The following is a 57671-nucleotide window of genomic DNA, read 5'->3' on the forward strand; positions in this document are numbered from 1 at the left end:
GCACCGAGTCGACGTACTCCTTGAACACCCGCCCGGCCGGCGTCGGTCGCAGCACCCGCCCCACCCGCTGGAACAACTCCGCCCCGACCTCCGCCTCCAGCCGGTTCAGGGCCCGGGACAGCGCCGGCTGCGTGATGTGCGCCGCCGCCGCGGCCTCGGTGACGGTCACCCCTTCGGCCACGGCCTGGAAGGAGCGCAGCACGTGAAGATCCATGTACCCATTCTCCCGTGGCATCGGACGGGGTGGAGTCAGGTGCTGGAGGCATGGGCGAACGCGGGGTTCAGATGCCCTTGATCGGCGGGTACACCGGCTCCCACATGGCCGCGCGGACCCGGTTCTCGATGGTGTCGTCGACGGTGGTGCGGGCCACGCCGTCCGCCGCCGCGGCGTGGGCGACGGCGATCGCGACGGCGACGGAGGTCTCGCGGAGCCGGCCGGTGAGGGGCAGGATCGGCGCGCCGGGAGAGGTGGCGTCGGTCTGGGCGGCGACGGCGTGGGCGGCGGCGGCCAGCATGGCGTCGGTGACGCGGGTGGCGCGGGAGACGATCGCGCCGAGCCCGAGGCCGGGGAAGACCAGCGCGTTGTTGGCCTGTCCGATCCGGTACACGACCCCGTCCTGCTCGACCGGCCGGAACGGGCTGCCGGTGGCGATCAGGGCACGGCCCTCCGTCCAGGCCAGCAGGTCGGCGGGGACGGCCTCGGCCAGGTCCGTCGGGTTGGACATCGGCAGGATGATCGGGCGGTCGGTGTGCGCGGCCATCGTGCGGACGAGGTCCTCGGTGAAGGCACCGCCCTGCCCGGACGTGCCGATCAGGACGGTCGGGCGCACCCGCCCGACCACCTCGGCCAGCGCGATGCCGCCCACCTTCTCGTCCCGGTGCCAGTCGGCGACCTCGGCGGCCGGGCGGGCGTAGTGGACCTGGAAGTCGCGCAGCTCCGCCTGGTCCGCGGTGAGCAGGCCGTACCGGTCGACACCGAAGATCCGCGCGGTGGCCTCCTCGTCGGTCAGCCCGTCGGCGACCATGGCGTCCCGCAGCTGGTCGGCGATGCCCATCCCGGCCGTGCCCGCGCCGAAGATCACCACACGGTGGTCGCGCAGCGCGATCCCGCTGGCCTTCACCCCGGACAGCACGGCGGCCAGGTTGACGGCGCCGGTGCCCTGGACGTCGTCGTTGAAGGTGAACTCGTGCGGACGGTAGCGGTCCAGGATCCGGCGGGCGTTGGCGGGGCCGAAGTCCTCCCAGTGCAGCAGGGCGTCCGGGAAGAGCCGGCGGGCGGTGGTGACATAGGCGTCGATGAACGCGTCGTACGTCTCCCGGTCCACGCGCGGATGCCGGTTGCCGAGGTAGAACGGGCTGTCGAGGAGTTCCTGGCGGTTGGTGCCGACGTCCAGCATGACCGCCAGGGTGCGGTTCGGGTCGATGCCGGCGGCGGCCGTGTAGACGGCGAGCTTGCCCACCGAGATGTCGATGCCGCCCACGCCCCAGTCGCCGATGCCGAGGATCGCCTCGCCGTCGGTGGCGACGATCAGGTCGACCTCGTCCGGGCCGAGGCCCGCCGCGATGAGCGCGCCCTCGATCTCCTCCGGGGAGTCCACCGACAGGTAGACCCCGGCCGGGCGCCGGTACTCGTAGCTGTAGCGCTGGATCGCCTTGCCGACGGTGGGGGTGTAGACGATGGGCAGCATCTCGTCGAGGTGGTCGCCGAGCAGCCGGTAGAAGAGCACCTGGTTGCGGTCGTGCAGCGCGGTGAGGTTGACGTTCTTGGCCAGGTCGGTGGGGTGTGCCGCGTACTGCCGGTAGGCCCGGTCGGCCTGCTGCTCCAGGGTCAGCACGGCCGGCGGCACCAGGCCGACCAGACCCAGCGACCGCCGTTCCTCCGGGGTGAAGGCGGTGCCCCGGTTGAGGCGGGGCTGGGAGAGCACCGCACGGCCCCGGGCGGTCGTCTCCAGGCGCCCCTCGGCGGCGTTCCACTGGGTCTTCATGATCGGCTCCTTGTCGCGTCCGGCTCTGCTCCGTGGCTTCCGCAAGCCTCGGCCGTCCCGCACACATACGTCCAATGCCTGAAAATGAAGTAACCCATGAGTCCGGTGCATGCGTACGGCGCCACCTGCGCGTTTTGCGGGTTCTTGGCGGCGGGGCGGGGCAGCCGTGTGACGTGGCCGGGTGCGGCGGGCGGCGGTTCAGCCGCGGCGGGCCGTGGCGTAGGCGCGTTCCAGTTCCGCGACGGTGGTGAGGAAGTCGGCGCCCTCGGCCCGGCGCAGAGCCTCGGTGGCGAGGCCGTCGAGGGTGGCCCAGACCTCGGCGATCGGCCGGCGCAGCGCCTCGCCGCCGTCGGTGAGGGAGACGATGAAGGCCCGGCGGTCGTGCTCGGCGCGGGCCCGGGCGACCAGGCCGGCGTCCTCCATGCGGCGGATCGACCGCGAGACCGTCGAGTGGTCGAGCCCGACCGCCTGCTGCAGCTCGGCCTGGGTCTGGCCGTCCCGGTCGAACAGGCGCATGAGGATCAGTTCCTGGCCGGGGTGCAGGCCGAGCCGCAGGAGGAGTTCGGCACCGTAGCCGTGCAGCTCGCGGGAGAGGGCGAAGAGCCCGAAGCCGACCGGGACGCGCTCGACAAGGGTGGGACGAGGCATCACCGGGTCGGGCTTCGCGGCTGGCATGGGGCTCCTCGGCTGGCCGGCGGTGGGGGCGGCGAATCGGCGACCGGGTTGCTTCCGGGGCCGGGATTACCTTAGTCGCGGGGGGTGTTGGAAGCCGGTTCACCCGGCCGTCCCGGGGGCCGTGGCCGTCCCGGGGCCCGCAGCGCCGGGCGGGGAGGCGTCTCGTGCCCGACGGCACACCCAGGGCCGCCGTCGTGGTCGGCGGGGCTCCTAGGCCGCCGGGCGGATCAGCCCCGACTCGTAGGCGAAGGTCACCGCCTGTACCCGGGCGCGGGCGCCGATCTTCGCGAGGACGTTGCTGACGTGCGTCTTCACGGTCGTCGGGGCGATGGACAGCCACTGCGCGATCTCGGCGTTGGACCAGCCGGAGGCCACGGCGACGAGGACGTCCCGCTCGCGCTGGGTGAGGGCGCCGAGCCCCGAGGTGCGGGGGAGGGGGCGGACGGTGTGCTGCAGGCGAACGGCGTCGATGAGCGCGCGGGTCAGACCGGGTGTGATGACGGCGTCGCCGGCGGCCACCACCCGGATGGCCGCGGTGAGTTCGGCCGGGTCGGCGTCGTCGAGCAGGAAGCCGCCGGCGCCCGCGCGCAGGGCGGCCCAGGCGTCCGCCTCCTGGTCGGCCGAGGTCAGCACCAGTACCCGGGGGGTGGACGCCTCCTCGCCGGCGAATCCGGGGGTCCGGGTGCGCTGGGCAGGGTGGGCGAGGCGCCGGATGGTGTCGATGCCGTCCGCCCGGGACAGGTGGCTGTCCATGAGGACGACGTCGGGGCGGAGGACGGCGCTCGCACGGATCGCCTCGTCCCCGTCCGCCGCCTCCCCGACCACCGTCAGGCCGGGCTCGGCGGTGAGCAGCATGCGCAGGGCGAGGCGCTGGAGGGATTGGTCGTTGACGACGAGTACGGAGACCATGCCTGTCTTCTCCATGCGAGGTCCGTTCCGTGCGAGGTCCGTTTCGTGAACGAAACTGTTTCGTTCACATGCTACGCCTGGATTCCCCGCCCCGGGAGAGGGGGGTCGGTCAGGACGAGCCGCTCGGCGATCTCGGTGCTGTGCCGGCCGGGAGCCATGGTTCATATCTCGCATGGCCATGGCGCGACGGCCGATTCACAGGGGCGGCTCACTTCTGCGGTCCCCCGGGCGCTGGTTCACTCCCTCCCGCACCCCCTGACGTCGATCGCCCCATGAACAGCCATGGGGCACAAGGGAGTTCCGCATGCCCGAAAACACCGTGAGGACCGAGGAACAGGCCCGCGCCGAGCGCGGGGTGCCCCTGCGGGCGCGGGTGCGCGCGCTGCTCGTCGTGGCCGGCGCCGCCGCCGCGCCCGGGCTGCTCGCGCCCACCGCGGCACGGGCGGCGGGGCGGCGGAGCAGGACCGTCGCCGCGGGGGAGACCTGGGAGGTCACGGAGATCACCCGGCTCGACGAACTCGTCGTCGAGGAAGGCGCCGTCCTCACCGCCCCCGACGGCGCCATCCTCTCCCTGACCGTGAACGGCGTGGAGACGGGCTCCGCCCTGGACGGCACCTACGGCTGGACCACCGTGATCGCGGCCGGCACCTATCGCGGGGACGTCGTGATCACCCCGGCGGCCGAACACCTGGAGTCCTTCGCCGGTGCCACCTTCCACCTCCGCCAGGCCGTCTACGTCGGCGCGACCGGGGTCGTACAGGCGAACTCGGTGCTGTCCGCCGTACGCGGCGGCCGCCTCACCGACGCCAGTGCCAGGAACGTCGGCCTCACCTCCACCGGCGAGGCGTTCAACGGGTTCTTCGTGGCCGACGGCGCCTCGTACGTCCTGGAGAACCCCCGCATCCGTTTCGACGGCAACGGCCGCCTGGACTTCGCCAGTTACGGCTCCGCGGTCACCGGCGCGGGGGACGGCACCCGGCTGGTCGTGGACGGCGCCGACATCGACAACCGGGGCGCGGTCCGCACCGGGGTCATCGCCCGCGACGGCGCCGACGTGATCGTCAAGAACTCCCGCATCCACACCCGCGAGGGCGTCCTCCCCGCCGACTACGAGCCCGGGTTCGGCGCCAACATGATGACCGTGCCCTGGATGCTGGGCCTGAGCGGCAACGTCCGCGCCACCAACGTGCTCGGCGAGAACACCTCGGCCACCTACCTCGACACCGCCGTCTCCTCCGAGTCCTGGGGCGTGCTCTCCACCGACTCGGTCCGCAACTCCCGCCTCACCGCGATCAACAGCACCGTCACCCTCACCGGCGACTCCGGCTACGGCACCTACGCCGACGGCAACAGCCAGCAGGACCTCTTCCTCGGCACCCGCTTCGACGTGGCCACCTTCGCGGCCATCTCCACCGGCAGCCCGGTCACCTTCGGGGACAGCACCCGCGCGGCGGTGGCCGCGCTCAACACCGAACTCGATCTCCGGCTCACCGACCGGGAGCTGGCGGCGATCGAGCCGCGCCCGTCGGTCGTCGACTCGCGCGGCTTCGGCGTGATGTGGCACAGCGGCGACGGCGGCTCGGTGACCATCGGCGGCGGCACCCGGTTCACCACCGCCGAGACCATGTTCCTCGACAAGGCCCGGCAGATCGCCATCACCGTGGACGGCTCCCAGGGCGCGCGGCTGCACGCCGGCAACGGCGTCCTGGTCCAGATCATGGAGACCGACGACCCCGGTTCCATGACCGGCACCTACACCGAGCCCACCGGGACCCCGGCCAAGGACACCGCCTTCGACGTCACCGCCGAGCACACCGCCGACGCCACCGCCACCTTCACCGACATCGCGCTCAAGGGCGACTTCTACAACGCCATGCGCACCGGCAAGAACCTGGTCGCGTCCTTCGCACGCACCCGGGTCGAAGGCGTGATCTCCGCCTCGGTGTCCCGGCACGCCGTCTCGACCATCACCTCAGCCGAGTGGCGGCAGATCAACCACGTCACCAACACCCCGCAGGCCGCGGTCAACAACGGCGTGCTCGTGAAGCTGGGCGCCGGATCGGTCTGGACGGTCACCGGCACCTCGTACCTGACGAAGCTGGTCGTCGACGCGGACGCGGTGGTACGGGCCCCGGCGGGCCGGACCCTCACCCTCACCGTCGACGGCACGGCGACCGCCCTCACCCCCGGCACCACCTACACCGGCGCGCTCACCCTCACCCCTGCCTGAGCGCGGCCAGTGCGATCCGCTGGGCCACCGGGTTCATCTCCTCGCCCTTGGCGTCGGTCGAGCCGACCGAGTAGACGAGGGTCCGGCTCAGGTCGCGGGTCCCGAGCAGCACGGCGCTGTAGCCGTACCGGGAGCCCGACTTGAGCCAGTACACCCGCCCCTCGTACACGAACCGCCGCAACCCGGCGCTGTAGGTGGCGCCCGCGATGTGCGCCGGGACCGTGAACATCTCCTCCAGCTGCGGTCCCGGCGGCACGATCCGCCCCCGGAAGAGGGAGGTGAGGAGGCGTTCCAGGTCGGCGGTGGTGGAGATCATGTCCCCGGCGGCGAACCGGTCCGCCTGGTTCCACTCGGTGACGTCCACGAACTCCGTGGTCCCGTCGGCCCGCGTCACCTTCTGGTAGCCGTGGTTGTGCGGGCCGCAGATGCGCGGGTCGGTGCCGGGGAAGTACGTGTCCCGCATCCCGGCCGGGCGCAGCACCAGCCGCCCGGCCGCGGAGGCGTACGACTGCCCGGTCACCTTCTCGATCAGCAGCCCGAGCACGGTGTAGTTGATGTTGAGGTAGTCCTGCTGCTCGCCGGGGCGGAACTCCGGCCCCTTCGCCACCGCCGACCGGACCACCTGCTCGGGGGTGAGCGTGTCGAAGCGGTGCGCGTACTGCGCCTCGAAGGAGTCGCCCCAGCCGTCGCCGGCCTGGATGCCGCTGGTGTGGTTGAGCAGCTGCCGCACGGTGATGGGCCGGAAGTCCCGGGTGAACAGGCCCGGGAGGTAGCGCTGGACGGGTGCGCCGAGGTCGATCCGGCCCTGCGCCGCCAGCCTCAGTACGGCCGCGGCCGTCACCACCTTCGTCGTGGAACCGGCCCGGAAGCGGGCGTCCGGGTCCGCCGCCCGGCCGCTCGCCAGGTCGTGCACGCCCGCGCTGCCGCGCCAGGTGCCGTCGGTGCCGCCCACCCGGACGAGCGCGGCGGTGGCGTCCGCGTCGGGCAGTCCGGCGAGGGCGGCGCGCAGTGCCTCGGCGTCGGGGGCCGCGGCCCGGCCCGCGGCCGGTGCCGGTGCTGATGCCGGTGCTGATGCCGGTGCCTCGGCCGATGCGGCCAGGGCGGGTGCCGCCAGTGGACCGGCCGTGAGGGCCAGGAGGAGGGAGGCGGCGAGGGCGGTGCTCCGGGTGCGGACACGCATGCGTGAGCTCCAAGGGAGAGGGGGCCGGTGCAGGGACCCGGTCATCCTCCGGGGGCGCGGCGGTCGGCCGGATCGTCGGCGAGGAGGGCGTGCGCCCCTGAGTCGTCACCCATCAACTAGCTCTGAAAATAGGGAAGTTGCCCGGGTTCGCCCTTAGGGGACGCGGGGCGGCGGGGGTCCGGGACGGAAAAAAGTGTTATCCCGGAGTCCCTCACTCCGTCTCCACACTGTGATCCCCGACCTTGCACAGGCCACCGCACCGGCTGAGAGGGTGCCCTTATGAGGACGGACGTGCACCTGCCCCGGCAGTGGCGCAGCACGGTCACGGCCGCGCAGGCGGGCGACCGGCGGGCGCTGGACGAGCTGGTCGAGGGCTGGCTGCCGCTGGTCTACAACGTCGTCGGCCGTGCCCTCAACGGCCACGCCGACGTGGACGACGTCGTCCAGGAGACCATGCTGCGCGCCGTCGGCAACCTCGGCACCCTGCGCGACCCGGACAGCTTCCGGTCCTGGCTGGTGGCCATCGCCATGCGCCAGATACGGGACCGGGCGCGCCGCAGGCAGGACCGGAAGCTGGACGAGCGGGTCCCGGACGGCGGCGCCGACTTCGCCGAACTCACCGTGTTGCGGCTCCAGTTGGAGGGTCAGCGGCGGGAGGTCGCGGAGGCCGTGCGCTGGCTGGACCCCGAGGACCGGGAGCTGGTGTCCCTGTGGTGGCTGGAGGTCTCGGGCGAACTCACCCGGCGCGAGCTGGCGTCGGCCGTCGGCATCAGCCGGCAGCACGCGGCCGTGCGCGTCCAGCGGATGAAGGAACGGCTGGAGGTCTCGCGCGGCATCGTGCGCGCGCTCGCCGGAGCCTGCCCGGAACTGCGCGAGCTGACCGCCCGCTGGGACGGGCGGCCCGACTCCGTCTGGCGCAAGCGGCTGGCCCGGCACGTCCGCGGCTGCGGCTACTGCGGTGACCCGCGCGACTCCGTCGTCCCCGCGGAACGGCTGCTGGTCGGGATCGCGCTGGTACCGGTGCCGGTGGGCTTCACCCTGTCGCTGGCGCTCGGCGGCAAGACCGCGCTGGCGGCGACCTCCGCGACGTCCGCCGGCTGGTCGGCCAAGGTGCTGGGCGCGCTGACCAAGCCGGCGGTGGCGGTCACCGCGGGGGCGACGATCGTCGCGGGCGGTGCCTATGTCGTCGTACAGACTCCGCACGGGCCGGCACCGCGTACGGCCGTGTCGCCGACGGCGGTGGTCGGCAGCGCGGTGCCGCGGGCACCGGCGGCCACCCCCGCGTCGTCCCCGACGGCCTCGCCGTCCGCCTCCCCCACCCCGTCCCCGTCCGCTTCGGCGCGCTACGGCTCCGTCGTCGACGCGGTCGACCGGGCGCCGGACCCGGACACCAGGCCCGGCGCGCTGCCGCACCGGCCCGAGGCCGGGATCACCAGCACGGGCGGCGCGCACGCCGTCATGAACCACCGGGGCGACAGCGTCACGCTCAGCGGGCAGGGCTATGTGCTGGTCCGCTGGCAGATCTCACCGCAGTACCGGGCCGGGAACCTGGTCATGCCGTCCTGGACCGGGCTCAAGGGGAAGATCTTCCATGTGGCGTCGGGTGGCGGCCGGCGGATGGACGACCGGGTGAGCACGACCGACAGCTCCGCCACGGGCATGGGCAACTCGGCCGTGGGCTACGCGGTGCTGCCCTCCGGCACCCAGCAGATGTGGCAGAACGAGTACTTCTACGTCGACGGAAGCGTCACGCTGACCGTGAACGAGCGGGGCGCCGACTACGGGCTGAGCGTCTTCCCGTCGACCTGGGACGCGGCGGAGAAGGACGTGCTGTACGGGCCCCCGGACGGGGCGATCCGGTACGGGCTGGTCCGGGACGACGGGACGGACTCGGCGCCGGTTCCGCAGTACGTCACGCGGAAGACGCCGAGCGACCCGGCGACGGTGGCTCAGCGCTCGGTCGTGTAACCCCGCAGCGCGTTGAGCACGTCCACCCTGTTCGTGGTGATCGAGTCGACGCCGGTCTCCAGGAGGCGGCGCATCGAGCGGCGGGTGTCCGGGGTCCAGCACGAGACCAGGTGGCCGCCGCGGTGGACGTGTTCGATCAGATCGTGGTCGAGCAGCGTGAAGCGGTAGTTGAGGTAGCGGGGGCGGATCACGTCAAGGAGCGCCGGGCGGGCCGGCGCCAGCGTCTTGCGGGTCAGGGCGATCTCCGCCTTCGCGTCGGCCGCCCGTACCGCCAGCATCGACGGGGCGTCCCCGGTGTAGTAGACGCGGTCCGCCGCGCCGCACTCCCGGGCCACCGCCACGATCCTGGCCACGGCGCGCTCGCTCGGGTCCCCGGGCAGGTCGATCATCACCCGGCTGTCCTTCGTCGCCGTCAGCGCCTCGGCGAGGGTCGGCACGCCGCCCGCCGTGAGGCCGCGCACCTCGTCCGCCGACAGCGCGCTCAGCGGACGGTCGTGCTCCCAGAGCCGGTCCAGGGTCTCGTCGTGCAGCAGCACGGGGACGCCGTCACGGGTCAGGCGTACGTCGATCTCCACCGCGTCCGCGCCCCGGCGGAGCGCGGAACGCAGGGAGTCGAGCGTGTTCTCGCGGAAACGGTAGGGGTCGCCGCGATGGGCCACGGCGGTCACGGTCTGCATGAGCCCATGGTGTCAGGGGCCGGCCGCGGATCGTCAGGGGGCGAGCCACGCCTCGGTGTACGCGTCGATCTCGGACGTGATCCTCGCCTGGCCCGCCGGGTCCAGGAAGGACGCCGTCACCGCGTTCCTGGCGAGGTCGGCGACACCGCGCTCGTCGAGGCCGAGGAGCCGGGCGGCGACCGCGTACTCGTTGTTGAGGTCGGTGCCGAACATCGGCGGGTCGTCGGAGTTGACCGTGACCAGCACACCCGCGTCCACGAAGGCCTTGATCGGGTGCTCCTCCAGGGTGCGGACCGCGCGGGTGGCGATGTTGGAGGTGGGGCAGACCTCCAGCGCGACGCGGTGCTCGGCGAGGTGGGCCAGGAGCTTCGGGTCCTGCGCGGAGCTGGTGCCGTGGCCGATGCGCTCGGCGTGCAGCTCGGTCAGCGCGTCCCAGACCGTGCCGGGTCCTGTGGTCTCGCCCGCGTGCGGGACGGAGTGCAGGCCGGCCGCGACGGCCCGGTCGAAGTACGGCTTGAACTGCGGCCGGGGCACGCCGATCTCGGGGCCGCCGAGCCCGAAGGAGACCAGGCCCTCCGGGCGCAGCCGGTCGTCGGTCGCCAGCCGGACCGTCTCCTCGGCGGCCTCCAGGCCCGCCTCGCCGGGGATGTCGAAGCACCAGCGCAGGACCGTGCCGAACTCGGCCTCCGCCGCCTTCCGCGCGTCCTCGATCGCGTCCATGAAGGCCCGCTCGTCGATCCCGCGCCGGGTGGAGGAGAACGGGGTGATCGTCAGCTCGGCGTAGCGCACCTGCTGGCGGGCCAGGTCGCGGGCCACCTCGTAGGTGAGCAGCCGGACGTCCTCGGGCGTGCGGATCAGGTCGACGACCGAGAGGTAGACGTCGATGAAGTGCGCGAAGTCCGTGAACGTGAAGTAGTCGGCCAGGGCCTCGGGGTCGCTGGGGACCTTGGAGTCGGGGTGCCGGGCGGACAGTTCCGAGACGATGCGGGGGGAGGCGGAGCCGACGTGGTGGACGTGCAGTTCGGCCTTCGGCAGTCCGGCGATGAAGGCCGCCAGATCGCGGTGGGCGGCGGGTTCGGCGTGACGGTCGGTCAAGGGTTCCTCCCCGGAACGGCGCGGGTCCGCCCACGGCGGGGGTACGGCCGTGGGGCCCTGCGCGGTGATCGGCTGATCGGTGGTCCGGGCTCATCGTAGGCCGGGCCCGGCGTACGGCGTGATCCGGGCCTTAGCATGGCGGCGGCACGCGTTCAGGAGAGGGGACATCGAGAGATGGCTGACGAGGCGCCGGAGACTTCGAAGATACGGCTGGACAAGACGGCCGCGGCGGGAGAGGGGCCGGGGGCGGGGGCGGAGACGCCGGTTCCGCCGTCGGTCCATGACCAGCGGACGGTCGCGGCGATGCCGGGACCGGGCGGCGGATCGGCCGACGCCCCGCCGCAGGGATGGGCCAATCCCTACGGGGCGCCGTCCGGCGCGGCTCCCGCACCGCCGTCGAACCCGTTCGCGGCGCCGGGCCCGCACGCGGCGCCCAACCCCTACGCGCCGCCCCCGCCGCAGCAGCCGCAGAGTGCGGCGGTGCCTCCGCCGCCGATCGCGCCGAGCGGGCCGGGGCAGGTGCCGTACGGCTACCCGGCCGTGCCCGGGCCGGGGCCCGGGGTGCCCGGCCCCGGTTACGGCTATCCCGGGCAGTCCCTGCCCTCGTACCCGGCCGGGCCGGTGGGGTACGGCGGTTGGCCGGGGATGCAGCCGATGCCCAACAACGGGCTGGGGACGGCCAGTCTCGTCACCGGGATCATCAGCGCGGTCGGGTTCTGCCTGTGGCCGGTGGCCCTGGTGATGGGGGTGCTGGCCATCGTGTTCGGGGCGATCGGGCGGGGGCGGGTGAAGCGGGGGGAGGCCACCAACGGGGGGCAGGCGCTGGCCGGGATCATCTGCGGGTCGGCGGGGCTGGCGCTGGCCGTCGGGTTCATCGCGTTGATCGTGGTGGCGAGTACCCACTAGGTGGGGTGGTTCGGTGGTGGGGCGGGCGCGGGGCGGTGGGGGCTGGTCGCGCCCACGCGGCGGAGCCGCGTATGGATACAGCCCCGCGCCCCTTTACGTAGGACCAGTCCCTGTTGGGCAGAAGCCCCGTTCCTTTAGGTAGGACTGCCTTCGTCGGCCAAGAGCTGTGCCCTTGCCTCCATCAGCGCGAAGCCCAGCAGGTTGAGCCCCCTCCATCGGGACGGGTTCTCCGCGGCCTCGTCCTTGGCCGCCAGGCCTATGCCCCAGACGCGGTCCACCGGGCTCGCCTCCACCAGGACCCGGTCCCCCGTCCCCAGCAGAAAGTCCCGCAGTTCGTCGTCGGCGGCGAACTTGTGGACGCTGCCCTCGGTGACGAGGGCGAGGCGTTCGCGCTGCCATATCGCCTCGTCGAAGCCGCGGACCAGGCGGCCCGCCTTCTTCGCCTCGGCGGGGTGGGCCGCCGCGAGGACCCGGGCCTCGGCCTCCGGGTCTGCGAAAAGCCTTGCCTTGCCGGCCATCATCCAGTGCTCGGCGGTCGCGTAGGCGACACCGTCGACCACGAAGGGTGACGGCCACCACTGGCTGAGACAGCTCGCCGAGACCTGCCCGTCGGGCCTCGGCCGGTGTCCCCAGAAGTGCAGGTACCTGATCCTGGCCCCCGCCTGGACCGCCCTGATCAGGGCCTCCACAGAATCGATCTTCGCCATGCACGCCAGTCTGGCAGGCACCACTGACACTCCGTCCTGCCTTTACCTTCCCGACTCGACACCTGGTCGACAGATTCCGTCGCGTAACCAAAAGGCAACAACGGAATCACTTGTTGGACTCCCCTTGCTCTGTCAGGATCGGCAGTCAAATCGAGCTGGAGCTACGCCACCCGCCTCTCTGGGCGGGGTGACGGCGGAGGAGAAGCGACATGGACAACCCGGGCACCGCCACCCCGGAGACCTTCCCCGCGCAGGAGCGGCTCGCGGGCGGCGCGCAGTACATCGCGGGACGGTTCACCAAGGGCACGTCCGGCCGTACGCACGCCGTCGTCGACCCGGCCACCGGCGCGGAGGTGTACACCTACGAGCTGGCCGGGACCGACGATGTCGACGCGGCGGTCGCGGCGGCCCGCGCGGCCTTCCCGGCGTGGGCCGGGGCCACCCCCGGCGAGCGGTCCGACGCGCTGCACCGGTTCGCCGCCGTGCTCGCGGAGCGCGCGGAGGAGTTCGCCCGCGCCGAGTCCCTCCAGTGCGGCAAGCCGCTGAAGCTCACGCGCGAGTTCGACGTGCCGGGGACCATCGACAACACCGCGTTCTTCGCGGGGGCCGCCCGGCATCTGCAGGGGCAGGCGGCCGGTGAGTACTCCGGCGACCACACCTCGTACATCCGCCGCGAGCCGATCGGTGTCGTCGGTTCCATCGCGCCCTGGAACTACCCCCTCCAGATGGCCGCCTGGAAGATCCTCCCGGCGATCGCGGCCGGCAACACCATCGTGCTCAAGCCGGCCGAGCTGACCCCGCTGACCTCGCTGCTCTTCGCGGAGGCGGCGACGGCCGCCGGTATCCCGGACGGTGTCGTCAACATCGTCACCGGGACCGGCAGGGAGGCCGGTGAGCACCTCGTCGGGCACCCCGACGTGGCCATGACGTCCTTCACCGGCTCCACCGGGGTCGGCAAGCGGGTCGCCGAGGTCGCCACCGCGACCGTGAAGCGGCTCCACCTGGAGCTCGGCGGCAAGGCCCCCTTCGTGGTCTTCGACGACGCCGATCTGGAGGCGGCCGTCAACGGAGCCGTCGCCGGGTCGCTCATCAACACCGGGCAGGACTGCACGGCCGCCACGCGCGCGTACGTGCAGCGGCCGCTCTACGACGCCTTCGTGGAGCGGACGGCGGCCCTGATGGAGACCGTGCGGCTGGGGGACCCCTTCGCCCCGGGCACCGACCTCGGGCCGCTGATCTCGCACGCCCAGCGGGACCGGGTCGCCGAATTCGTGGAGCGGGCGCGCGGCTACGCGCGCGTGGTCACCGGCGGCGAGCCGCCGCAGGACGAGCTGAAGAGCGGCGCGTACTACCGGCCCACCCTGGTCGCGGACGCCCCGCAGGACAGCGAGATCGTCCAGTCCGAGATCTTCGGCCCTGTGCTGGTCGTTCTCCCGTTCGACAGTGATGATGAGGGCATCCGGCTGGCCAACGACACCCCCTACGGTCTGGCCGCCTCGGCGTGGACCGGGAGTGTCTACCGGGCGGGCCGCGCGACCCGGGAGATCAAGGCGGGATGCGTATGGGTCAACGACCACATCCCGATCATCAGCGAGATGCCGCACGGCGGCTACAAGGCGTCCGGCTTCGGCAAGGACATGTCGGCGTACTCGTTCGAGGAGTACACCCAGGTCAAGCACGTAATGTTCGACAATACGGCGGTGGCTCGGAAGGACTGGCACCGCACGATCTTCGGGGACCGATAGTCACACCTCCGGCCGCTCGGCGCGGCCGGCTTCCCGAAAGGGCATCTAGCGCATGAGGCAGTACGAGCCCGACCGCCCTACCCCGGTCGAAGTGGCCGCCATGCGGCGCAGTCTCCGCAACGGGCGGGCCGCCCTGGCCCGCCGGTCGTTCCTGGGCGGCGCGCTCGCGGTGGGCGGCGTCGGGGCGCTGAGCGCCTGCGGCATCCCCGCGGCCGGCAAGTCCCAGGGCGGGGTCTCCGCCGACGACCACTCGGCCACGGAGAAGGTCGTCAACTTCTCCAACTGGCCCGAGTACATCGACGTCGACGACAGCGGCAAGACGCATCCCACGCTGGACGCGTTCCGCAAGCGGACCGGCATCACCGTCAAGTACACCGAGGACATCAACGACAACGACGAGTTCTTCGGCAAGATCCAGCCGCAGCTCGCCGCCGGCCAGGACACCGGCCGGGACCTGATCGTCCTCACCGACTGGCTGGCCGCCCGCATGATCCGGCTCGGCTACGTCCAGAAGCTGGACGCGTCCAACCTGCCGCACGCCTTCGCCAACCTCTCGGACCAGTTCCGCAGCCCCGACTGGGACCCGGGCCGCGCCTACTCGTACGTCTGGCAGGGCATCTCCACGGTCGTCGCCTTCAACAAGAAGGCGCTGAACGGCGTCGAGGTGAAGTCGGTCTCCGACCTGCTCGACAACCCCGCGCTCAAGGGCCGGGTCGGCCTGCTGACCGAGATGCGGGACACCGTCGGCATGACCATGCTCGACATGGGCATCGACCCGGCGAAGTTCACCGACGACAACTACGACGCGGTGATCGCCCGCCTGCAGAAGGCCGTCGACAAGGGCCAGATCCGCCGCTTCACCGGCAACGACTACACCTCGGACCTCAGCAAGGGCGACCTCGCGGCCTGCGTCGCCTGGGGCGGCGACATCGTGCAGCTCCAGGCCGACAACCCGGACGTCGCCTACGTCATCCCGGACAGCGGCTACATGACGTCGACCGACAACCTGCTGATTCCCAACAAGGCGCGCCACAAGACGAACGCCGAGCGGCTCATCGACTACTACTACGAGCCCGAGCAGGCCGCGGAACTCGCCGCCTACATCAACTACGTCAGTCCGGTCGCGGATGTGCAGCCGTACCTCGCCAAGATCGACAAGACGGCGGCGAGCAATCCGCTGATCGTTCCCGACAAGGCCATGCAGGCCAAGTCCCGTGCCTTCCGCTCCCTGAGCTCGAAGGAAGAGACGGCCTACCAGCAGAAGTTCGCGAAGCTCACAGGGGCGTGACGACACCATGACGAAAGACAGCAGCGGCGACGTCCGTCTCACCGGCATCGGCAAGACGTACGACAACGGCTTCACCGCCGTACAGCCGATGGACCTGACCGTGCCGCAGGGCTCCTTCTTCGCCCTCCTCGGCGCCTCGGGCTGCGGCAAGACCACCACCCTGCGCATGATCGCGGGGCTGGAGGAGCCGACCACCGGCACCGTGCACCTCGGCGACCAGGACGTGACCCATCTGCCGCCGTACAAGCGGCCGGTGAACACGGTCTTCCAGTCCTACGCCCTCTTCCCGCACCTCGACATCTTCGAGAACGTCGCCTTCGGCCTGCGCCGGCGCGGCATCAAGAGCGTGAAGAAGCAGGTCGAGGACATGCTGGAGCTGGTCCAGCTCGGCGAGCAGGCGCGCAAGAAGCCGCACCAGCTCTCCGGCGGCCAGCAGCAGCGCGTCGCCGTGGCCCGCGCGCTCATCAACCACCCCAAGGTGCTCCTGCTCGACGAGCCGCTCGGCGCCCTCGACCTCAAGCTGCGCCGCCAGATGCAGCTGGAGCTCAAGCGGATCCAGACCGAGGTCGGCATCACCTTCGTACACGTCACGCACGACCAGGAGGAGGCCATGACCATGGCCGACACGGTCGCCGTGATGAACGCGGGACGCGTGGAGCAGCTCGGCTCGCCCGCCGACCTCTACGAGAACCCGAACACCACGTTCGTGGCGAACTTCCTCGGCACCTCGAACCTGATCGAGGCCGAGGTCGACACGGAGAGCGGGGACGACATCATCCTCAAGGCGGGCGGCGGGAAGCTGGTGCTGCCCCAGGCGCGATGTTCGGCGCCCACCACGACCGGCGGCAAGGTGCTCGTCGGCATCCGGCCCGAGAAGATCTCCCTCACCCACGCCGACGACGCGGGCTCCATCCCCGAGGGCCGCAACCGCATCACCGGCAAGGTCGCCGACGCCAGCTTCATCGGCGTCTCCACGCAGTACGTCATCGACAGCGCGGTCTGCCCCGAGTTCGCGGTGTACGTGCAGAACGTCGAGCGCGACGGCCGGCTCGTCCCCGGCGCCGACGTCGTCCTGCACTGGAGCCCGGCGCACACCTTCGGTCTCGACGCGGCTCAGGACATCGACGCCGGCACCGAGGAGGAGGCGGCCTGATGGCCACGCTGACGGAAGCGCCGCCGCCGCTGGCGCCGGCCCCCGAGAAGAAGCCGCCCCGCAAGCGCGGGCGCTGGACGCCGTACTGGCTGCTGCTGCCCGGCATCCTCTGGCTGGTGATCTTCTTCGCCCTCCCGATGATCTACCAGGCGTCCACGTCGATCCAGACGGGCTCCCTGGAAGAGGGCTACAAGGTCACCTGGCACTTCGCGACCTACTGGGACGCGCTCAGCGAGTACTGGCCGCAGTTCCTGCGGTCCGTCTTCTACGCGGCGGCGGCCACGGTCCTGTGCCTGCTGCTCGGCTACCCGCTGGCGTACCTCATCGCCTTCCGCGCGGGACGCTGGCGGAACCTGATCATGATCCTGGTGATCGCGCCGTTCTTCACCAGCTTCCTGATCCGCACCCTGGCCTGGAAGACGATCCTCGCCGACAACGGCCCGGTCGTGCACGTGCTGAACTCGCTGCACATCCTGGACCTCACCGACTTCCTCGGCTGGACGGCCGGCGACCGCGTCCTCGCCACCCCGCTCGCGGTGGTGTGCGGTCTGACGTACAACTTCCTGCCGTTCATGATCCTGCCGCTCTACACCTCGCTGGAGCGCATCGACGGCCGGCTGCACGAGGCCGCCGGCGACCTGTACGCCAAGCCGTGGACGACGTTCCGCAAGGTCACCTTCCCGCTGTCGATGCCGGGCGTGGTCTCCGGCACGCTGCTGACCTTCATCCCGGCGGCCGGTGACTACGTCAACGCCGAACTCCTCGGCTCGACCGACACCCGCATGATCGGAAACGTGATCCAGACGCAGTTCCTGCGGATTCTCGACTATCCGACGGCGGCCGCGCTCTCCTTCATCCTCATGGCCGCGATCCTCGCCATGGTCACGATCTACATTCGCCGGTCCGGGACGGAGGATCTGGTCTAAATGCCCGTCGTCAACTGGCTCAAGAAGCGTCTCGTCGTCATCGCGGGACTGCTGACCCTCGGATATCTGCTGCTGCCGAACGTCATCGTCACGGTGTTCTCCTTCAACAAACCGAAGGGGCGCTTCAACTACGAATGGCAGCAGTTCTCGCTGGACGCCTGGAAGCAGCCGTGCGGGGTCGCCGACATGTGCGGCTCGCTCTCCATCAGCCTCCGGATCGCCGCCCTGGCCACGATCGGCGCCACGCTCCTCGGCACGATGATCGCCTTCGCGCTGGTCCGCTACCGGTTCCGCGCCCGCGGCGCCGTGAACTCGCTGATCTTCCTGCCGATGGCGATGCCCGAGGTCGTGATGGCGGCCTCGCTGCTCACCCTGTTCCTCAACATGGGCGCCCAGCTGGGCTTCTACACCATCCTGATCGCCCACATCATGTTCTGCCTCAGCTTCGTCGTCACCGCCGTCAAGGCGCGCGTGATGTCGATGGACCCGCGCCTGGAGGAGGCGGCCCGGGACCTCTACGCCGGACCGGTGCAGACGTTCGTCAGGGTCACCCTCCCCATCGCGGCCCCCGGAATCGCGGCGGGCGCGCTGCTCTCCTTCGCGCTCTCCTTCGACGATTTCATCATCACCAATTTCAACGCGGGCTCCACCGTCACCTTCCCCATGTTCGTCTGGGGTTCGGCACAGCGCGGCACGCCCGTCCAGATCAATGTCATCGGCACGGCCATGTTCCTGGTCGCCGTACTGTTCGTGCTGGCGTCGATGCTCGTCAACAACCGCCGCAACAGGCAAAAGGCATAGCCCTTAATTGACTCTGTAGGGAGTTGGAAATCATGGCCCCAAGCGCCATGAGCCGTCAGGCAGATTGGACCAGGTCACTCTCCGAAGCACAGCCGGTCCCGTACTGGCTCGAAGACCCCGGCAAGCCCCACCCCGAGCCCGCGCTCACCGGCGCCGACACCTGCGACCTGCTGGTCGTCGGCGGCGGGTACAGCGGACTGTGGACCGCGCTCAACGCCAAGGAGCGCGACCCCGGGCGCGATGTGGTCCTGCTGGAAGGCCATGAGGTGGGCTGGGCCGCCTCGGGCCGCAACGGCGGCTTCTGCGCCGCCTCCCTCACCCACGGGCTGCCCAACGGGCTGGCCCGCTGGCCCGAGGAGATCCACAAGCTCCAGGAGCTGGGCCGGCGCAACCTCGACGGGTTCGAGGCCGCCGTCGCCCGGCACGGCATCGACTGCGAGTTCGAGCGGACCGGCGAGATCGACGTCGCCACCGAGACCTACCAGGCCTGGGAACTGCGCGACTGGCACAAGGAGCTGGAGCAGAAGGGCCTCGCGGACGACATCGAGTTCCTCGACGCCGACGCGGTCCGCGCCCAGGTCGCCTCGCCCACCTTCGAGGCGGGCCTCTGGGACCGCCGGGGCGTGGCCATGCTCCACCCGGCCAAGCTCGCCTGGGGCCTCAAGCGGGCCTGCCTCGCGCTCGGCGTCCGGGTGTACGAGCACACCCCCGCCCTCGACCTGAAGGCGTACGGCGCCGGCATGGCCGTCCGCACCCCCTACGGCTCGGTCCGGGCCCGGCGGGTCGCGCTCGGCACCAACATCTTCCCGAACCTGCTCAAGCGGGTCCGCGCCTACACCGTCCCGGTCTACGACTACGCCCTGATGACCGAACCGCTCACCGCCGAGCAGCTCGGCGCGATCGGCTGGAAGAACCGGCAGGGCCTCGGGGACTCCGCCAACCAGTTCCACTACTTCCGGCTCTCCGCCGACAACCGCGTCCTGTGGGGCGGCTACGACGCCATCCACCACTACGGCGGCCGGGTGCGCCGCGAGTACGACGACCGTCCGGAGACCTACGCCAAGCTCGCCGGGCACTTCTTCACCTGCTTCCCGCAGCTGGAGGGCGTCCGCTTCACCCACGCCTGGGGCGGCGCGATCGACACCTGCTCCCGTTTCTCGGCGTTCTTCGGCACGGCCCATCAGGGCCGGGTGGCGTACGCGGCCGGGTACACGGGGCTGGGCGTGGGAGCCACCCGGTTCGGCGCCGACGTGATGCTGGACCTGCTGGCGGGGGAGGAGACCGAGCGCACCCGCCTTGAGATGGTCCGCAAGAAGCCGCTGCCGTTCCCGCCCGAGCCGTTCGCCTGGACCGGCATCGCCCTCACCAAGTGGTCCCTGGCCCGGGCCGACGCGCACGGCGGGCACCGGAACCTGTGGCTGCGGGCGATGGACCGGCTGGGGCTGGGCTTCGACAGCTGATCCCTTCGGAGTGTGATCCGGGTCACTCGAATTGGGTGCCGGAACCCGCGTAATGCCCAGGGAAGACCTCCCTCTCTCCCCGTGACGCGAAGCCCGCGTCCACGTGTGAGATGGGGAGGTCCTCTGATGACTGGGGCGAAGACGGCGGTCGAATGGCTGGCATCCGTCGCACCGGATCCCGAGTCCTGCCGCTGGGAATGGGAACGCAACCCGCTAGGGGTCGCGCTCCTGCCCGCAGGCCGGGCCTGGGACGTACTGATCCTGCCGGGCGGGCTCGGCTATCCCACCCTCGACGTGCTCACCCGCGTCCTCGACCAGCCAGGGCCCGTCCTGGCCGACTTCGGGGACAACCGGGTGGGCTTTTTCGTGCCGCCCGGAACGGCCGCGCGGTGGCTCGGTACGGGGATCCGCACGGCGGGGGCCGGGACGTGGATCGTCGTGCCGTATCCGGGGCGGGCGACGCAGGGGGTGCGGTGGTTGGTGGCGCCGGACGGGTCGGGGACGCTGACGGATCCGGCGCTGCTGGAGCTGGCGATGCATGAGGCGGCGGCGGGGTTGGCTGACGACTAGACGCCGTTCGGGTGCGGGTCGTCGGTCGGCCGCGGCGTCGTCGTGGCTGGTCGCGCCCACGCGGCGGAGCCGCAAATGTCACAGCCCCGCGCCCCTGACGGGGCGCTGCCGTAGGTATTGACAAGTGAATTGGTCTGGACCAAGTTGAGTGCGTTTCCGTCCTCCAAATCCCCCATGTTCGGAGGTACTTGTGGTGCGCGCGAGACCTGTCCTCACCTTTCTCACGGCCGTGCTGTTGGCCGTGCCCGGTATCACCGCGCTCTCGTCGGCCGCCCGTGCGGCCGACGCGGACCTCGCTGTCAACGGTGGCTTCGAGTCCGGGCTGTCCGGCTGGAGTTGTACGGCGAGCAGCGGTACGACGGTCAACTCACCCGTGCACGGCGGAGGTTCCGCGCTGCAGGCGACCCCGGCCGGCAGCGACAACGCCCAGTGCGCGCAGACGGTGACCGTGCAGCCGGGCGCGCAGTACACCCTGTCCGGCTACGTCCGCGGCTCCTACGTCTACCTGGGCGCGAGCGGCACCGGCACCACCGACGTCTCCACCTGGACCCAGTCCGCCCCCGACTGGCAGAAGCTGACGACCACCTTCACCACCGGCGCCTCGACCACCAAGGTCACGATCTACACGCACGGCTGGTACGGCACCGGCGCCTACTACGCCGACGACGTGTCCCTGGTCGGGCCGGGGGCCTCCGCGGGCCAGCCGCCCGCCGCGCCGACCGGCCTGAAGACCGGCACGATCACGTCCTCCGGCGTGGCCCTGTCGTGGAGCGCGGTCACGGGCGCGACGAGCTACGCGGTCTACCGGGACGGCGCGAAGGTCCAGACGGCGACCGGGACCTCGGCCACCGTGACCGGCCTGTCCGCCTCGACCGCCTACAGCTTCCAGGTCACCGCCGTGAACAGCGCCGGCGAGTCCGCGAAGTCGGCCGCGGTGACGGCGACCACGACCGCCGGTTCCTCCGGCGGCTCCGGCGACCTGCCCACCCACGCCCTGGTCGGCTACCTCCACTCCTCCTTCGCCAACGGCTCCGGGTACACCCGGGTCGCCGACGTCCCCGACAGCTGGGACGTCATCGACCTGGCCTTCGGCGAGCCGACCTCGGCCACCTCGGGGGACATCCGGTTCAACCGCTGCCCGGTGACGGAGTGCCCGAACGTCGAGAGCGACGCCGACTTCAAGGCGGCGATCAAGGCCAAGCAGGCGGCCGGCAAGAAGGTGCTGATATCGATCGGCGGCGCCAACGGCCAGGTCCAGCTGACCACGACCGCCGCCCGGGACACCTTCGTCTCCTCCGTCTCGAACATCATCGACACCTACGGCCTGGACGGCCTGGACATCGACTTCGAGGGCCACTCGCTCTCCCTGGACGCGAGCGACACGGACTTCAAGAACCCGACCACCCCGGTGGTGGTGAACCTGATCTCGGCCCTGAAGACCCTGAAGGCGAAGTACGGGTCGAAGTTCGTGCTGTCCATGGCCCCGGAGACCTTCTTCGTGCAGATGGGCTACCAGTACTACGGCACCGGCAAGTGGGGCGGCCAGGACCCCCGCTGCGGGGCGTACCTCCCGGTCATCTACGCCCTGCGGGACGACCTGACCCTGCTGCACGTCCAGGACTACAACTCGGGCCCGATCATGGGCCTCGACAACCAGTACCACTCCATGGGCGGCGCCGACTTCCACATCGCCATGACCGACATGCTGCTCACCGGCTTCCCGGTGGCGGGCGACGCGGGCAACGTCTTCCCGCCGCTGCGCCCCGACCAGATCGCGATCGGCATGCCGGCGTCGGTCAACGCGGGCAACGGCTATGTGGCCCCGTCCGAGGTCACCAGGACCCTGGACTGCCTGACGAAGAAGACGAACTGCGGGTCGTACACCACGCACGGCACCTGGCCCGCGCTGCGCGGCCTGATGACCTGGTCGGTCAACTGGGACCGCTACTCGAACTGGGAGTTCCAGAAGAACTTCGACGCCTACTTCGGCTGAGGAAGAGGGCGAGGGTGGTCAGCAGGATGCTGCCCAGGCACCAGCTGGCCACCACGTCCAGCGGCCAGTGCCAGCCCCGGCGGACCAGACCGAAGGAGACGCCGAGGACCAGGGCCGCGCAGATCCCGACGGCGGTGCGGCGGGCCCTCGCGGAGCCGAGCCACGGCAGGAGGATCAGGGTGGCGGAGCCGTACGCGATCGCCGCGGTCGCCGTGTGGCCGGAGGGGAAGTAGCCGACCGCCGGGGGCACCGCCGGGGTCCCCGGCCGGGCGGTCCAGTCCTTCAGCGGCACGATGATCGCGGGGACCAGGGCCATCAGCACGGCGGCGGCCGTCGGCGGCAGCCACCAGCGGTCTGTACCAATGGCACGGCCGCGGCGGGCGACGTAGACGATGACGATCACCAGGACCGGGACGGCGACCTGCACGTTGCCGAGATCGGAGAGGCCCGAGGAGAACTTGTCCGGGTGGACGAGTGCGCTGCTCAGGCGGCTGTCCAGGCGGAGCAGGGGGCCCTGGGCCACGACCTGCCAGGTGATCAGCGCGAAGAGGAAGGCCGGAAGGGCCAGGAGTCCCACGAGCAGAAGGGGAAGGAAGGAGGTCGGCCGCCCCGGAACAGGGGGGGTAGTTCCGGGGCGGCCGTCCGGATCGGAACGCCGCGCGCCCCGGGGGGTTTGGGGCGAGCGACCGTCCGATCGGTGAGGAGATCCGGAGCCGGAGGCGCCGGTTGTGTGCGCGAGGGCACGACCAGGTCGAAGCTGGGGAGGCCCCGGCCTGAAATCGCCCACAGTCCCCTGTGGACGAGGTGTATCTCTCATCTGGATAGAACCTACGGCAGGGCGCGGTGCGAAGACAGGCGGAATCGCGTCCCGTCATGCACCTCGCACACCTTCTTCACACGGCCTGACGGGGGCCGCCCCGGCCCCTCGCATCACGCCAGGTGAGGGGGGTGGGGCGGCTGTGGCACAGGGGTTCGACAGCCTGGGGGCGGGCTGCGGGGACCCTGTGGCTCAGATGCGGGCGAAGGCCTGCTCGATGATGTCGAGGCCCTCGTTGAGGAGGTCCTCGCCGATCACGAGCGGCGGCAGGAACCGCAGCACGTTGCCGTAGGTGCCACAGGTCAGGACCAGCAGGCCTTCCTGGTGGCAGGCCTTGGCGAGGGCGGCGGTCGCCTCCGGGTTCGGCTCCTTGGTCGTACGGTCCTTGACCAGCTCGATCGCGATCATCGCGCCACGGCCGCGGACGTCGCCGATCACGTCGAACTTCTCGGCCATGGCGGTGAGCCGCGGCTTCATGATCGCCTCGATGGCCTTCGCCCTGCCGTTGAGGTCGAGCTCCTTCATCGTCTCGATGGCGCCGAGCGCACCGGCACAGGCGACCGGGTTGCCGCCGTACGTACCACCGAGGCCGCCGGCGTGCGCGGCGTCCATGATCTCGGCGCGGCCGGTGACGGCGGCGAGCGGCAGACCGCCCGCGATGCCCTTGGCGGTGGTGATCAGGTCCGGGACGATCCCCTCGTCCTCGCACGCGAACCACTGGCCCGTACGGCAGAACCCGGACTGGATCTCGTCCGCGACGAAGACGATGCCGTTGTCCTCGGCGAACTGGCTGATCGCCGGCAGGAAGCCCTTCGCCGGCTCGATGAAGCCGCCCTCGCCGAGCACCGGCTCGATGATGATCGCGGCGACGTTGTCGGCGCCGACCTGCTTGCTGATCTGGTCGATGGCCTGCTTGGCGGCCTCGGGACCGGCGTTCTCCGCACCGGTCGGCCAGCGGTAGCCGTACGCCACCGGCACCCGGTAGACCTCGGGCGCGAACGGACCGAAGCCGTGCTTGTACGGCATGTTCTTGGCGGTGAGCGCCATCGTCAGGTTGGTCCGGCCGTGGTAACCGTGGTCGAAGACGACCACGGCCTGCCGCTTGGTGTACGCACGCGCGATCTTGACGGCGTTCTCGACGGCCTCGGCGCCGGAGTTGAACAGGGCGGACTTCTTGGCGTGGTCGCCAGGGGTCAGCTCGGCGAGCGCCTCCGCGACCTCGACGTACCCCTCGTACGGCGTGACCATGAAACAGGTGTGGGTGAAGTCGGCCAGCTGGGCGCTCGCGCGCCGTACGACGGCCTCGGCGGAGGCGCCCACGCTGGTCACGGCGATACCGGAACCGAAGTCGATGAGACGGTTGCCGTCGACGTCCTCGATGATGCCGCCGCCCGCGCGGGCGGTGAACACCGGCAGCACGGAACCGACGCCCTGCGCGACCGCGGCCAGACGGCGGGTCTGCAGCTCCTGCGACTTGGGGCCGGGGATGGCGGTGACGACGCGGCGCTCCTGCGGAAGTGCGGTCATGGGGGCTCCCTGATGAGTGGTGCGAGCCGATGCGTACCGGACGGTCCCGTCCGGCGGCTCCGGTGGTGCGTTTTCGGACGCTTTCCTTCTTTCTTCGCAGGCTAGGGCCGGGTATGAGAGGTGGGCATGCTCCATGTGGGCGTTGTCGGAGGGTGACGTTGTCCGTGGTGGACATAGTGCGGGTGGCGGGGCCGGGAGGTTCCTCGGCCGCGTAAGCGGTGAACTCCCCTTGTGAGGGCGTTAGATTGGCCGCTGACGGTGGACGGAACGGCTGGTCAGGGAGCGAGAGCGATGGACAGCGACGGGACGCGGGACACGCGGGGTACGCATGCGAATCCTGTACCGCGTCCGGCGGGGCCGCAGGACGGGGGCGGGACGCCGGCCGAGGCCGCCACGACACCACCGCGGCCGACGACTCCTCCGCCGGTACCTCCGCTGCCGGACGGTACGGCTTTTCTCAGGTGGCTCCGGGCGCCCAGGCCTGAGGCGGCCCTTGGTGTGTGGCGATTCGGGTACCAGCCGAGGCCGGAAGCGGAGCCGGTGCGCACGCCAACTCAGCAGTTGCTCGGCGGAGCGGTGCTCGCGTTTCTCTGCGGCTGGCTTCTCTGTTCTCTACTGTGGAACGGGTATCTCGGCGAGTTCTGGCAGTGGCCCTGGTACGTGCTGGCGCCGAATTCGTGGACACACGGCACCGGCGGAGTGGTGGGAGGGGTGGCTTCGTGGATCTACACCGCTCTGATCTTCGGTGCCATTTTCCTGATCCTCGGGAAAATCGGTCACTGGCCTGAACTCTGGCACCGTTATGGCCCGCCCACCTGGGTGTCGGCCGCGCCCACCCCGGAACGGCCCCCCGCCCCCGAGCAGGACCCCGCCGAGTTCCTCTACCTCCGTCAGGCGGGGGCGAGCGATGCCGCCGACCGGCTTGCCGGGGACGCGCGGACCGGCCTGATGCGCGACGTCGACCACGCTCGGATCGCCCGGGCCTGGCAGGGTGTGCGGAGTGGCCGGCACAGTATGGCGACGTTCACCGCGGCCGTGGTCAAGGACGGTGCCGCCGCCTGTCTGCACCCCTCCGGCGAGCGCGACCTGCCCGCGCGGCACGCGCAGCACGACATGGTCACCGGCCAGGTCCGGCTCGGCACGACGGCCGACGACCCCCGCAACCCGTACCAGTACCGCGGCACCGGCCTCGCCCTCGGCCCCGACCTGCTCGGCACCTCCCTGCTCGCCGTCGGCCCGGCCGGCTCCGGCAAGACCGGCAGCCTGGTCCGCCCGCTCGCCGAGTCGCTGTGCCTGCACGCGCTCGCCGGACGCGCCTCCGTGGTCGTCGTCGGCGCGGCCGGCGCCGGGCTGGGACCCGCCGACGCCTACGACGTCGTCGTCCGCGTCGCCCACCCCGAGTCCGTCTACGACCTCGACCTGTACGGCGGCACCACCGACCCCGACGAGGCCGCCGCCATACTCGCCGAGGCCCTCGCCGGCGACCTCGCCGACCCGCACCCCGGCAGCGACAGCCGCCGCTCCACCACCGTCCTCGCCCAGCTGATCGGCCCGTTCAAGGCGGTCCACGGCCGTTTCCCGTCCGTCCCCGAACTCCGCCGGCTCCTGGACGGCGCCCCCGGCCCGCTCGGCGCGCTCCGCAAGGCGCTGACGGACACCGGCCACGAGTCGCTGCTGCGCGAACTCGACGCGCGGGAACGCCAGATGGGACACCCCGGGGACGTCGGCGCGGTCCTCGCCGACCGCATCGCGCTCCTCGACCGCCCCGCCTTCGCCGGGTTCTTCGACACCTCCGGTTCGTCCCGCCCCTTCTCCCTGAAGGCCCTCGACCACCCGGTCCGGGTCCGCATCGACCTGCCCGAGCGCGGTCACGCGGACGCCTCCCGCATCCTGGCCCGCCTGGTGCTCGCCCAGTTCACGGCGAGCGTGACGGTCCGGGACGACCGTTCGCTCTTCGCCTGTCTGCTCCTGGACGACGCCACGGGCGTGGTGACGCCGGAGGCGGTCCGCGGCATCCAGCGGCTGCGCTCGGCCAACGCGGGCGTGGCGCTCACCCTGCGCACCCTGGACGACGTACCGCGCCCGCTGCGCAGTCCCCTGCTCGGCGCCGCCGGCTGCCGGATGGCCTTCTCCGGCCTCACCCCCTGGGACGGCCAGGACTTCGCCGAGGTCTGGGGCAAGGAGTGGATCGAGGCCCGGGACGTCACCGACCGCCAGATCATCGCGGAGACCCCGGCGGGCAAGGCGCTGCACGTCGTCCGCCGGGTCATCACCGGCAAGGCGGCCACCGCGCGGGCGGTCACCGTCCGGCAGGTGGAGCGGGAGCGCTGGTCGGCCTCCGAACTGGCCCACGGGGTGCCGCCGGGCCACGCGGTCCTCTCCCTGACGACCGTCAAGGGCGAGCACGCCCCACCGCTGCTGGTGGATCTGAGGGGCGGCGGCCGGGTCTGAACAGGGGCGCACACGCGACCGTACAGTGAGGCAGAATCGAGAGAGGCCGTTCATACGCGACGGCCAAAGGCCATGAGTCTCCCGACTTCCTGCCCCGCTGTCCCTGTTCACGACCGAAGAGAAGATCTGACGGCCCGATGCCACCGACGCTCGCCTCGCTCGTCCACCATTCCGCGCTCAAGCTGACCGTGCGCGCGGGCGAGGACCGCCTCGACGTGCCCGTGCGCTGGGCCCATGTCAGCGAACTCGCCGACCCGGTGCCGTACATGGAGGGCGGGGAACTGCTCCTGATCACCGCGCTGAAGCTGGACGCGGAGGATCCGGAGGCCATGCGGCGCTATGTGAAACGCCTGGTCGGGGCGGGTGTGGTGGGTCTCGGCTTCGCCGTCGGGGTCAACTACGAGGAGATCCCCGGGGCCCTGGTCGAGGCGGCGGAGCAGGAGGGCCTGCCGCTGCTGGAGGTACCGCGCCGCACTCCCTTCCTCGCCATCAGCAAGGCGGTCTCGGCGGCGATCGCGGCCGACCAGTACCGGGCGGTGACGGCGGGCTTCGCCGCCCAGCGCGAGCTGACCCGGCAGGCGCTGAACGCCGGCCCGGAGGGCGTGCTGTCCGCCCTCGCGGCCCAGGTGGACGGCTGGGCCGCGCTGTACGACGCGTCCGGCGCCGTCGTCGCCACGGCACCGGAGTGGGCCGGCCGCAGGGCGGCCCGGCTGACGGCCGAGGTGGAACGCCTCCGGGAGCGCCCGGCACCGGCCTCCTCGGTGGTCGGCGGCCCGGACAACGAGGACCGGGTGGAACTGCACTCGCTCGGTACGGGCCGCCGCCCCAGGGCGGCCCTGGCGGTGGGCACGGCGTCGGCGCTGGGCACGGCCGAGCGCTACGCCGTCCACTCCGCGATCGCGCTGCTCACCCTCACGACGGAACGCTCCCGCTCACTGCGGGCGGCCGAGCAGCGGGTCGGGGCGGCGGTGCTGCGGATGCTGCTCGCCGGGCAGCCGGACCACGCCCGGGGCGTCGCCGGGGACCTGTACGGCGGGCTGCTCGACGCACCGTTCCGGATGATCGTCGCGGACGCGGGCGCCGAGCTGCTGGCCGGCCTCACGGAGGCGGTGGAGTCGGCGGCGGCGCGCGCCGGGGAGGCGCTGCTGGTGGTGCCGGAGGGGGAGCGGCTGGTGGTGCTGGCCGCGGACGCGGGCGCGGCGGTGGGCGCCTGTGCGGAGTACGCGGCGGCCCGGGAGGCGGCCCGCGCGGTGCCGGAACAGGGTGGCGCCGACGAGGAGGACGACCTGGTCGTGGGCATGTCCGCGCCGTCCGGTCCGATCGCGGCCGCCGCGGCCTACAAGCAGGCCGAGCAGGCGCTGTCGGTGGCGCGGCGGCGGGGGCGGGTCCTGGTGGAGCACGAGCAGCTGGCGTCGGGGTCGGTGCTGCCGCTGCTGGCCGACGACGCCGTGAAGGCGTTCGCGGACGGTCTGCTGCGGGCGCTGCACGAGCACGACGCGACCGGCCGGGGCGACCTGGTGGCCTCCCTGCGGGCCTGGCTGTCCCGGCACGGCCAGTGGGACGCGGCCGCCGCGGACCTGGGCGTCCACCGCCACACGCTCCGCTACCGGATGCGGCGGGTCGAGGAGATCCTGGGCCGGTCGCTGGACGACCCGGACGTGCGGATGGAGCTGTGGCTGGCTTTGAAGGCGACGTCGGGGGAGTGAGCGGGGGCGGCAGGTCGTGTGTCGGCCGCGGGTCGTGGGGGCTGGTCGCGCAGTTCCCCGCGCCCCTTAGGTTTCCCGGTCCGTCCGGTGTTTGAGAGCGAGGGAAGCCGGTCGGCCCTTTCACCGCACCAATCCGGCACAGCCCCCGTCCCGACCACTACACCCCGGACAAACGCACCTCTGCCCGTGCCGACCTACGGTGGAGTCGAAAGCCAAGCACACACCCCTCTACGCGGAAGGGCCGGGACTCGCACATGACCTCCACCCACGCCTTCTGGCTCGCCGGCCGTCAGGTCACCGGCGAGGACACCTTCGACGTCACCAGCCCGTGGGACGGGCGCCTCGTCGGCAAGGTCGGCGTGCCCTCCGACGCCCAGGTCGAGGAGGCGGTCGCCGCCGCGTACGCCGTACGGGACGAGTTCGCCGCCACCCCGGCCCACGTACGCGCCGCCGCCCTCGACCACGTCAGCCGCCGGCTCGCCGAGCGCACCGAGGAGATAGCCCAGCTGATCTCCGCCGAGAACGGCAAGCCGATCAAGTGGGCGCGCGGCGAGGTCGGCCGAGCCGTCTCCGTCTTCCGGTTCGCCGCCGAGGAGGCCCGCCGTTTCAACAGCGGCGAGGCCCAGCGCCTGGACACCGACCTCGGCGGCCAGGGCCGGCTCGCGCTGACCCGCCGCTTCCCGAAGGGCGTCGTCCTCGGCATCGCGCCCTTCAACTTCCCGCTCAACCTCTGCGCCCACAAGATCGCCCCGGCGATCGCGGCCGGCGCGCCGATCATCCTCAAGCCGGCCCCGGCCACCCCGCTCTCCGGCCTGATCATCGGTGACCTGCTCGCCGAGACGACCGGCCTGCCGGCCGGCTCCTGGTCGATCCTCCCGGTCGCCAACGACAAGATGGCCGCCCTCGTCCAGGACGAGCGCCTCCCGGTCATCTCGTTCACCGGTTCCGAGAAGGTCGGCTACTCGATCATGGACTCGGTGCCGCGCAAGCACTGCACCCTGGAACTCGGCGGCAACGGCGCCGCGGTCGTCCTGGCCGACTACGCCTCCGACGCCGACCTGGACTGGGCCGCCACCCGCATCGCGACCTTCTCCAACTACCAGGGCGGCCAGTCCTGCATCTCCGTGCAGCGGGTCATCGCCGACGCGTCCGTCTACGACCGTCTCCTCCCGCGCATCGTCGCGGCCGTCGAGGCCCAGGTCACCGGCGACCCGGCGGACGCCAAGACCGACGTCGGCCCGCTGGTCAGCGAGGCGGCCGCGGAGCGCGTCGAGGTGTGGGTGAAGGAGGCCGTCGAGGACGGCGCCACCCTGCTCACGGGCGGCGACCGTGACGGCGCCACCTACGCGCCGACCGTCCTCACCGACGTCCCGGCCGACACCACCGTCTCCTGCGAGGAGATCTTCGGCCCCGTCCTCACCGTGCAGAAGGTGTACAGCGAGGCGGAGGCCTTCGCCGCCGTCAACGACTCCAAGTACGGACTCCAGGCCGGCGTCTTCACCCACGACCTGCAGACCGCCTTCCGCGCCCACCGCGCGCTGGAGGTCGGCGGCGTGATCGTCGGCGACGTCCCCTCCTACCGCGCCGACCAGATGCCGTACGGCGGCGTCAAGCAGTCCGGCGTCGGCCGCGAGGGCGTCCGGTTCGCGATGGACGACTACACCTACGAGCGCGTCCTGGTCCTCACCGGTCTCGCCCTCTGACCTGCCACGGACGGCTCGGAGAGCGACAGAACGGCCGCAGCCCGCTGTGCGGGGGCTGCGGCCGTTCTCCGTGCCGACCGCTCCGGACCCTCAACCGGAGAAGCCGACGTGCGCGAGCCGCAGCGGGCCGCGCAGTGCGAGGCGGACGTCGTGGACGCCCTCGGCGACGATGCCGGCGGTGAGTGAGATGTACGTGTAGGGATCCGCCGTCGGCTCGGTGAGGGTCAGCAGGGCCAGCGGCGGGCCGCCGTCGAGGGTGAGTTCCAGCGTGCCCGTGCCGGCCACCCGTGCGGTCACCTCCGTCGCTCCCTGACCGAAGTCGCAGTTCCGGTAGACGAGTTCACCGGGGCCCTCGCCCTCGGGGGTGACCGCGTCGCCCTGCGACTTCGTACGGTCCACGATCGCGATGCCCGACTGTTCGTCGAAGTCGGCCGCGTCCAGGCCGCGTTCGGCGACCGGGCGCGGTGCCCCCTGCTCGCCGTCCAGGACCAGCGTCGTACGCAGGCGGACGTCCTCGCTGGACGCGCCGACCAGCACCTCGTACGGACCCTGTTCCAGGAGCCATCCGTCACGCGCCACGTCCCAGAACGCGAAGGCGGAGAGCGGGACTTCGAAGTCCGTCCCGGCCCGTTCGCCGGGGGCCAGGGTGAGGCGGCGGTGGGCGAGCAGCTCGCGGCGCGGGCGGGCCGACGACGGCGCGACGGCCCGGGTGTAGAGCTGGACCACCTCGTCCGCCGTGACATCACCGGTGTTGGCGACCGTGAAGGAGACCCGGAGGGTTCCGTCCGTCACCTCGGTCGTCAGGTCCGCGTAGGAGAAGGACGCGTAGGACAGCCCGTGGCCGAACGGGAAGAGCGGGGTGCCCTCGAAGTAGCGGTAGGTCTGGCGGGCGCCCAGGACGTCGTAGTCGAGGAGGCCGGGCAGGTCGGCGTCGGCGGCGTACCAGGTCTGCGGGAGGCGGCCCGCGGGGGAGACGTCACCGGCGAGGACGCGGGCGAGGGCGGTGCCGGCCGCCTGGCCGCCGTGGGCCGTCCAGAGCACGGCCGGGAGACGGGCCACGTCCACCGCGTAGGGGTAGGCGGACGTCAGCGCCAGCACGGTCCGCGGGTTCGCGGCGCGGGCGGCGCGCAGGAGACGCTCCTGGTGCGGGGGCAGGGCCAGGGTCGTACGGTCCTCGGTCTCGCGGCCGTTGATGTGCGGGTCGTTGCCCGCGACCACCAGGACCGCGTCGGCCGCGGCGGCCACCCTGGCGACGGCGTCCGCACCCCGTTCGACGATGATCAGTTCGAAGAGGGAAGCGTTTTCGGCGGCAACCCGCACCCCGTCGGCGGCGACAGAGACATGGCGATCCGAGCCGAGATGCCGGAGGAGGTGACCGTTGTCGTGGGGTTCCAGGCGGAATGTCTCCTGGACGACCCAGCCGCCGGGCTGGTCCGCGGCGGCGCGGACGAACCCGTCGTCGGCGACCGAGAGGTAGCGGCCGTCCGGCGCGCGCAGCGTCAGCACCCCCTCGCCCCAGTCGACGAGGGCGAACTCGGTGCCGGTGGCGTCGGCGGTGAGCGGCGGCAGGTCCGTGCGGCCCGCGAGCAGCGCCGGGTCCAGGGCGCCCGCCGCGCCGCGCACCTCGTCGGCGGCCTCGGTGGCCGGCGGTACGTGCAGGAAGGTGCCGTCCGCGAGCCGCAGCCGGACCCGGTCCACCCCCTCCGCGAACTCCACGCGCTCCGCGCCGAACCGCTCGTACAGACCCTCCAGCGGGGTCGAGCGGTGGATCAGCGTGCCGCTGTACCAGTCGAGTTTGCACTCGTCGGCGAGCAGGCCGACCACGGCGAGCCGGGTGTCGGACGCGAGGGGGAGCAGGGAGTCGTCGTTCTTGAGCAGGACGACCGCCTGTTCCGCCGCCTCCTGGGCGAGGGCCCGGTGCGCCGGGGTGTCGAACTCCGCGGTGCCCGGATGCGGGTCGTCGTGCGGGTCGAACTCGCCCAGGCGGAACCGGACCGAGAGCTGGCGGCGGACCGCCGTGTCGATGTCCGCCTCGGTCAACAGGCCCTGCTCCAGTGCCCCCTGGAGCCGCGCGGTGATCTGCGAGCCGTCCGTGCCGTGGTCCGTGAAGCTGTCGACGCCGGCGAGCAGGGCGGCCGCCGTGGCCTCCTCGTGGGTGTCGAAGTAGTGCTCGTGGTCGACCAGGTTGGAGGGCGCGCCGGCGTCCGAGCAGACCAGCAGGTCCTCGTCGGTCCAGGTGCGCAGGTGCTCGCGCAGGTACGGGGAGACGTGGTTGGGGCGGCCGTTGACCAGGTTGTAGGCGGGCATCACCCCGGCCACCGCGCCCGCCTCCACGGTCTCCCTGAAGGCGCGCAGGTCGTACTCGTGCAGCACGCGCGGGCGGACCGAGGAGGAGGAAGTGGCGCGGTCCGTCTCGTTGTTGTGGGCCAGCCAGTGCTTGAGGACGGGCGCCGTGCGCCAGTACACCGGGTGGTCGCCGCGCAGGCCGCGGGTGTAGGCGGTGGCGATGGCGGAGGTCAGCTTCGGGTCCTCCGAGTAGCCCTCCTCGTTACGGCCCCAGAGAGGGTGGCGCAGCAGGTTGACCGTGGGGGCCCAGACGTTGAGGCCGACGCGGTCGTCGCGGGCGCGCATCGCCCGGACCTCCTTGGACACGGCCTCGCCGACCCGGCGGACCAGCTCGGTGTTCCAGGTCGCGCCGAGCCCGACCGCCTGCGGGAACACCGTCGCCGGACCCATCCAGGCGACCCCGTGCAGGGCCTCCTGGCCGGTGCGGAAGGCGGCGATGCCGAGCCGGTCCACGGCGGGTGCGAACTGGTGCAGGAAGGAGACCTTCTCGTCCAGGGTGAGCCGCGTCAGCAGGTCGTCGATGCGCTTCGCGAACGGCAGGTGCGGATCGCGGAAAGGCGGCGTAGGCGGCGTTTTTGCGGTCACGTGCGGTTCCCCTTGCGATGGAGCGGCGAGGCTCTTTCGAAGCGCTTCGATGCTCATTCGACGCAGGGGTGGGTGTCAAGAGACGCACATCGATATTTCAAGCAGCGCATACGAAGAGGTCACCCGCGTCGGCTTGGAGGAATCTTGGAAGCGACCCTTGTGCACCCCCGGGTGTTCACTTAACCTCGCAGCAACATCGAAGCGCTTCGACTAGCCGGTCCGCCCTCAGCGCCACACGACAGGGGACGCACCACAGGGGTCGTAGGTCGGAGGATCGCTTCAGCTCAGCCAGTTCCACTCGAGACACCGCAGCCGACGGCCACCGCCGGGTGTCCTGGTGCGCCATGAAGGGTTGACGCAATGACGCCGAACGCCGCTTCTGCCCCCTCCGGGCCGAGCCGGAGAACTTTCCTCGCCTCCACGGCAGTCGCCACCGCAGCGGTGGCGGGCGGGATGCCGCTGCTCGCCGCCTGCGGGGCGTCGGACACCGGGTCGGGCGGGGGCTCCTCCTCGGGCAAGGACGCGAAGAAGCTGCTGCCGTCGTACGTCGCCAACAACGTGGTGACGCCGGACATCCCGTCGAAGAACGGCTCCTCGATCGGCTTCACCAGCAAGCTCGACCTGGCCACCCTGAAGACCTCGGTCCCCCAGAAGCTCGGCAAGGGCGGCAAGGTCACCATCATGGCCCCGTTCTGGGGCTCCCCGCCGAAGCAGGACAACGCCTACTACAAGGCGATGAACAGCATGATCGGCGTCGACGTCGAGTGGCAGAACCAGGACGGCAACACCTACGACCAGAAGCTGGGCGCGGTCCTCGCCTCCAGCGAGGTGCCGGACGTGGTGGTCGTCCCGAACTGGAACATGGGCGGCAAGATACCCACCGCCATCATCAGCAAGTTCGCCGACCTCGGCCCGTACCTGTCCGGCGACAAGGTCAAGGACTACCCGAACCTCGCCGCCATCCCCACCGACGCCTGGCGCCGCTGCATCTTCGGCGGCAAGCTGCGCGGCCTGCCGATGCCGGCCTCGTACGTGACCAACATCGTGCCCTTCTACCGCAAGGACATCTTCGACAAGAAGGGGTACGAGGTCCCGCGCTCGGCGGACGAGTTCCTCGCCCTGGCCAAGGAGATCACCAACGCCAAGGCCAAGCGCTGGGCCTGCATGGACATGAAGTGGACCGCCTGGCAGATGTTCAGCGTGCTCTCCGGCAGCGAGAAGCCGCTCGGCTGGAACCTCGTCGACGGCAAGCTGGTCAACCGCATCGAGACCCAGGAATACCTCGAAGCGCTGGAGTGGACCCGCAAGCTCTTCGCCGCCGGCGTCGTCCACCCCGACTCCATGCTGGGCAAGAACGCCCCCGACGCGGGCCCCAAGTTCGCGGCCGGCGAGTTCCTGATCTACCCCAACGACATCAGCCAGTGGTGGAGCCGCACCGCCGAACAGGCCACCCAGAACCCGGACTACAAGATCTGGGGCATGGACGTCTACGCCCACGACGGCGGCAACCCGCAGGTCTGGGCCGAACAGCCCGCCGGCATCTTCGCCTTCATCAACAAGAAGGCCTCGGAGTCCGTGATCCACGACGTGCTGGCCGTCGCCAACACCACCGCCGCGCCGTACGGCACCAAGGAGTACATGGCGACCAACTACGGCGTCGAGGGCACCCACTACACCGTCAAGAACGGTGTGCCCACCAAGACCACCCAGGGCAACAACGAGGTCATCAACGCCTACGTCATGGTCGCCAGCCCCGCCTCCACCATCGCCCACCCCGACTTCCCCGAGGTCGCCAAGGCCCAGGTCGAGTGGCAGCAGCGGATGGGCTCCTTCACCAAGAAGTCCAGCTTCTTCGGCCAGATGATCACCGAGCCGTCCCGCTACACCAACCTCATGAACGACTTCGAGCAGCTCGAGGACGACATCACGCGCGGCCGCAAGAAGATCAGCGACATGCAGCAGGCCGTCTCCGACTGGAAGAGCAAGGGCGGCGACAGGCTGCGCGACTGGTACCAGAAGCTGCTCGACGACAACGGTTCGTCCGCGAGCTGACCAGGCACCGAGGCAAGGAGAACGGCCGTGTCCCACAGCACGGTGCCTCGCAGCAGGGCCGAGGCAGACGACAGAGCGGGGAGGACTCCGGTGGCGTCCGACGGCACCACCGGAACCCGGAAGAAGGAGAAGGCCGGGAAACTGAGCCTGCGTCTCAGATTCAGACGCGACCGCGTACTGATCCTGATGACCCTGCCGGCGATCCTGCTGCTCCTGGTCTTCAACTACCTGCCGATCCTCGGCAACATCGTCGCCTTCCAGGACTACGACCCGTACGTCAGCGACAACGGCATCGTCTCCATGCTGCACAGCGCCTGGGTGGGCCTGGAGAACTTCCAGCAGATCTTCGCCGACTCGGCGTTCTGGAACGCGGTGAAGAACACCCTGGTGCTGTTCTTCCTGCAACTCGTGCTGTTCTTCCCGATCCCGATCGCGCTCGCCCTGCTCATCAACAGTGTGGTCCGGCCCCGGGTACGGGCGCTCGCGCAGGCGGTCCTGTACCTCCCGCACTTCTTCTCCTGGGTGCTGGTCATCTCCGTCTTCCAGCAGATCTTCGGCGGTGCCGGGCTGCTGTCGCAGCTGCTGCGGCAGCACGGCTACGACGGCCTCGACATCATGTCCGACCCGTCGACCTTCAAGTTCCTGGTCACGGCGGAGGGCGTCTGGAAGGACGCCGGCTGGGGGATCATCGTCTTCCTGGCGGCGCTGGCGTCCGTGAGCCCGGACCTCTACGAGGCGGCGGCGATGGACGGGGCGGGCCGCTGGCGCCGCATGTGGCATGTCACATTGCCCGCCCTGCGGCCGGTGATCGCCCTGTTGCTGGTGCTGCGGGTGGGCGACGCGCTGACGGTCGGTTTCGAACAGATCCTGTTGCAGCGCGATGCCGTCGGCCCCGGAGCCGCGGAGGTCCTCGACACCTTCGTCTGGTGGAACGGCGTCCGCAACCAGGACTTCGGCTACGCGGCCGCCGCCGGTCTGATCAAGGGCGTGGTCAGCCTCGGCCTGGTCCTCGCCGCGAACAAGGTGGCCCATCTCATGGGCGAGCAGGGGGTGTACAAGAAATGACCGCCGTCATCGACAAGCCGCCCGTACGGGAACCGTCCCGGTGGGCCGCGCCGCCCCGCCCGGTGTGGGAGGAGGAGCCGGGCAGGGCCGGAGCGGCCGGCAAGGGACTCGTCCTCGCCCTCGCCTGCCTGGGCGTCCTCTTCCCGCTGTGGATCATCGTCGTCACCAGCCTCTCCTCGCGGAAGACCATCGACCGGGCCGGCGGGCTGGTGATGGTGCCCAAGGGCATCACCTTCGTCGCCTACAAGGAGCTGCTGAGCGGCGGCCAGGTCACCCGGGCCACGGTCATCAGCGTTCTCATCACCCTCGTCGGCACGCTGTTCTCGATGGCCGTGTCGGTCCTGTGCGCCTACGGCCTCTCGCGCATCGGCTCGCTCGGCCACCGCTGGTTCCTGATGCTGCTGCTGGCCACGATGTTCTTCAGCGCCGGCCTGATCCCGACCTACCTGCTGGTCCAGTCCCTGGGCCTCACCGACAGCTATCTCGCCCTGATCCTGCCGAGCGCGGTCAGCGTCTTCAACATCCTTGTCCTGCGCGGCTTCTTCATGGGCATCTCGCAGGAACTCATCGACAGCGCGCGCATCGACGGCGCCGGCGACTTCCGGATCCTGTGGCAGATCGTCATGCCGCTGTCGCGCGCGGTGCTGGCCGTGATCACCCTGTTCTACGCGGTCGGGTACTGGAGCGCGTGGTTCAACGCGTCCCTCTACCTCAACGACCAGGACAAGATGCCGCTGCAGAACGTCATGATCCAACTGGTCCAGAAGCAGCAGGCCCCGGTGGGGCTGGGCCAGGCGATCAAGACGGGGGAGCTGTCGGGGCTGGCGGTGCAGATGGCGGTGATGGTGATGGCGCTGCTGCCGGTGGCGGTCCTCTCGCCGTTCGTCCAGAAGCACTTCAAGAAGGGGATGCTGACCGGGGCGGTCAAGGGGTAGCCGACAGCGCCTTCTGAGGGGGTGGCGGGGAGCGTCGGCGGCTGCGGGTGCGTTGGGGCTGGTCGCGCAGTTCCTCCCCCAGCCTTCGGCCGGGGGGACCCCCAGCGCCCCTGGGTAGGAATCCGCGCCGCCCGTTGCAAGGTCACCCAGCTGCGGGCATGCGTGCCTCCCCCAGTGCCTTAAGGGCCTGGGAGGTGCCCCCAGGACGGCACGGGTGGGCGCAGCGGCACCCTGCCGGCGCCGGTAAGCGTCCCCACCCCGCCCCGCCCCCACCCCGGACCACCAACCCACCCACGCCCACCGAAGGTTCCCCATGCCCTCCCTGAGCCGCAGAACCGTTCTTGCCGGTACGGCAGCAGCGACCGCCGTCACGGCCCTGCCCACCCTCACGGCCACCGCCCACGCGGCCGAGCCCCAGCCGCAGGCGTACCGCTGGCGCAACGCGGTGATCGGCGGCACCGGATTCGTCACCGGTGTCCTCTTCCACCCCGCCGCCCCCGGCCTCGCCTACGCCCGTACCGACATCGGCGGCGCCTACCGCTGGGACGACCGGACCGCCCGCTGGACCCCGCTCACCGACCAGCTCGGCTGGGACGACTGGAACCTGCTCGGGGTGGAGGCGCTCGCCGTCGACCCCGCGCACCCGGACCGGTTCTACCTGGCGCTCGGCACCTACGCCCAGTCCTGGGCCGGAAACGGCGCGGTCCTGCGCTCGGAGGACCGCGGCGCCAGCTGGACCCGGACCGATCTCACCGTGAAGCTCGGCGCGAACGAGGACGGCCGGGGCATGGGGGAGCGCCTCCTCGTCGACCCCCGGGACAGCGACACCCTGTGGCTGGGCACCCGGCACGACGGACTGCTGAGGTCGACGGACCGCGGGGCCACCTGGGCGGCGGCGCCCGGCTTCCCGGCCACCCCCACCGCCTCCGGGCAGGGCGTCAGCCTGCTCGTGGCCGTCGGCCGTGCCGTCTACGCCGGCTGGGCGGACGGCGACGGCGGGGCGAGCGCCGTCACCCTGTACCGCACCTCCGACGGAACGACCTGGCAGGCCGTGCCCGGGCAGCCCACCGGCACCGCCGCCAAGGTCCCGGTCCGGGCCGCCTACGACCGCCACGCCCGCGAGCTGTACGTGACGTACGCGGACGCCCCCGGTCCCAACGGCCAGGCGGACGGAAGCGTGCACAAGCTGGCCGTCGGCAGCGGACGGTGGTCCGACGTCACCCCGGCCGTGCCCGGCGGCAGCGACACCTTCGGCTACGGCGGGGTCGCCGTGGACGCCCGCCGCCCGGGCACCGCCGTCGTCTCCACCAACAACCGCTGGGCGGCCGGCGACACCCTGTACCGGACCACCGACGGCGGCCGGACGTGGACGTCCCTCAAGGACTCCGCTGTCTTCGACGTGTCCGAGACTCCCTTCCTGAAGTGGGGCGGCGACCGGCCCAAGTTCGGGTGGTGGATCCAGGCCGTGGCGGTGGATCCGTACGACTCCCGGCACATCGTGTACGGCACCGGCGCCACCCTCTACGGCACCCGCGACCTCGTCCACTGGGCGCCGCGGGTCCGAGGCCTGGAGGAGACGTCCGTGGTCCGGCTGGTGTCGCCCCCGGTCGGGGAGGCACACCTGCTGAGCGGCTCGGGGGACATCGGCGTGATGTACCACGAGCGGCTCACCGCGTCTCCGTCCCGCGGTATGGCCGCGAACCCCGTGTTCGGGTCGGCGACGGGGCTCGCGCAGGCCGCGGGCAGGCCGGCGTACGTGGTCCGCACCGGCTGGGGCGACAACGGCAACGGCGCCTACTCGGACGACGGGGGCCGGACCTGGGCGCCCTTCGCCGCCCAGCCCTCCCTCGCCCACGACGCACCGGGGCCGATCGCCACCAACGCCGACGGCAGCGCGCTGCTGTGGTCCTTCGTGCACTGGGACGGGACCAAGTACCCCGCCCACCGGTCGGACGACAACGGCGCCACCTGGACCGAGATCTCCTCCTTCCCGAAGGGCGCCACGCCGGTCGCCGACCCGGCCGACCCGACGCTCTTCTACGCGTACGACTCCGACACAGGAACGCTACAAGCCAGCACTGACAGTGGCCGTTCGTTCACGGCGCGTGCGACCGGGCTGCCCGCCGGGGACAGCCAGTTCCAGCTGGTCGCGGCGCCCGGCCGGTCCGGTGACCTGTGGCTGAGCGTCAAGTGGAACGGGCTGTACCGGTCCGTCGACGGGGGCGCGACCTTCACCAAGGTCGGCAGCTGCTGGGCCGCCTACACGCTCGGTTTCGGCAAGGCGGCGCCCGGCGCCGACTACCCGGCGATCTACCTTGTCGGCTCCACCGAGGCCGTCACCGCCGTCCACCGATCCGACGACGAGGCCGCGACCTGGACCCGGATCAACGACGACCGGCACCAGTGGGGCTGGACCGGGCAGGCCGTCACCGGCGACCCGCGCGTGTACGGGCGGGTCTACCTCGCCACCAACGGACGCGGCATCCAGTACGGAGACCCGGTGTGACGGCCGCACCCGGACGCCCCGGACTCTCCGACGCCACCCGGGGCCGCATCCTCTTCGGCGGTGACTACAACCCCGAGCAGTGGCCGGAGGAGACCTGGCCGGAGGATGTCCGGCTGATGAAGGCCGCGCACGTCAACTCCGTGACCATGGGTGTCTTCTCCTGGGCGAAGCTGGAACCCCGGCCGGGGGAGCGGGACTTCGGCTGGCTGGACCGGCTGATGGACCTGATGCACGAGAACGGCATCGGCGTCGTCCTCGCCACCCCGACATCCTCCCCGCCGCCGTGGCTGGGGCGGCTGCACCCGGACACGCTGCCCCGGGACGCCGACGGCCGTACCGAGTGGTGGGGCGGCCGCCAGCACTTCTCGCACTCCAGCGCCACCTACCGCCGCCACGCCGCCGCCATCACCGAGGACCTCGCCGCCCGCTACGGCGGCCACCCCGCCCTCACCATGTGGCACATCAACAACGAGTACTGCACCTTCGACCACGGCGACGAGGCCGCCGCCGCCTTCCGGCGCTGGCTGCGCGAGCGCTACGGCACCCTGGACGCCCTCAACTCCGCCTGGGGAACGGCGTTCTGGAGCCAGGGCTACGACACCTGGGACGCCATCCTGCCGGCGCGCCACGCCCACTACCTGAAGAACCCCGCCCAGGTGCTGGACTTCCGCCGCTTCACCTCCGACCTGCTCCTGGAGTGCTACACGGCCGAGCGGGACATCGTCGCCCGGCACACCCCGCACATCCCGGTGACCACCAACTTCATGCCGCTCTGGATCGGCCAGGACGCCTGGCGCTGGGCCGGCGAGGAGGACGTCGTCTCCGTCGACCTCTACCCCGATCCGCGTGACCCGCTGGGCGCGCAGCACGGCGCCCTCGTCCACGACCTCACCCGTTCCCAGGCGCGCGGCCCCTGGATGCTCATGGAACAGGCCGCCGGACCGGTCAACTGGCGCGGGGTGAACCACCCCAAACCCCGCGGCCTCAACCGGCAGTGGTCCCTCCAGGCGGTGGCCCGTGGCGCGGACGCCGTCTGCTACTTCCAGTGGCGGCAGTCGAGGCAGGGCGCGGAGAAGTTCCACTCCGGGATGGTCAGCCACGCGGGGGAGGAAGGCCGTACCTACCAGGAGGTCAAACGGCTCGGCGCCGAACTGGCACGGATAGGCGCCGAGGTGACCGACCGTCAGATCAGCGCCGACATCGCCGTACTCCACGACTGGCACTCCTGGTGGGCCGGCGCCCACGAAGGCCGCCTCTCCACGGAGGTGGACCTCCCCGACGTCCTGCACGCCTGGCACCGCGCCCTGTGGGAGGCGAACCTCACCACCGACTTCGCCCATCCCGGACACGACCTGTCCGCCTACAAGCTGGTGGTCGTCCCGCAGCTCTACCTGCTCACCGACACCGCCGTCGAGAACCTCCTCGCCTATGTCCGGGGCGGTGGCACCCTCGTCAGCGGCTTCCTCACCGGCGTCGCCGACGAGGACGACCGGATCCGCCCGGGTGGCATGGACGCGCGGCTGCGCGAGCTGTTCGGCATCCGCACCCTGCACGAGTGGTGGCCGCTGGACGCGGGGGAGACCGTCGCGTGCGAGGGCTTCCGCGGGACCCTGTGGTCGGAGGAGATCGAGGCCGCGCCCGGGGCCGACGAGACGGTGGCCTACCAGGGCGGCGAACTCGACGGGCTCCCGGCCGTCCTGCGCACCGGGCGGGCCTGGTACGTCTCCACGCTCCCGGAACCGGAGGCGCTGCGGGAGCTGGTCGGCCGGATCGCCGCCGGCGCGGGTGTCCGGCCCGTGCTCGACGGGCTGCCGACCGGGGTGGAGGCGGTCCGCCGGGGTGAGCTGCTGTTCCTGTTCCACCACGGGCGGGAGGCGGTGAAGGTCCAGGTGACCGGCGCGTACCGGGACCTGCTCACCGACTCCATGGTCATTGACGAGATCGTTCTCGGCCGGTACGGAGTGGCGGTACTGAAGCCACGACGATCACCGGAGCAGCCATGACCACCACCGGCCCCGTCCACGGAACCTGGGAGCCCGCCCCGGCCGCGCGCTGGGAGGACGGCTTCCTGAGCGGCAACGGCCGCCATGGCGCCCTCGTGTTCGGTGATCCGAACGACGACCGCGTCATCGTCACCCATCACACCCTGGTCCGTCCGAACGGCGGCGAACACGCCCGTCCGCCCCGGCTGGCCGCCGAACTCGCTGCCGTCCAGGACCGGTTGCTCGCCGGGGACCTGAAGGCCGCCGAGGGCCTCACCGACGGCCGCCCCCTCCAGTGGGTCCAGCCCTTCCACCCGGCCTTCCAGACCCGGCTGCGCCGCACGGCGGCCGGCGACGCCGACGGCTGTCGCCGCTCCGTCGACTTCACCACCGGCGAGGTCACCGCCACCGCCGCCGACTGGACCAGCCGTGTCTTCGTCTCCCGCGCGGACGACGTGATCGTGCAGCGGGTCACCACCACGGGCGACCTCGACATCTCCCTCGACCACCGGCTCCCCGGCGCCCCGCAGGCCCTGGGCGTCGGCCACGGCGCCCTCCGCACCCCCGAGGGCGCCCTGCTCAGCCTCCGCGCCCGCTACCCCGACAGCGACCGCGCCTACACCGGCGTCACCCTCGTCGCCGTCACCGGCGGCACCACCGAACTCTCCCCGCCCGGTGTCCGGGCCACCGGCGCCTCCACCGTGCTCCTCCTCACCCGGGTCCGCCGTCACACCGGCGAGCTCGACGTGAGCGCGGAGGCACGGGAGCTGCGCGAACTCCTCGCCGACGGGCAGCCGTACGACACCCTCCTCGCCCGCCACCTCGACCTGCACCGCACCGCCTACACCCGTGTCACCCTCGACCTGGCCGCCGATCCGGCCGAACGCGCGCTCCCCGGCTCCGAGTTGATCAAGCAGCCGTCGAAGGCCGCCCTGCTGGAACGGCTCTTCGCCGCCGGCCGCTACCACCTGCTCTCCGCCTCCGGCCTCAACCCGCCCCGCCTGACCGGGCTGTGGACCGGCGACTGGGACACCGCCTGGTCCGGCGCCTTCACCAACGACGCCAACGTCAATCTCCAGACCGCCTCGGCGGCCACGGCCGACCTGCCCGAAGTCACCGAGGCACAGGCGTCCCTGATCCATCGTCAGGTGGCCGACTGGCGGGAGAACGCCCGCGCGGTGTTCGGCGCCCGGGGCGTGGTCGCACCCGCGCACAGCGACGGGGAGTCCGGGCTGTCGTACCACTTCAGCCGCGAGTACCCCCTGCACCTGTGGACCGCCGGTGCCGACTGGCTGCTCAAGCCGCTCGTCGAGCACGACGAGATCCGCGGCGAGCGCGACCCGCGCACGGCGGCCGTGCTCGCCGAGGTCGCCGTGTTCTACGAGGACTTCCTGACCCGGACCGACGCCGACGGGCGGATCGTGGTCGTCCCCTCCTACTCGCCCGAGAACCGGCCCGCGCAGGGCAGCTGGGGCGCGGTCAACGCGGCGATGGACCTCTCGGCCGCCCGGCACGCCCTGCGTACGGCCGCCGACTACCACCCGGGCCCGGACGCCGACCGCTGGCGCGCCCTCGCCGACCGGCTGCCCGCACACCGTGTCAACGCCGACGGGGCGCTCGCCGAATGGGCCTGGCCGGGGCTCGACGACAGCTACGACCACCGCCACCTGAGCCACCTCTACGGCGTCTGGCCGCTCGACGAGATCACCCCGTACGACACCCCGGACCTCGCGGCGGCCGCGCACCGCGCGCTCGAACTGCGCGGCGCCGAGAACGACTCGGCGCACGGGCACCTCCACCACGCGCTCGTCGCGGCCCGGCTGCGGGACGGCGAACGGGTCGCCGCCGCCCTCGCCCGGGTCCTGGACGGCGACTTCTTCCACGCCTCCCTGATGAGCTCCCACTACCCGGACCTCGACGTCTACAACGCCGACGCCGCGCACACCCTGCCCGCCGTGCTGATCGAGGCCCTCGTCCAGTCCACCCCGGACCGCCTGGTCCTGTTCCCCGCGCGGCCGCGGGCGCTGCCCGAAGGCCGGCTGCACGGCATCCGCACCCGCTTCGGAGCCGTACTCGACCTCTCCTGGACCCCCGACGGTGCGCGAGCCGTCCTGAAGCCGCACCGGACGCTCCGTATCGGCCTGTGGACTTCCTCCGGCGGTCGGCCGCTCGACCTCGTCGCCGGAGAAGACCACGTCCTCACCCTGGGGACGTGGTAACCACCGCACCTCCCCCCACCCATGGAAGGGACACCATGGCAACACGCACGTATCGCAGGGTCGCCAAGGCCCTGATCGCCCCCGCGCTCGCCCTCGGCGCCACCGTCGGTCTCGCCTCGGCCCCCGCCTCGGCCGCCGTCTGGAGCTCCTGCGACCAGTGGGGCAACACCACGCTGAACGGCTACACCCTCTACAACAACATCTGGGGCTCCGGCGCCGGCAGCCAGTGCATCTGGGCCAACTCCGGCACCAACTGGGGGGTCTGGGCCAACCACCCCAACACCGGCGGCATCAAGTCCTACCCCAACGCCAAGGCGGTGATCAGCAAGTCGATCACCTCGCTCTCCGCGCTCACCAGCAGCTACAACGTCACGGTCCCGTCGTCCGGCGCGTACAACACGTCGTACGACATCTGGGACACGGGCTACAAGTACGAGATCATGCTCTGGATGAACTACACGGGCGCCGTCGGCCCGCTCGGCACCTCGCAGGGCACGCTGACCCTGGGCGGCCACACCTGGACCGTGTACAAGGGCAACAACGGCTCCAACGACGTCTTCTCGTTCGTGCGCACCTCGAACTCGTCCTCCGGCACCGTCAACGTCCTGCCGATCCTCAAGTGGATCAAGGACACCAAGGGCTGGTTCGGGAACGTCACCATCGGTGACTTCCAGTTCGGCTTCGAGATCACGTCCTCCTCCGGCGGGCTGGACTTCGCCGTCAACAGCGAGAGCGTCAGCAGCAGTTGAGCGACCGGGCCGGCCCCGCGTGCGGTGCGGGGCCGGCCCTTCACGCGGTCCTTCACGCGGTCCTTTGCGCGGGTCCCTTCCGCGGTCCCTTACGCGGCCCTTTGCGCGGTCACGCTCGGTCGACCTCGGCGCGCAGCGCGTTGTAGTCGGCGAAGGCCGTGTCGACGTCCGCGCGGGTCAGGCCGTAGCGGGCCAGGTCGTAGGAGTGGACGCGGGTGCCCCGGGGGCGGGCGGTGACCGCGGGGAGGCGGGCCGCGTCGGACTCGGTCCAGCGGGCGCCGACGGCCGCGTAGAGCTTCGGGGCGCCCGCCGCCGGGTCGGCGCCCAGCCAGGAGTACGGCACGTCGACGAGGGACTCGCGGGGGACGCGGGCGCGGGCGGCGAGGCCGCGGGCGGCGGAGCGGGCCAGCAGCTCCAGCCAGGTGGCACCGATCCGGTCCAGGTCCAGGGGGCGGGTGTTGACCGCCATGCCGTGCTCGACCAGGCTGCAGAACGAGGCCACGGCGGTGGCCGGATCGCGGTGCGTCCACACGATCGTGGCGTCCGGGAAGACCGCGCGCAGCGCGTCCAGGTTCTCCAGGTGCAGCGGGGACTTCAGCACCCAGCGGCGGCGCGGACGGCCGTACTGGAGCACCTGGTAGATCTGCTTGAGGTAGCGGTAGTCGGGCCCGAAGTCATGGGCCTCGTGCCAGGGCAGGTACTCCGGGATCACCGCCTGGGACAGCGGCATCACCGTGTGCGGCAGCGCGAAGGTGCACTCCTCCGGGCCCTCGGGGCGCAGCGCGTGGATGTGCCGGAAGCGCGGGGCGAACAGGTTGATCCCGCCGACCAGACGGCGGGCGGTCGCGATCGCCTTCTCCCGTTCCGCCGCGTCGGGTTCGAGGCCGGGGGTCAGTAACTCCCAGAGCAGCGGGCAGCGGTGGTCCGCGGAGAGGGACAGCACGCCGTGCGTGAGCGTGGTGGCGGTACGGGGCAGGCCCACCACGAACACCGGCCGCTCGACGGGCTCCCGCTCGATGGCGGGGTGCTCGGCGAGCAGCCGGCGGATCCGGGCGCGGTTGGCCAGATGGCGGCCGACGTGCCCGCGCGCGGACAGCCAGCCGACCGGGGTGAGGTGTTCGGCCCCGGACCAACATCGCAGCAGGTGACGGAAGTCGTCGGTGAACCGCTCGTCGCCCGCCGCCTGCCCGGCGGTGTCGAGCAGGCGGTCGAAGGCCCGGTCCGGGGTGCGGCGGGAGCGGGCGGAGGGCCGCAGGAGCAGGTTCGCGAGCGTGAGGGAGAGCGGTCCTGAGGACGCGGCAGCGGGCACGGTGACGGAACCCTTCGTGGGGGGACAGGGGAGGGGATACTGACTACCCCCTCCAACTGCCCGACCACACCGCCGAGTCGAGACATTTACCGGCTGGTAACGACAACTGGCCGGAGCTACTCCGTCACCGGCAGTTCCGCCCCGTCCCGGAGGAACAGCGGAATACGATCCAGCGGCGCGTCCACCGTCACCGCCGTACCGCCCGGGTACGACTCGCCCGTCCACGCGTCCGTCCACCGGGCGCCCGCCGGCAGATACGTCGTCCGGGCCGTGGCGCCCGCCGTCAGGACCGGCGCCACCAGGAGGTCCCGGCCGAACAGGTAGGCGTCGTCCACGGTCCAGGCCGTCTGGTCCTCGGGGAACTCCAGGAACAGCGGCCGCAGTACCGGCAGGCCCTCCTCGTGGGCCTCCCGCATGACCTCCAGGACGTACGGCTTGAGGCGTTCGCGCAGCCGCAGGTACTTCTCCAGGATCGCGCCGGCCGCCTCGCCGTACGACCACACCTCGTTGGGGCCGCCGGTCATGTCGGGGCCCAGCGGCATGCCCGGGTCCCGGAAGCCGTGCAGGCGCATCAGCGGGGACAGCGCGCCGAACTGGAACCAGCGGACCATCACCTCCCGGTACGCCGGGTCGTCCGGGTCGCCCCCGTGGAAGCCGCCGATGTCCGTGTTCCACCAGGGGATGCCGGACAGGGCCGTGTTGAGACCGGCCGCTATCTGGCGGCGCAGGGAGGCGAAGTCGGTCGGGATGTCACCGGACCAGACGGCGGCGCCGTAGCGCTGACTGCCCGCCCACGCCGAGCGGTTGAGGGTGACGATCTCCTCCTCGCCGTGCGCGCGCAGCCCCTCGTAGAAGGTGCGGGCGTTCTCGGCGGGGTAGCTGTTGCCCACCTCCAGGCCCGGGCCGGTCCAGTAGCGCAGGTTCTCCTGGAAACCGGGCTTCAGCTCGGGTTCGCAGGCGTCCAGCCAGAAGGCGGTGATGCCGTACGGGTCGAGGTAGTTCTCCTTGATCCTCGCCCACAGGAAGTCACGGGCGTCCGGGTTGGTGGCGTCGTAGAAGGCCACCTGGACGGTCGACGCCACCCCCTTGTCCGGCCAGTCGGCGTGCGCCATCGGGCCGTACTGGGTGCCGATGAGGTAGCCGCGCTGTTCCATCACCGGGTGGTTCTCGGACAGCGGGGAGACCGACGGCCAGACGCTCACCACCAGCTTGATGCCCAGCTCCTCCAGCTCGCGGACCATCGCGGCCGGGTCGGGCCACTCCTTCGGGTCGAACTTCCAGTCGCCCAGGTGGGTCCAGTGGAAGAAGTCGCAGACGATCGCCGAGATGGGCAGACCCCGGCGCTTGTACTCCCGGGCCACGGAGAGGAGTTCGTCCTGGGTGCGGTAGCGCAGCTTGCACTGCCAGAAGCCCGCCGCCCACTGCGGCAGCATCGGCGAACGGCCGCTCACCGCGCTGTAGTTGCGCTGGCCGTCGGCCGGAGTGCCCACCGTGATCCAGTAGTCGAGCTGGCGCGCCGAGTCCGCCACCCAGCGGGTGCCGTTGCCGGCCAGTTCCACGCGGCCGATCGCCGGGTTGTTCCAGAGCAGGGTGTAGCCGCGGCTGGAGACCAGTACCGGGATCGAGACCTCGGCGTTGCGCTGGATCAGGTCCAGGACCAGGCCCTTCTGGTCCAGGCGGCCGTGCTGGTGCTGGCCCAGGCCGAACAGCTTCTCGCCCTCGTAGGCGGCGAACCGCTGCTCAAGACGGTGGTGGCCGTTGCCGACGGCGGTGTAGAGGCGGGAGCCCGGCCACCAGAAGTGGGCGCGCTCCTCGGCCAGCACCTCGGAGCCGTCGTCCGTGCGCAGGAAGCGGACCAGGCCCTCGGCGGAGACCTCGACGGTCAGGCCGCCGACCGTCAGCCGTCCCTCGCCGTCGGTGACCTTGACGGCCGACTCGGTGGCTGGACGCCCGTCGAGCAGGGCGCCCGGCAGGCCGTCGAGGACCGGGCCGCCGAGCCGGGCCCGCACCCGGACCGCGTCCGGCCCCCACGGCTCGATCCGCAGCGTCTCCTGACGGCCGCTCCACTCCAGGGCACCGTCCCGCTCCCGGAAGGTGCCGACGGTGGGGGAGGACTGCGCCAGGCTGACCTTGGGCTGGGTGTCCGCGTGCTGGTTTTCGGCAGGCTGATTCATGTCACGTGCTCCTGGAGGAGTGCAGACAGGGGGGTGCCCTGGCCGGGGCAGGGGGTGCCCCGGCAGGGCAGGGCACTGCGGCCGAGCCGGAAGGGGAAGGGTTCAGGAGCCGGCCGGCGCCGGTCCCGTGCTCGCCCGTACCGTCAACTCGGGTGTGATCAGGACGACTTCGTCACCGCCCCGGCCGTCCAGCTTGGCGACCAGGTGCTCCACGGCGTACCGGCCCATCTCCTGGGCGGGGATGGCGACCGAGGTCAGCCGCACCGAGGCCTGGACGGCGACCTGGTCCGGGCAGATCGCGACCACCGACACGTCCTCGGGCACGGCCCGGCCCTGCTGGCGCAACAGCGCGAGCAGCGGCTCCACCGCGGACTCGTTCTGGACGACGAAGCCCGTGGTGCCCGGGCGCTCGTCGAAGACCCGGGCCAGGGTGGCGGCCATCGCGTCGTACCCGCCCTCGCACGGCCGGTGCAGCACCCGAAGGCCCAGCTCCCGGGCCCGGGACCGCAGTCCGTCGAGGGTGCGCTCGGCGAAGCCGGTGTGCCGCTCGTAGACCGCGGGGGCCTCGCCGATGACAGCGATGTCACGGTGACCGAGCTTCGCCAGGTGCTCCACACAGAGCGCGCCGGTCGCCCCGAAGTCGAGATCGACGCAGGTCAGCCCGGAGGTGGAGGCGGGCAGCCCGATGAGCACGGAAGGCTGGTCGGTCTGACGCAGCAGCGGCAGCCGCTCGTCCTCCAGTTCCACGTCCATCAGGATCATGGCGTCGGCCAGTCCGCTGCCGGTGACCCGGCGGACCGCGTCCGGGCCCTCCTCGCCCGTGAGCAGCAGGACGTCGTAGCCGTGGATGCGGGCCGTGGTGGCCACCGCGATCGCGATCTCCATCATCACCGGCACGTACATGTCCGTACGCAGCGGGATCATCAGCGCGATGATGTTCGACCGGCTGCTGGCCAGGGCGCGGGCCCCCGCGTTCGGGTGGTAGCCCAGCTCCCGGATGCTCTGCTCGACCCGCTGCCGGGTGGTGGTGGAGATGGACCGCTTGCCGCTGAGGACATAGCTCACCGTGCTCGCCGAGACTCCGGCGTGCTGGGCGACCTCGGCGAGGGTGACCATCCAGCTCTCCAAGCTTTGTGAAGCGCTTCGACAGTGCGCATTGCTGACAAGGGCGAGTGAGGGTGTATCGACAGTAGCTTCAGTGGGGGTGGGTGTCCATAGGCTGTCGAAGCGCTTCGACACCCAATTCACGGGCCGCTCTCGGCAACCTTTCGGGAGGGCGGCGGCCACAAACAGGTCGTACGGCCGTCAGACGGGTCGTACCCGAACCGTCCCCCGGAAGGACCCCCCGATGCAACACCGCAGACCACGCCTGTCGAAGAAGGCGAAGACGCTCCTCTCGGCGGCGGTCGCGCTCGCGGCCGCCGTGGGCGTCGGCGTGGCGCAGGCCGGCGAGTCGGGCAAGAAGTGCACCGCCTTCGACACCGTCACGCTCGGCAAGTACTACGTCAACAACAACCTCTGGGGCCAGGACAAGGGCACCGGCAGCCAGTGCGTCTGGGACAACTCCCGGTCGGGCTCGACGATCTCCTGGGGGACGTCGTACACCTGGGCGAACAACAGCAAGGGCACCGACTCGGACGTGAAGTCGTACGCCAGTACGGTCCTCGGCTGGCACTGGGGCTGGAAGGTCGACAGGGCGACCACCGGGCTGCCGCTGCGGGTCGGCGACCGCAAGAAGGTCACCGCCAAGTGGAACTTCACCCTCAGCTCGAACCCGGGCACCATGAACGTGGCCTACGACCTGTGGCTGCACGACAAGAGCAATGCGGACTGGCAGGACCGGCCCACCGACGAGATCATGATCTGGCTCAACCGCCAGGGCGGCGCCGGACCGCTGGGCACCAAGTACGGCAGCGTCAGCCTCGGCGGCGCGATGTGGGACATCTACCAGGGCGACATCGGCTGGAAGGTCTACTCCTTCGTCCGCCGCGCCAACACCACCGGCGCCACGCTGAACCTGGACGACTTCACCCAGGCCCTGGTCCGCCGCAAGCTGCTGAGCGACGACAAGTACGTCTCCGGCATCGAGTCCGGCAGCGAGGTCTTCAAGGGCTCCGGGCGGCTGGACACCACGGCGTACTCCGTCGACATCGGCTGAGCGGTCCCCCTCGCGATGGCCGGTCCGTCCTCCGATCGGACCGCGAGGACTGGTGGGGGCGGCCCGTTTCGGGTACCAACGATCCAGTAGCACTGGTCGGTAACGAACGGTCGTCAACGTCCCCTTTCGCGGCGAGGTGAGCCTCAATGTCCGCCCCCACCACCAAGAAACCCACCGTCACCGAGCGGGAGGCCCGCCAGGTGGCGGAGGCCGCCCGGGAACAGGACTGGCGCAAGCCCAGTTTCGCCAAGGAACTGTTCCTCGGGCGCTTCCGGCTCGACCTCATCCACCCTCATCCGCTCCCGGCGGACGAGGACGTACAGCGCGGCGAGGAGTTCCTCGGCCGGCTGCGTGAGTTCTGCGAGACGAAGATCGACTCGGCGCTCATCGAGCGCGACGCGCGCATCCCGGACGAGGTCATCGCCGGTCTCAAGGAGATCGGCGCCCTCGGCATGAAGATCGACACCAAGTACGGCGGCCTCGGCCTCACCCAGGTCTACTACAACAAGGCCCTCGCCCTGGTCGGCTCGGCCAACCCGGCGGTCGGCGCGCTGCTCTCCGCGCACCAGTCGATCGGCGTCCCGCAGCCGCTGAAGATCTTCGGCACCCAGGAGCAGAAGGACGCCTTCCTGCCCCGCTGCGCCCGCACCGACATCTCGGCGTTCCTGCTCACCGAGCCGGACGTCGGCTCGGACCCGGCGCGCCTGGCGACCACGGCCGTACGCGACGGGGACGACTACGTCCTCGACGGCGTGAAGCTGTGGACCACCAACGGCGTGGTCGCCGACCTGCTCGTGGTCATGGCCCGGGTCCCGAAGTCCGAGGACGGCAAGGACGGCAAGGACGGCAAGGGGGGCATCACGGCCTTCGTGGTCGAGGCGGACTCCGAGGGCATCACCGTCGAGAACCGCAACGCCTTCATGGGCCTGCGCGGCCTCGAGAACGGCGTCACCCGCTTCCACCAGGTCCGGGTCCCGGCCGCGAACCGCATCGGCCCCGAGGGCGCGGGCCTCAAGATCGCGCTCACCACCCTCAACACCGGCCGGCTCTCGCTGCCCGCGATGTGCGTGGGCGCCGGCAAGTGGTGCCTGAAGATCGCCCGGGAGTGGTCGGCGGTCCGTGAGCAGTGGGGCAGGCCGGTCGCGCTGCACGAGGCGGTCGGCTCCAAGATCAGCTTCATCGCGGCCACCACCTTCGCGCTGGAGGCGGTCGTCGACCTGTCCTCCCAGATGGCCGACGAGAACCGCAACGACATCCGGATCGAGGCCGCCCTCGCCAAGCTCTACGGCTCCGAGATGGGCTGCCTGATGGCGGACGAGCTGGTCCAGATCCGCGGCGGCCGGGGCTTCGAGACGGCGGAGTCCCTGGCGGCGCGCGGCGAACGCGCCGTCCCCGCCGAGCAGCTCCTGCGCGACCTGCGGATCAACCGGATCTTCGAGGGCTCCACGGAGATCATGCACCTGCTGATCGCGCGCGAGGCCGTCGACGCCCACCTCTCCGTCGCCGGCGACCTCATCGACCCCGACAAGTCCCTCCAGGACAAGGCGAAGGCGGGCGCGAACGCGGGCGTCTTCTACGCCAAGTGGCTGCCGAAGCTGGTCGCGGGCCCGGGTCAGCTCCCCACGTCGTACGGCGACTTCAAGCACGGCGTGGACCTCTCCCCGCATCTGCGCTACGTGGAACGCCACTCCCGCAAGCTGGCCCGCTCCACCTTCTACGCCATGTCCCGCTGGCAGGGCCGGATGGAGACCAAGCAGGGCTTCCTCGGCCGGATCGTGGACATCGGCGCCGAGCTGTTCGCGATGAGCGCGGCCTGTGTCCGCGCCGAACTGCTGCGCCGCCAGGGCGACCACGGACGCGAGGCCTACCAGCTCGCCGACGCGTTCTGCCGGCAGGCCCGCATCCGCGTCGACGAGCTGTTCACCCGCCTCTGGTCCAACACCGACGACCTGGACCGCAAGGTCGTCAAGGGCGTGCTCGGCGGCTCCTTCGAGTGGCTGGAGCGGGGCGTCGTCGACCCGTCGGGCGAGGGCCCGTGGATCGCCGACGCGACGCCCGGTCCGGCCACCCGGGAGAACGTCCGCCGTCCGCTGAAGTAGCGATTCAGCAGTACTTGTCGCTCGGATCCCGCGTCGTCCAGGAGCAGGAGTCGACCTTGGTGCCACTCGCCTTGGTCAGCGTCGCCGTGTCGCTGGTGTTGTTCCACACGTAGGCACGGCGGTTCTGGAACTTGTTCGACGCGGTGTCCGTGCCCCGGCCGGTGTGCACCTTCATCGTCTTGTGGGCGCCGATCTTCACGTCCTTGAACACGTACCGGTGGTTGGAGACGTCCTTCAGGACCCAGCCCTTGAGCGAGACGGCCGAGCCGCTCGTGTTCTTGATCTGCACCCACTCGGCGTTGAGGCTCCCGTTGGAGCGGTCGTCGCTGCCCGGGCTGTCGAACCAGACGTGGTAGACGGTCACACCGCCGGCGGCCTGGGCCGGGGTGCTGAGCACGGTGCCGGTGAGCAGCGCGGCCCCCGCGAGCGCGGGCAGGGCAGCGCGTATGCGCACAGTACGCATGGAGAGATCCCCCCTGGATCCGGATCGAGCCGTTCATCCGACGGCTCGACAGAAGTGTTATCACATGATCTTCACCTGAACCTCACAAAGGGAATTCCGCTCCATACGGCGCCAAGAGCTGATAAGGCACCCGCGTGAGGGACGCGCTGTCCTCCGGACCGCCGGTTGCGGCAACAATGGGGGGATGACCGACAGTCCCGCCCGTCCGGCGCCCCTTGCCGACCCCCACCTCGTCTACGACCCGCTCGCGGGCGACGGCCCGAAGGACGTGGTGATCCTCGGCTCCACCGGATCCATCGGCACCCAGGCCATCGACCTCGTCCTGCGCCACCCCGACCGCTTCCGGGTCACCGCCCTGTCCGCCAACGGTGGCCGGGTCGCCCTCCTCGCCGAGCAGGCGCACCGGCTGCGGGTGCGGACCGTCGCGGTCGCCCGCGAGGACGTCGTACCGGCGCTGCGCGAGGCCCTGACCGGGCTCTACGGCCCCGGCGAGCCGCTCCCCGAGATCCTCGCCGGACCCGACGCGGCCACGCAGGTCGCCGGCGCCGGTCCGGTGGAATGTCACACCGTACTCAACGGCATCACCGGCTCCATCGGCCTCGCCCCGACCCTCGCCGCCCTGGCGGCGGGCCGCACCCTCGCGCTCGCCAACAAGGAGTCGCTGATCGTCGGCGGCCCGCTGGTCAAGGCGCTGGCCAAGCCCGGCCAGATCATCCCGGTGGACTCCGAGCACGCGGCGCTCTTCCAGTCGCTGGCGAGCGGGACGCGGGCGGACGTGCGGAAGCTGGTCGTCACCGCGTCGGGCGGGCCGTTCCGCGGCCGCACCAAGGCCGACCTGGCCCGGGTGACCGTCGAGGAGGCGCTCGCCCACCCCACCTGGGCGATGGGGCCGGTCATCACGATCAACTCCGCCACCCTGGTCAACAAGGGGCTGGAAGTCATCGAGGCGCACCTCCTCTACGACATTCCCTTCGACCGCATTGAGGTCGTCGTGCACCCGCAGTCGTATGTCCACTCGATGGTCGAGTTCACGGACGGATCCACGATCGCACAGGCGACGCCCCCCGACATGCGTGGGCCGATCGCCATCGGTCTCGGCTGGCCCGAACGGGTCCCGGACGCGGCGCCCGCCTTCGACTGGAGCAAGGCCTCCACCTGGGAGTTCTTCCCGCTGGACAACGAGGCCTTCCCCTCCGTGAACCTCGCCCGGCACGTCGGAGAGCTCGCGGGCACCGCCCCGGCGGTGTTCAATGCGGCCAACGAGGAGTGCGTCGAGGCCTTCCGGACCGGTCTGCTTCCCTTCAACGGGATCATGGAGACCGTGACCCGGGTGGTCGAGGAACACGGCACCCCCCGTACGGGAACTTCGCTCACCGTGCCGGACGTACTCGAAGCGGAGACCTGGGCACGGGCCCGGGCCCGGGAACTGACAGCACAGAAGGCGACCGCGGAGGCGCGTGCATGACAGCCCTGATGATGATCCTCGGCATAGTCGTCTTCGTGATCGGCCTGCTGGTCTCGATCGCCTGGCACGAACTGGGCCACCTCTCCACCGCGAAGCTCTTCGGCATCCGCGTCCCGCAGTACATGGTCGGCTTCGGCCCGACCATCTGGTCGCGGCGCAAGGGCGACACGGAGTACGGCATCAAGGCCATCCCGGCCGGCGGCTACATCCGCATGATCGGCATGTTCCCGCCCGGCGCGGACGGCCGGGTCACCGCCCGCTCCACCTCGCCCTGGCGCAGCATGATCGAGGACGCCCGCTCGGCCGCCTTCGAGGAGCTCCAGCCCGGCGACGAGAGCCGCCTCTTCTACACGCGCGCCCCCTGGAAGCGCGTGATCGTGATGTTCGCGGGCCCCTTCATGAACCTGGTGCTCGCCGTCGCCCTCTTCCTCACCGTCCTGATGGGCTTCGGCATCAGCCAGCAGACCACCACGGTCAGCTCGGTCTCCCAGTGCGTGATCGCGCAGAGCCAGAACCGCGACACCTGCAAGAAGACCGACGCGGCCGCCCCGGCCGCCGCCGCGGGCCTCAAGGCGGGCGACAAGATCCTCTCCTTCGACGGCGTCCGGACCACCAGCTGGAACCAGCTCTCCGACCTGATCCGCGCCACCCCCGGCAAGGACGTCGCGATCGTCGTCGACCGCAAGGGCCAGGACGTCACCCTGCACGCGAAGATCGCCACCAACCAGGTCGCCAAGAAGGACTCCAGCGGCCAGATCGTCGAGGGCCAGTACGTCACCGCCGGCTTCCTCGGCTTCAGCGCCGCCACCGGCATCGTCCGCCAGGACTTCGGCCAGTCGGTGACCTGGATGGGCGACCGCCTCGGCGAGGCCGTCGACTCCATCGCGGGCCTGCCCGGCAAGATCCCGGCCCTGTGGGACGCGGCCTTCGACGGCGCCCCCCGCCAGCCGGACTCCCCGATGGGCGTGGTCGGCGCGGCCCGCGTCGGCGGCGAGATCTTCACCCTCGACATCCCGCCCACCCAGCAGCTGGCCATGGCGTTGATGCTGGTCGCGGGCTTCAACCTGTCCCTCTTCCTCTTCAACATGCTCCCTCTGCTGCCGCTGGACGGCGGCCATATCGCGGGCGCGCTCTGGGAGTCCCTGCGGCGCAACCTCGCCCGGCTGCTGCGCCGCCCGGACCCCGGCCCGTTCGACGTGGCGAAGCTGATGCCGGTGGCCTACGTGGTGGCCGGGGTCTTCATCTGCTTCACGATCCTCGTCCTGATCGCCGACGTGGTTAACCCGGTGAAAATCTCCTAGCCATACGATGTTCGAAGCGGCCCGGAACGCTCTGTTCCGGGCCGCTCCCATTGAGTGGGTTTACGGATGGGGGATGTGCCCGCGCCCGGCCCGGTGCCGTAATCTCGAAGCCTGGAACCCGTCTCGGGCGGGACCTGGACCTAGATCCACGACTTGGGGTTGCACAGCAGATGACTGCGATTTCTCTCGGCATGCCGTCCGTTCCGACCAAGCTCGCCGAGCGCCGGAAGAGCCGGCAGATCCAGGTCGGCTCCGTGGCGGTCGGCGGAGACGCCCCGGTCTCGGTCCAGTCGATGACCACGACCCGTACGTCCGACATCGGCGCCACCCTCCAGCAGATCGCCGAGCTGACGGCCTCCGGCTGCCAGATCGTCCGCGTGGCCTGCCCCACCCAGGACGACGCGGACGCCCTCGCGACCATCGCCCGCAAGTCGCAGCTCCCGGTGATCGCGGACATCCACTTCCAGCCGAAGTACGTCTTCGCCGCGATCGAGGCCGGCTGCGCCGCCGTCCGCGTCAACCCCGGCAACATCAAGCAGTTCGACGACAAGGTCAAGGAGATCGCGGCGGCCGCCAAGGACCACGGCACCCCGATCCGCATCGGCGTCAACGCCGGTTCCCTGGACCGCCGGCTGCTCCAGAAGTACGGCAAGGCGACCCCCGAGGCCCTGGTCGAGTCCGCTCTGTGGGAGGCGTCCCTCTTCGAGGAGCACGGCTTCCGCGACATCAAGATCTCGGTCAAGCACAACGACCCGGTCGTCATGATCGAGGCCTACCGCCAGCTGGCCGCCCAGTGCGACTACCCGCTCCACCTCGGCGTCACCGAGGCGGGCCCGGCCTTCCAGGGCACGATCAAGTCCGCCGTGGCCTTCGGCGCCCTCCTCTCCCAGGGCATCGGCGACACCATCCGCGTCTCCCTCTCGGCTCCGCCGGTCGAGGAGGTCAAGGTCGGCAACCAGATCCTGGAGTCCCTGAACCTCAAGCAGCGCGGCCTGGAGATCGTCTCCTGCCCGTCCTGCGGCCGCGCCCAGGTCGACGTCTACAAGCTCGCCGAAGAGGTCACCGCCGGCCTCACCGGCATGGAGGTCCCCCTCCGCGTCGCCGTCATGGGCTGCGTCGTCAACGGCCCCGGCGAGGCCCGCGAAGCCGACCTCGGCGTCGCCTCCGGCAACGGCAAGGGCCAGATCTTCGTCAAGGGCGAGGTCATCAAGACCGTCCCCGAGTCGAAGATCGTCGAGACCCTCATCGAGGAGGCCATGAAGCTGGCCGAGCAGATGGAATCCGACGGCGTCCCCTCCGGCGAACCCTCGGTCTCGGTCGCAGGCTGACCAAGTCACCGCGCGGCGGCGGGACTTTTTCTCGCCCCCGCCGCCCCTACCCGTCCCGTCCCGAAGGGGCTGCGCCCCTTCAACCCCGCCGAGGCCGAGCGCCCCGCAAGGGGCGCGGGGAACTGCGCGACCAGCCACCCACCACCGGTACTCGCGCACGACGGGCACGCTCCCGCGCTGACAGGCGCCGCAGCGGGGGTCTGGGGGCGGCAGCCCCCAGGGGCGGAACCGCAGCCGGCGGCCACTTCACGGACACGGGGCGGCACTGCCAAGCTTCCGCAGGTACAGTGCGGAGATCAGCAGAACCCCTCAGCGTGAGGCCCCGCACGTGTTGACGCAGACCACCTCACGGGTGCTCGAACCGAGTGACCTGGACGCCGCGCTCGCCGTACTCGACCGCGAGCCGGTCACGAACGCCTTCGTGACCTCGCGTGTCCAGGTGGCCGGCCTCGACCCCTGGCGC

General features: G+C 71.3%; 41 protein-coding genes and 1 pseudogene (2 of these 42 running past the window's edge). 27 read left to right on the plus strand and 15 right to left on the minus strand.

Features of this window, described 5'->3' with window-relative positions:
• The 4 genes from ACIPSJ_RS15590 to ACIPSJ_RS15605 form a co-directional block, all read right to left on the minus strand.
• Positions 1-214 carry the beginning of a LysR substrate-binding domain-containing protein gene (locus ACIPSJ_RS15590; protein WP_401346088.1) on the minus strand. 713 nt of this gene lie to the left of the window's left edge, so 214 of the gene's 927 nt are visible here — the first part of the coding sequence; the start codon lies at positions 212-214; its stop codon lies beyond the left edge, outside the window.
• A 67-nt stretch (positions 215-281) separates the two neighbouring features.
• On the minus strand, positions 282-1985 hold the full coding sequence (locus tag ACIPSJ_RS15595) for an NAD-dependent malic enzyme (RefSeq protein WP_401346091.1): 1704 nt from the start codon (positions 1983-1985) through the stop codon (positions 282-284).
• A gap of 198 nt (positions 1986-2183) precedes the next feature.
• Positions 2184-2660: a MarR family winged helix-turn-helix transcriptional regulator gene (locus ACIPSJ_RS15600; protein WP_401346092.1), complete on the minus strand. Its 477-nt coding sequence runs from the start codon at positions 2658-2660 to the stop codon at positions 2184-2186.
• Between the two features lie 210 nt (positions 2661-2870).
• Complete coding sequence (locus ACIPSJ_RS15605; RefSeq protein ID WP_359216194.1) at positions 2871-3569, minus strand: response regulator transcription factor; 699 nt, start codon at positions 3567-3569, stop codon at positions 2871-2873.
• Between the two features lie 304 nt (positions 3570-3873).
• Between ACIPSJ_RS15605 and ACIPSJ_RS15610 the strand changes: the two genes are divergently transcribed.
• A complete protein-coding gene (locus ACIPSJ_RS15610; protein WP_359216021.1) occupies positions 3874-5799 on the plus strand; it encodes a hypothetical protein in 1926 nt (641 codons plus the stop codon).
• Here ACIPSJ_RS15610 and ACIPSJ_RS15615 read toward each other — a convergent pair.
• A complete protein-coding gene (locus ACIPSJ_RS15615) occupies positions 5786-6979 on the minus strand; it encodes a serine hydrolase domain-containing protein (RefSeq protein ID WP_401346095.1) in 1194 nt (397 codons plus the stop codon). The genes ACIPSJ_RS15610 and ACIPSJ_RS15615 overlap by 14 nt on opposite strands.
• A 279-nt stretch (positions 6980-7258) precedes the next feature.
• Here ACIPSJ_RS15615 and ACIPSJ_RS15620 point away from each other — a divergent pair, with 279 nt between their 5' ends.
• Positions 7259-8947, plus strand: coding sequence for an RNA polymerase sigma factor (locus tag ACIPSJ_RS15620; RefSeq protein WP_401346097.1), 1689 nt, complete (start codon positions 7259-7261; stop codon positions 8945-8947).
• Here ACIPSJ_RS15620 and ACIPSJ_RS15625 read toward each other — a convergent pair.
• On the minus strand, positions 8929-9624 hold the full coding sequence (locus ACIPSJ_RS15625) for a glycerophosphodiester phosphodiesterase (protein WP_401346098.1): 696 nt from the start codon (positions 9622-9624) through the stop codon (positions 8929-8931). The two genes, ACIPSJ_RS15620 and ACIPSJ_RS15625, sit on opposite strands and share 19 nt — an antisense overlap.
• A 33-nt stretch (positions 9625-9657) precedes the next feature.
• Positions 9658-10856 (minus strand): annotated as a pseudogene (locus tag ACIPSJ_RS15630) (adenosine deaminase).
• A 37-nt stretch (positions 10857-10893) separates the two neighbouring features.
• Here ACIPSJ_RS15630 and ACIPSJ_RS15635 point away from each other — a divergent pair.
• Positions 10894-11625: a DUF4190 domain-containing protein gene (locus ACIPSJ_RS15635; protein ID WP_401346101.1), complete on the plus strand. Its 732-nt coding sequence runs from the start codon at positions 10894-10896 to the stop codon at positions 11623-11625.
• A 134-nt stretch (positions 11626-11759) separates the two neighbouring features.
• Here the strand turns inward: ACIPSJ_RS15635 and ACIPSJ_RS15640 are convergent, their stop codons facing one another.
• Positions 11760-12332, minus strand: coding sequence for an NADAR family protein (locus ACIPSJ_RS15640; RefSeq protein ID WP_401346104.1), 573 nt, complete (start codon positions 12330-12332; stop codon positions 11760-11762).
• Positions 12333-12541: 209 nt separating this feature from the next.
• Between ACIPSJ_RS15640 and ACIPSJ_RS15645 the strand changes: the two genes are divergently transcribed.
• From ACIPSJ_RS15645 to ACIPSJ_RS15680, 8 genes are all read left to right on the plus strand, one after another.
• Positions 12542-14077 (plus strand): gamma-aminobutyraldehyde dehydrogenase, encoded by a 1536-nt coding sequence (locus tag ACIPSJ_RS15645; RefSeq protein ID WP_401346106.1) that lies wholly within the window; start codon positions 12542-12544, stop codon positions 14075-14077.
• A 52-nt stretch (positions 14078-14129) separates the two neighbouring features.
• Positions 14130-15365, plus strand: coding sequence for a spermidine/putrescine ABC transporter substrate-binding protein (locus ACIPSJ_RS15650; protein ID WP_359216042.1), 1236 nt, complete (start codon positions 14130-14132; stop codon positions 15363-15365).
• Positions 15366-15372: 7 nt separating this feature from the next.
• A complete protein-coding gene (locus ACIPSJ_RS15655) occupies positions 15373-16518 on the plus strand; it encodes an ABC transporter ATP-binding protein (RefSeq protein ID WP_401346109.1) in 1146 nt (381 codons plus the stop codon).
• Positions 16518-17444 (plus strand): ABC transporter permease, encoded by a 927-nt coding sequence (locus ACIPSJ_RS15660; RefSeq protein WP_359216048.1) that lies wholly within the window; start codon positions 16518-16520, stop codon positions 17442-17444. Before ACIPSJ_RS15655 ends, ACIPSJ_RS15660 begins: the two co-directional genes overlap by 1 nt.
• Complete coding sequence (locus ACIPSJ_RS15665; RefSeq protein ID WP_359216051.1) at positions 17445-18245, plus strand: ABC transporter permease; 801 nt, start codon at positions 17445-17447, stop codon at positions 18243-18245.
• Positions 18246-18277: 32 nt separating this feature from the next.
• Positions 18278-19705 (plus strand): NAD(P)/FAD-dependent oxidoreductase, encoded by a 1428-nt coding sequence (locus ACIPSJ_RS15670; RefSeq protein ID WP_401346112.1) that lies wholly within the window; start codon positions 18278-18280, stop codon positions 19703-19705.
• 126 nt (positions 19706-19831) lie between these two features.
• Complete coding sequence (locus ACIPSJ_RS15675; protein WP_359216057.1) at positions 19832-20275, plus strand: hypothetical protein; 444 nt, start codon at positions 19832-19834, stop codon at positions 20273-20275.
• Positions 20276-20465: 190 nt separating this feature from the next.
• Positions 20466-22268 (plus strand): chitinase, encoded by a 1803-nt coding sequence (locus tag ACIPSJ_RS15680; RefSeq protein WP_401346115.1) that lies wholly within the window; start codon positions 20466-20468, stop codon positions 22266-22268.
• On the opposite strand, the gene ACIPSJ_RS15685 is transcribed toward ACIPSJ_RS15680, so the two are convergent.
• On the minus strand, positions 22207-23085 hold the full coding sequence (locus ACIPSJ_RS15685; RefSeq protein ID WP_401346118.1) for a phosphatase PAP2 family protein: 879 nt from the start codon (positions 23083-23085) through the stop codon (positions 22207-22209). The genes ACIPSJ_RS15680 and ACIPSJ_RS15685 overlap by 62 nt on opposite strands.
• Positions 23086-23277: 192 nt before the next feature.
• Positions 23278-24612, minus strand: coding sequence for a 4-aminobutyrate--2-oxoglutarate transaminase (gabT, locus tag ACIPSJ_RS15690; protein ID WP_359216064.1), 1335 nt, complete (start codon positions 24610-24612; stop codon positions 23278-23280).
• A gap of 291 nt (positions 24613-24903) precedes the next feature.
• Here gabT and ACIPSJ_RS15695 point away from each other — a divergent pair, with 291 nt between their 5' ends.
• The 3 genes from ACIPSJ_RS15695 (at position 24904) to ACIPSJ_RS15705 (ending at position 30472) form a co-directional block, all read left to right on the plus strand.
• Positions 24904-27063: an ATP-binding protein gene (locus ACIPSJ_RS15695; protein ID WP_401346120.1), complete on the plus strand. Its 2160-nt coding sequence runs from the start codon at positions 24904-24906 to the stop codon at positions 27061-27063.
• A gap of 137 nt (positions 27064-27200) precedes the next feature.
• Positions 27201-28769 (plus strand): PucR family transcriptional regulator, encoded by a 1569-nt coding sequence (locus tag ACIPSJ_RS15700; RefSeq protein WP_401346122.1) that lies wholly within the window; start codon positions 27201-27203, stop codon positions 28767-28769.
• Positions 28770-29023: 254 nt separating this feature from the next.
• Entirely contained in the window at positions 29024-30472 is a 1449-nt protein-coding gene (locus ACIPSJ_RS15705; RefSeq protein ID WP_401346123.1) for an aldehyde dehydrogenase family protein, read from the plus strand.
• A 90-nt stretch (positions 30473-30562) separates the two neighbouring features.
• On the opposite strand, the gene ACIPSJ_RS15710 is transcribed toward ACIPSJ_RS15705, so the two are convergent.
• Entirely contained in the window at positions 30563-33403 is a 2841-nt protein-coding gene (locus ACIPSJ_RS15710) for a glycoside hydrolase family 3 C-terminal domain-containing protein (RefSeq protein ID WP_401346124.1), read from the minus strand.
• Positions 33404-33763: 360 nt separating this feature from the next.
• Here ACIPSJ_RS15710 and ACIPSJ_RS15715 point away from each other — a divergent pair, with 360 nt between their 5' ends.
• The 7 genes from ACIPSJ_RS15715 to ACIPSJ_RS15745 all read left to right on the plus strand — a co-directional run bounded on the left by ACIPSJ_RS15715 (position 33764) and on the right by ACIPSJ_RS15745 (position 44911).
• Positions 33764-35455 (plus strand): extracellular solute-binding protein, encoded by a 1692-nt coding sequence (locus ACIPSJ_RS15715; protein ID WP_401346126.1) that lies wholly within the window; start codon positions 33764-33766, stop codon positions 35453-35455.
• 27 nt (positions 35456-35482) lie between these two features.
• Positions 35483-36520 carry an ABC transporter permease subunit gene (locus ACIPSJ_RS15720; protein WP_359216078.1) on the plus strand — a complete coding sequence of 346 codons (1038 nt, stop codon included), beginning with the start codon at positions 35483-35485 and terminating at the stop codon, positions 36518-36520.
• The gene (locus tag ACIPSJ_RS15725) at positions 36517-37455 is read left to right on the plus strand and encodes a carbohydrate ABC transporter permease (RefSeq protein ID WP_359216081.1); all 939 of its coding nucleotides are present in this window, start codon (positions 36517-36519) and stop codon (positions 37453-37455) included. Before ACIPSJ_RS15720 ends, ACIPSJ_RS15725 begins: the two co-directional genes overlap by 4 nt.
• 313 nt (positions 37456-37768) lie before the next feature.
• On the plus strand, positions 37769-39961 hold the full coding sequence (locus ACIPSJ_RS15730; protein WP_401346128.1) for a 1,4-beta-glucanase: 2193 nt from the start codon (positions 37769-37771) through the stop codon (positions 39959-39961).
• Positions 39958-41964: a beta-galactosidase gene (locus ACIPSJ_RS15735; RefSeq protein ID WP_401346130.1), complete on the plus strand. Its 2007-nt coding sequence runs from the start codon at positions 39958-39960 to the stop codon at positions 41962-41964. Before ACIPSJ_RS15730 ends, ACIPSJ_RS15735 begins: the two co-directional genes overlap by 4 nt.
• Positions 41961-44162: a glycosyl hydrolase family 95 catalytic domain-containing protein gene (locus tag ACIPSJ_RS15740; RefSeq protein WP_401346133.1), complete on the plus strand. Its 2202-nt coding sequence runs from the start codon at positions 41961-41963 to the stop codon at positions 44160-44162. Before ACIPSJ_RS15735 ends, ACIPSJ_RS15740 begins: the two co-directional genes overlap by 4 nt.
• Before the next feature lie 35 nt (positions 44163-44197).
• The gene (locus ACIPSJ_RS15745; RefSeq protein WP_359216092.1) at positions 44198-44911 is read left to right on the plus strand and encodes a GH12 family glycosyl hydrolase domain-containing protein; all 714 of its coding nucleotides are present in this window, start codon (positions 44198-44200) and stop codon (positions 44909-44911) included.
• Between the two features lie 109 nt (positions 44912-45020).
• Here ACIPSJ_RS15745 and ACIPSJ_RS15750 read toward each other — a convergent pair whose 3' ends face one another.
• The 3 genes from ACIPSJ_RS15750 to ACIPSJ_RS15760 all read right to left on the minus strand — a co-directional run bounded on the left by ACIPSJ_RS15750 (position 45021) and on the right by ACIPSJ_RS15760 (position 49510).
• Entirely contained in the window at positions 45021-46220 is a 1200-nt protein-coding gene (locus tag ACIPSJ_RS15750) for a sulfotransferase family protein (RefSeq protein ID WP_401346136.1), read from the minus strand.
• A 116-nt stretch (positions 46221-46336) separates the two neighbouring features.
• Positions 46337-48394, minus strand: coding sequence for a TIM-barrel domain-containing protein (locus ACIPSJ_RS15755; RefSeq protein ID WP_401346138.1), 2058 nt, complete (start codon positions 48392-48394; stop codon positions 46337-46339).
• A 102-nt stretch (positions 48395-48496) separates the two neighbouring features.
• The gene (locus ACIPSJ_RS15760; RefSeq protein WP_359216100.1) at positions 48497-49510 is read right to left on the minus strand and encodes a LacI family DNA-binding transcriptional regulator; all 1014 of its coding nucleotides are present in this window, start codon (positions 49508-49510) and stop codon (positions 48497-48499) included.
• Between the two features lie 232 nt (positions 49511-49742).
• Here ACIPSJ_RS15760 and ACIPSJ_RS15765 point away from each other — a divergent pair, with 232 nt between their 5' ends.
• Both ACIPSJ_RS15765 and ACIPSJ_RS15770 read left to right on the plus strand, forming a co-directional pair.
• Positions 49743-50552, plus strand: a complete 810-nt coding sequence (locus tag ACIPSJ_RS15765) for an endo-1,4-beta-glucanase (RefSeq protein WP_401346142.1) — start codon at positions 49743-49745, stop codon at positions 50550-50552.
• A 146-nt stretch (positions 50553-50698) separates the two neighbouring features.
• Positions 50699-52651, plus strand: coding sequence for an acyl-CoA dehydrogenase family protein (locus tag ACIPSJ_RS15770; RefSeq protein WP_401346144.1), 1953 nt, complete (start codon positions 50699-50701; stop codon positions 52649-52651).
• 4 nt (positions 52652-52655) lie between these two features.
• On the opposite strand, the gene ACIPSJ_RS15775 is transcribed toward ACIPSJ_RS15770, so the two are convergent.
• Complete coding sequence (locus tag ACIPSJ_RS15775) at positions 52656-53114, minus strand: lamin tail domain-containing protein (RefSeq protein ID WP_359216109.1); 459 nt, start codon at positions 53112-53114, stop codon at positions 52656-52658.
• Positions 53115-53298: 184 nt separating this feature from the next.
• On the opposite strand from ACIPSJ_RS15775, the gene dxr reads away from it, so the two are divergent.
• From dxr to ACIPSJ_RS15795, 4 genes are all read left to right on the plus strand, one after another.
• Positions 53299-54579 carry a 1-deoxy-D-xylulose-5-phosphate reductoisomerase gene (gene dxr, locus ACIPSJ_RS15780; RefSeq protein WP_359216112.1) on the plus strand — a complete coding sequence of 427 codons (1281 nt, stop codon included), beginning with the start codon at positions 53299-53301 and terminating at the stop codon, positions 54577-54579.
• A gap of 8 nt (positions 54580-54587) precedes the next feature.
• Complete coding sequence (locus ACIPSJ_RS15785; protein ID WP_359216199.1) at positions 54588-55880, plus strand: site-2 protease family protein; 1293 nt, start codon at positions 54588-54590, stop codon at positions 55878-55880.
• 170 nt (positions 55881-56050) lie between these two features.
• On the plus strand, positions 56051-57208 hold the full coding sequence (gene ispG, locus ACIPSJ_RS15790; protein WP_359216115.1) for a flavodoxin-dependent (E)-4-hydroxy-3-methylbut-2-enyl-diphosphate synthase: 1158 nt from the start codon (positions 56051-56053) through the stop codon (positions 57206-57208).
• Positions 57209-57536: 328 nt separating this feature from the next.
• Positions 57537-57671, plus strand: partial view of a GNAT family N-acetyltransferase gene (locus tag ACIPSJ_RS15795; protein WP_359216117.1) — the 5' portion only. Its footprint extends 714 nt past the window's final position; the window shows 135 of its 849 coding nt (coding positions 1-135); the start codon lies at positions 57537-57539; the stop codon falls past the right edge of the window.

It is taken from the genome of Streptomyces sp. NPDC090088 (assembly GCF_044747345.1).
In the GTDB taxonomy this organism is placed as follows: domain Bacteria; phylum Actinomycetota; class Actinomycetes; order Streptomycetales; family Streptomycetaceae; genus Streptomyces.

Bases quoted from the DNA above. Each gene is read 5' to 3' on its own strand.
- ACIPSJ_RS15595 (WP_401346091.1), bottom strand. From the start codon at position 1,985: ATGAAGACCCAGTGGAACGCCGCCGAGGGGCGCCTGGAGACGACCGCC.
- ACIPSJ_RS15600 (WP_401346092.1), bottom strand. From the start codon at position 2,660: ATGCCAGCCGCGAAGCCCGACCCGGTGATGCCTCGTCCCACCCTTGTC.
- ACIPSJ_RS15605 (WP_359216194.1), bottom strand. From the start codon at position 3,569: ATGGTCTCCGTACTCGTCGTCAACGACCAATCCCTCCAGCGCCTCGCC.
- ACIPSJ_RS15610 (WP_359216021.1), top strand. From the start codon at position 3,874: ATGCCCGAAAACACCGTGAGGACCGAGGAACAGGCCCGCGCCGAGCGC.
- ACIPSJ_RS15615 (WP_401346095.1), bottom strand. From the start codon at position 6,979: ATGCGTGTCCGCACCCGGAGCACCGCCCTCGCCGCCTCCCTCCTCCTG.
- ACIPSJ_RS15620 (WP_401346097.1), top strand. From the start codon at position 7,259: ATGAGGACGGACGTGCACCTGCCCCGGCAGTGGCGCAGCACGGTCACG.
- ACIPSJ_RS15625 (WP_401346098.1), bottom strand. From the start codon at position 9,624: ATGCAGACCGTGACCGCCGTGGCCCATCGCGGCGACCCCTACCGTTTC.
- ACIPSJ_RS15635 (WP_401346101.1), top strand. From the start codon at position 10,894: ATGGCTGACGAGGCGCCGGAGACTTCGAAGATACGGCTGGACAAGACG.
- ACIPSJ_RS15640 (WP_401346104.1), bottom strand. From the start codon at position 12,332: ATGGCGAAGATCGATTCTGTGGAGGCCCTGATCAGGGCGGTCCAGGCG.
- ACIPSJ_RS15645 (WP_401346106.1), top strand. From the start codon at position 12,542: ATGGACAACCCGGGCACCGCCACCCCGGAGACCTTCCCCGCGCAGGAG.
- ACIPSJ_RS15650 (WP_359216042.1), top strand. From the start codon at position 14,130: ATGAGGCAGTACGAGCCCGACCGCCCTACCCCGGTCGAAGTGGCCGCC.
- ACIPSJ_RS15655 (WP_401346109.1), top strand. From the start codon at position 15,373: ATGACGAAAGACAGCAGCGGCGACGTCCGTCTCACCGGCATCGGCAAG.
- ACIPSJ_RS15660 (WP_359216048.1), top strand. From the start codon at position 16,518: ATGGCCACGCTGACGGAAGCGCCGCCGCCGCTGGCGCCGGCCCCCGAG.
- ACIPSJ_RS15665 (WP_359216051.1), top strand. From the start codon at position 17,445: ATGCCCGTCGTCAACTGGCTCAAGAAGCGTCTCGTCGTCATCGCGGGA.
- ACIPSJ_RS15670 (WP_401346112.1), top strand. From the start codon at position 18,278: ATGGCCCCAAGCGCCATGAGCCGTCAGGCAGATTGGACCAGGTCACTC.
- ACIPSJ_RS15675 (WP_359216057.1), top strand. From the start codon at position 19,832: ATGACTGGGGCGAAGACGGCGGTCGAATGGCTGGCATCCGTCGCACCG.
- ACIPSJ_RS15685 (WP_401346118.1), bottom strand. From the start codon at position 23,085: ATGAGAGATACACCTCGTCCACAGGGGACTGTGGGCGATTTCAGGCCG.
- gabT (WP_359216064.1), bottom strand. From the start codon at position 24,612: ATGACCGCACTTCCGCAGGAGCGCCGCGTCGTCACCGCCATCCCCGGC.
- ACIPSJ_RS15695 (WP_401346120.1), top strand. From the start codon at position 24,904: ATGGACAGCGACGGGACGCGGGACACGCGGGGTACGCATGCGAATCCT.
- ACIPSJ_RS15700 (WP_401346122.1), top strand. From the start codon at position 27,201: ATGCCACCGACGCTCGCCTCGCTCGTCCACCATTCCGCGCTCAAGCTG.
- ACIPSJ_RS15705 (WP_401346123.1), top strand. From the start codon at position 29,024: ATGACCTCCACCCACGCCTTCTGGCTCGCCGGCCGTCAGGTCACCGGC.
- ACIPSJ_RS15715 (WP_401346126.1), top strand. From the start codon at position 33,764: ATGACGCCGAACGCCGCTTCTGCCCCCTCCGGGCCGAGCCGGAGAACT.
- ACIPSJ_RS15725 (WP_359216081.1), top strand. From the start codon at position 36,517: ATGACCGCCGTCATCGACAAGCCGCCCGTACGGGAACCGTCCCGGTGG.
- ACIPSJ_RS15730 (WP_401346128.1), top strand. From the start codon at position 37,769: ATGCCCTCCCTGAGCCGCAGAACCGTTCTTGCCGGTACGGCAGCAGCG.
- ACIPSJ_RS15740 (WP_401346133.1), top strand. From the start codon at position 41,961: ATGACCACCACCGGCCCCGTCCACGGAACCTGGGAGCCCGCCCCGGCC.
- ACIPSJ_RS15745 (WP_359216092.1), top strand. From the start codon at position 44,198: ATGGCAACACGCACGTATCGCAGGGTCGCCAAGGCCCTGATCGCCCCC.
- ACIPSJ_RS15755 (WP_401346138.1), bottom strand. From the start codon at position 48,394: ATGAATCAGCCTGCCGAAAACCAGCACGCGGACACCCAGCCCAAGGTC.
- ACIPSJ_RS15760 (WP_359216100.1), bottom strand. From the start codon at position 49,510: ATGGTCACCCTCGCCGAGGTCGCCCAGCACGCCGGAGTCTCGGCGAGC.
- ACIPSJ_RS15765 (WP_401346142.1), top strand. From the start codon at position 49,743: ATGCAACACCGCAGACCACGCCTGTCGAAGAAGGCGAAGACGCTCCTC.
- ACIPSJ_RS15770 (WP_401346144.1), top strand. From the start codon at position 50,699: ATGTCCGCCCCCACCACCAAGAAACCCACCGTCACCGAGCGGGAGGCC.
- ACIPSJ_RS15775 (WP_359216109.1), bottom strand. From the start codon at position 53,114: ATGCGTACTGTGCGCATACGCGCTGCCCTGCCCGCGCTCGCGGGGGCC.
- dxr (WP_359216112.1), top strand. From the start codon at position 53,299: ATGACCGACAGTCCCGCCCGTCCGGCGCCCCTTGCCGACCCCCACCTC.
- ACIPSJ_RS15785 (WP_359216199.1), top strand. From the start codon at position 54,588: ATGATGATCCTCGGCATAGTCGTCTTCGTGATCGGCCTGCTGGTCTCG.
- ispG (WP_359216115.1), top strand. From the start codon at position 56,051: ATGACTGCGATTTCTCTCGGCATGCCGTCCGTTCCGACCAAGCTCGCC.